We start from the raw sequence: 57,671 nt of genomic DNA, 5'->3' as shown, positions 1-57,671 counted from the left end.
TGCAAGCGTTCCCCTCTGCGGATCGGCGGCAACCGAGCCTATATAGTTTTTAAGCTTTGCCAGGGCTCCGGGCTCCGTCTCAAAGAGCCGGATGCTGCTACCAGGTTCGGCGTGACCGCACAGCGGCGGATGATCCTGCTGCGAGCCCTCATACTGGCAGGCGAAATAGACGCCGTTATGGCCAATTCGGGCAAGATGGCGGATCGAGAGCTGATGCAGTTGCTTGGGCAGGGACTGCCTTTCAAGCAGCGTTCCGTGAACGCAATCAACAAAACACAGGCACGGTTCCATCGTTGCAAGATTGAGTTTGGTGCGCCCGAAATCGGGATGGGTTTCGATGCCGCCATTGGCTATTGCGAGTGAGCGGCCATTTCCGAGCAGCACCATGTCATGCGGTCCGGTGCCGCCGGAGGTTAATTCTCCGATCCGTCTGTAGCCATCGCCGACGTCATAGATGCCGATCATGCCGGCAGCATTGTCAAAATCGTTTTCGCTGGCGTAGAGCAACCGTCCATCCGGCGAATAAACGCCGTGGCCGTAAAAATGGCGGCCCGGCGCCGCCATGATATTGCGCGGCGGTGCATTCCTGGCCGTATCAAAAGCGACGGCAACGGTTCCCGGTCTTCTCGCGAATGCCACTGCTCGGCCCGATTCGTGATGATGCGCGACATCATGACCGCGGACAGGCAGCGGGATCGATGCAATGACAGCGCCGTCTTCGGACAATAGGGCCGCACCGAAACCTCCTGCCTTGTCTGAATAGGCCGAGGCAAACACAGCATCCGCTCGTGACAGTTCTTCGGCCCCTGCGGGCGAAAGTGATGCGGCAAAGCCCAAGCCTGCGGCTTTCAGAAAATCGCGACGTGAAACCGGTTCGCCTGCCAAATCAGTCTCCGTCGAGGCTGGAGAAGTTGGCTGTAAGGTCGAGTGCTGCCGTCATATCGATCCCGAAGTTCTCGTTAAGACCGCGCACGACTGTCCGAACATAAGCGAGCTTTGCCCTTTGCTGCGGATTGGCCAACATGTCAGTTGCCGAGCCGTCAAGGGCGTCGAGGTTGGCAATGCCGTGGCGAAATCCGAATTCGATTGCCTCATTGATCCAGTCGGACCCTTCCGGCAGCAACGATGCGAGCTCAGATTGCCTGTAGAATTCCTGAATGTCGGAAAGGCTCGTTTGTAGGCTTTTCAGCGTATTTCCCGACCGCCTGAATAGCGCCCGGCGCGGTCTGTCCTTTTCCGGGGTTATCCCCAAAAAGGCACCCATTTCGACCGTGTCGTAGAATTCAAGGCCGTTGGAAAAAAGGCTCACAAGCGCGCTCAGTGATTCCTTTTCGTCCCGGTAAAGGGGATTGTTCGCCGCGGGATATTGCCACGAATGGGCAAAACCGTCCGGCGCCTGCCATTCTGTCAGCAACTGGCCTGAAATGGTGTCGACATTTGTGCTGATTGCCTTTGCAAAACGGCAGCGAAATCCGTCGGTCTTTTGCCCCAATGTCTCGGAACCCTTGCCGTAGAGCACATATTCCAGTGCCGCCAGTCCCTGGACCGCCACGCTCTTTTGCGAAAGACCGCCGGCGCTAATTGCAGTCTCATCCTGCTTTGCCAGTATGGCCTGGATCTGCCGCAACCCAATGCCTCTCCGATCGGGCCAAAAGAGCAGCTTTTCAAGTCTATTGTGCTGCAGGATCGGTCCGATGCGCACGATGCTGATTGAAGACCAGTTCGATACCAGCCTGTCGAAATCGGCCCGCACTTTCGCCAACTGTGCATTGGATGGGATTGCGCAAAGCTGTTCGATGTGTTGTCGAAGATCGCCAGCAGCCCCGTTGAACTGCTGAAATGCCGGAATGATGTATTTGTCGGTGGCGTTCTGGATGATCCTGACGGGCGTGCCTTCTTGCGACGCCTTTGACGCGGGCAGCGGCATCAGCAGTCCCGCTGTAATGATCGCGGCGGCAATGGCCCGTCCGCGGCGGTTTTTGAATGACAATTTCATCGTTGTCTTGTCTGCCGTGAAATTCTTGTTGCTTTTCAGGTCATGCGGTCCCAGTCGCCATGGCGCATGTGAAGGCTGTATTCCCGGCCATCCATGCCTTCTGGCGTCACCAGTTCGAAATGCGGCGAGCGGTCCATGAACTCGTGCATATGGATAATGATCTGCTCCGCATCGGCCAGAGCCACGCCATAGGTCGGCGGCTCAAAATTTCCCGGAACGCTGGTCTCCGGCGCTTCGAGATCGAGAGCGAGCTGGTGGTTGAGGCCACGAATGCAGGAAAATGCCATCCCGCGCCAATTGCCGCAAATAGGCCGGTGCACGTGGCCGAAGAAGATTTGCCGAATCCTCGAAATGTGTGGCTTCAGCACTGCGTAGAACGGCTCGGCGTCCAGAAGCGCGATTATGTCCATACCCTTCAACCCAAGTTTCATGGGAGGATGATGCATGAAGATAATGACCGGTGCATCCGTGCTTTCGAGTTGCTGTTTCAGCCAGGCAAGGCGTTTGGGACAATATTCGCCAGCATCGGTCTCGGCCTCGATCTTAGTGTCGAGAAAGAGGCAGCGCCCGGCTTCGGTGTCGAGGGCATACTGAATGAAGCCGTTCTCGTCCGTCTCGATGCTGGGAAGCGCCGTCAGCATGGCCTTGCGGTTGTCATGGTTTCCCATCATCGGCTTAACGGGGATATCGAGGCGGGCAATTGCGTCGGCAAGAACCCGGTAGTTGTCGTCATCGCCCCAATGGACCTGGTCGCCGGTAAGGACAACAAAATCCGCATCGCTGTGTTCCTGGTTGATGCTGTCGATTGCCGCGTGCAACCGGCGTTCAGGCGAAACGCCGTAAAGCCTTCGGCCGCCGCTGATAAGGTGTATGTCAGTCAGGTGGATGAATTTCAGCACGTTCGGTAACCTTTCCGGGCGGTACGATTTTGTTAACCACTATATTATCTTTACCCGGTTTTTCATGCGTTTTCGATGTCGGGTTCCGGCAATTAAACCTTTGTGCAATTGAGCTGCAAGTCTGCGGAAATAGCCTCTGTCTGACACAGCAGGAATGCGGTTCGGCAGGGGACAAATGATCATGAACCTTTTGTGGGCGCCCGGACAGAGCGGCGCCACCCGGGAAATACTTCAAAATCTGACGGAAAGGGAAAAGTTCCGGCTTTTCCTGCCTCCTTTGGCGATCGTCATTTCCTCTTTGGCAGTGCAGATCTTTCTGACTATTGCCTTGAACGTTGCCCCGCCACCGGCAATGGTCGTTGCCGCGCTGATGATATTGACGCTGTTTGCCGCGGTACGGAAATCCCAAAGGCGGATGATGCTAAGAACCCGGCATGCGAGACTGTGCGGCTTCACCAGTTCCGATGTTGCACCCATCGGTACCTGGTCCCGCGAGGACTGGATAACATTCATAAAATTGACCGCTGTTGCCCTGGCACTTGCCGCTGCCGGCATGTTCGCCGGAGCAGCGTTATACATCTGGTACTAGTGTCCTGAAACTGAAGTTCGTCACATTGCGCAGCGCGCGCTGTACGAACTTCAAATCCATCACACTAGACGGCAAGTCCCTTCGGAACGACTTCATAGCCGGGTTCTTCCGGCTCATCGTCAGTCATCTCGGCGGGAAAACCCGGTGCGGAAATGCTGCAACCGGTGGCCTCTTCCAGACGGCGAATGATATTGGGTGAATATTCGCGCGAGCCGAAGCGCTTTTCGCCGTCCTTGAAGATATCGATCATGATCGGGTTGATTTCCAGCGGAACGTTGAACCGGTCGGCGACCTGCTGGAACAGGCCGATGTCTTTGGATACAAGATCCATGGTGAAATTGATGTCGCGCGAGCCGTTGAGGATGACCTGGCTTTCGGTTTCATGGACGAATGAATTGCCCGAAGAAATCCTGATCGCCTCATAGGTAGTGTTAAGGTCCATGCCGGCGGCCTTCGAGGTCACCAGAGCCTCGCACAGCGTGATCAGGTTGGCGGTCGCAAGATAGTTTGTGACCACTTTCAGCACGGATGCCGACCCCAGCGGACCCGTGTGCAAAATGCGCCGGCCCATGGATTTGAGAACCGGCAACATACGCTCGAAGGTTTCGCGTTCGCAGCCCGCGAAGATGGCTATGTTTCCGGTCGCGGCGCGGTGACAGCCGCCAGAGACGGGACAGTCGACGGGTTCACAGCCTGCTTGCCTGACAAGAGCACCGAGCCGTGCGACCTCAGCCTCATCGGTGGTCGACATTTCAGCCCATATCTTGCCGGGCGACAAACCTGCCAATACACCGTCATCGGCTTCCATCACCGCGGCGGAAGCGGCCGGGCTCGGAAGGCAGGTAACGACGATATCGCAATTCTGCGCCATCTCCATCGGACTGTCCGCCCAATGGGCACCCCGGTCGAGAAAGGGCTGTGCGACCGATTTGTCGAGGTCGCGCACGGTCACATCGAACCCGTTGCGCAAAAGGCTGCCTGCCAGCTTGCCACCGACATTGCCTAATCCGATAAATCCGATTTTCATGCGTTTCTCCGTAAATGATCGTTTTGATTGTCGCCCTAGCGCAGGGGCTCGGTTTCCATGGTCAGATGCAGTTCGTCGCCGGTGTAGGGATGGGCACGTGCGACCGCCTCGTCGAGTTCGACACCGAGACCCGGTGCTTCCGGCGGGATCACGTAGCCGCTGTCCCATTCGATGGGGTTTTTCAAAAGTTCGGCGTGAAATCCGTCCCATTTCTGGATGCTTTCCAGGATCAGAAAATTGGGTATGCAGGCCGATAGCTGGATATTGGCCGCGCCGACGACCGGTCCGCAGTAAAGGTGAGGCGCGATCTGGGCATAGCGGGTTTCGGCCATTGCCGCGATTTTCTTGGCTTCCAGCAATCCGCCGACGCGTCCAAGATCCATCTGGAGTATCGACGCCGCGCCGATATCGAGCACACGGGCAAATTCATATTTTGTGCAGAGCCGCTCGCCGGTGGAAATCGGGATGGATGTGTAGCGCGCGACCTCGGCCATCTGTTCCGGCATTTCCGGCGGTACCGGCTCCTCGAACCACAATGGATCATACGGCTCCAGCCGCCGCGCCATGCGCTTGGCACCGGACACGGTAAACTGGCCATGGGTTCCGAACAGCAAGTCAGCGCGCGTGCCAACCGCCTCGCGGATGCGCCGGCAGAAGGTTTCCGAACGTTCAAGGTCCTCGAGGCTCGGCTGGTGGCCGTCATATACGGTGTAGGGACCGGCCGGATCGAACTTGACGGCGGTAAAGCCCTGATCGACCCAGTGGAGGGCGATTTCAGCCGCTATGTCCGGATCGTTGTAGACGTTGCGCGTCTCGGGATCTGGATAGACATTTTCGTCGCCCGGCGGATAGAGATAAGTGTAGCTGCGGAGTTTTTCATGCACCCGGCCTCCGAGCAGTTCGTAGACAGGCTTATCCGCGGCCTTGCCGATGATGTCCCAGCAGGCCATTTCCAAGGCGCTCAGCACACCCATGACGGTTACATCGGGGCGTAGCGTGTAGCCGGCCCCGTAGGTGTTTCTCCACAGCCGCTCTATGCGATGTGGATCCTCACCTTCGAATATGCGGGTAAAGACATCCTTGGCCATCTCGGCAACGAGATGCGGACTGAAAGTGGCATTGTAGATTTCGCCGACGCCGACGATGCCGCAGGCCGTCTTCAACTGTACGAAAATGAAATAGCGACCGCCGCGTGAGGGTGGCGGATTGCCGACGACGAAGGTTTCGATGGATTGAAGTTTCATGACATCATCCGATCTTTCAATGGTCCGCTAGTCGAGCGCGCTTATCTGGTGGTGCGCTCCATCGAGCCAATGCGGGTTGATTTCAACGCCCCAGCCGGGAGCGTCGGGAACAGTAACACCACCCTCGGCAATGGCGAACGGGTCGTTGACAAACAGATTCCGCTGCCAGGGGTAATAGTCTGAACCTTCAATGGAATACTCCAGATAAGGGCCGGCATTCGGGATGGCCTTCAGCAGGTGCATGGTGAAAACCGTGATCATGGAAAGATTCGCAGAATGCGGGGTGCAGACAAGACCCGCATCGGCTGCCATCTTTGCCACGCGCAGGGTGCGCGCCAGACCGCCCATGTAGCAGATGTCCGGCTGTGCCACGTTGACCGCCCGCATGGCGATCAGGCGCCGCCAGGTCGAAAGATCGCAGTCCTGTTCGCCGCCGGTGACATCGAGCGTAAGCGCGTCAGTGACCTGCTTCGTCTGGTCAAGATCCCAGTACGGACAGGGCTCTTCGAAATGACAGACGTTGTTGTCCTCGAGCAGGTGGCCGATTTCGATCGCCTTTGGCGCGCTGTAACCGCTGTTGGCGTCGACAAGGAGCGCAACATCCTCGCCGAGAGCCTTGCGGACTGTCGGCACAATCGCCTCGGTGCGGCCCGGCCACTCATCGACATCGTGTCCGCATTCGCTGGCAATACGGAACTTGAAAGCGTCGAATCCGAATTCGTCGTGCAGAGACAAAAACCGCTCCGCTTCTTCCTGCGGCTGGATGTCCCGGCGCATGCTTGATGCATAGGCGCGCCGCCAGCCCGGTTGACCGCCGATCAGGGCGCACACCGGCTTTTCTTCCAGCTTGCCCTTCAAATCCCATAGTGCGGTGTCCAGGCCGGCCAGTGCACGGCGCAGATAGGAACCGGGAAATTTGTGCTCCCTTTCGACAATCAGGTCGACAAGGCCGTCAATATCGTCCGCGTCCTTTCCAAGTGCCCAGGGCGCGATCTGCCGATGGAATATCTGTGCAGTGATATCTGCATTATAGGTGGACATCTGGCCCCACCCGGTTGAGCCGTCCTGTGCTGTCACGCGGACGAAACCGACAAATTCGTTGCTGAAGGTCTCAAGAGATTTGATTTTCATTCGGCCTTGCCCCCGGCAGCAATTGTGTCCTCGAGGATAAGGTCGGCGCCTCTTTGCGCCAGCATGATGGTCGGTGCATTGGTGTTGCCGGAGGTCACGTTCGGAAAAGCCGAAGCATCGACCACGCGCAGCCGGTCGACGCCGTGCACGCGAAGGCGTGCATCCAGCACCGAGTTGGCAGCGTCCGTTCCCATGCGGCAGGTGCAGGTCGGATGATAGACGGTGGAAGCCCGCTCCTTGAAATCCTGGAGCATGTCGTCGTCGCTCATCGAGGCCGGATCGGGTTGCCTGGCGGATTTTATGAGCGCGCTCATGGTCGGCGTTTTGATCAGTTCACCCAGGAGCCTCGCTCCCCTGATCACGGCGTCGCGGTCCTCGTTGGTTGTCAGTGAATTTGCCTTGATCTTCGGAGCATCGTGCGGGTCGTTGGAGGCGATATCGATGCGTCCGCGACTTGTTGGCCGGCAGGGCTGGTAGGAAAGAAGAAATCCCGGTTCCGGGTCGATTTGAGGCGCCGTTCCGGACCCGGTCGAATAGGTGGCGGGGTTGCAGTAGATCTGCATATCTGCGCGGGTGGCCTGCGGTGTGGAACGGATAAATCCGCCACACTGATTGATGCCGAGGCTCAGCATGCCGCGGCGCGTCAGGGCATATTGCAGGGCCGCCATAACCCGGCCACGCCAAGGCTGAAGCTTGTTGTTCAATGTCGGCACGGTGGATTGATAATAATAGTTGATCGCCAGATGATCCTGCAGGCCGCCGCCGACCTCCGGCAGATCCGCGTGCACTTTAATGCCGTTATCCTGAAGATGCCCTGCCGGACCAAGACCGGACAGCTGCAGCAGCTTCGGCGAATTGACTGCACCGGCGCTGACAATAACCTCACGCCGGGCATTTGCCTGATGCGATTGACCATCGCGCAAATATGTGAGGCCGATGACCTGCCTGCCGTCGAACAACAACCGCTCGACAACTGCATTCGAAATCACCTTCAGATTGCTGCGCCCGAGTGCGGGGCGCAGGAAGGCGTCGGAAGCCGAACAGCGCCAGCCCTTTCTGGTGGTGTTGTGGAAAATGCCGAGGCCTTCTTTTTGCCTGCCATTGAGATCGGCGGTTGTCGGCCAATGGGCCTCGCGGGCAGCGTCAAGGAACCGGGCTGTTACCGGATGGGCCTGGTCGACCTCATCGGTCACCCATAGCGGGCCTTTGCCCGTAGTCTCGATCCTGCCATTCCTGCGCCGCGCCTTTGTCTCGGTACGCTCGAATATCGGGCGGACCCGGTCCCAGTTCCAGCCCGCAGCGCCGCTGTCGGCCCAGTCGTCGAAATCGTGTGGCAGGCCACGGCAGTAGACCATTGCATTGATCGAGCTTGAACCGCCAATCACCTTGCCGCGGGGCCAATAGGCCGAGCGGCCGTTCAGTTCCGGATCGGGCTCTGTGTCATACTGCCAGTTCACGGACGGGTCCATGAATGTAAAACCGTAACCGATGGGTACGCGGATGCGCAGCTTGCGATCCGAGCCGCCAGCCTCTATCAGCAGCACCGAATGGCGACCACATTGCGTCAACCGATCGGCCAGGACACAGCCGGCCGACCCCGCACCCACCACTATGAAATCGAATTTTTCACCGGCCATGTCTGTTCCATCTTGTCTTGCGACAGTGTTGATGGTGATATGACCATAATCAAACGAAGCTTTATCGGTCAAAGACCTAATTTTATTTGTTGCTTGCGGAGCAGATTTCATGAGCTATCAACTCCCGCCTGTTGCGTGGTTAAGGGCGTTTGAAGCCGCTGCGCGGCATTCGAGTTTTGCCGCTGCAGCCGGAGAGCTCAACATGACATCCGCGGCGATCAGCCATCAGATAAGGTCCTTGGAAAAACGGCTCGGGTTTGGTCTGTTCGAACGCCTGCCGCGTGGTGTGCGTTTGACGGATATGGGTGCGGCCTATGTCCCGGCTGTGCGCAAGGCATTCGAGGACCTGTCCGTCGCAACCCTGGGGATATTCGGATCGATTGGCGACAGAACCCTGCGTATCAGGGTGCCGATCTCTTATGCATCGCTGGTGCTGGTGCCCAGACTACCGGAATTCCGTGATGCATATCCCGGAATTGAACTGCAGCTTTGCACCACCATTTGGGGCGACGGGCTGAATTCGGAATCGGTTGATGTTGACATTCGCTACGGCGACGGGAACTGGCCGGATCAGAACGGCAACGAAGGCGGCTGTGAAAAAATCAGCAGCGAAGCGTCGATTGTCGTTTGCAGCCCGGACCATGCGGAGGCGCTTGGTCCTGATGCCGGACTGACCGAACTTTGTCTGGGCAACATCATCGAGATCATGGGCTGCGAAGGCATGTGGGACGATCTGATGAAGCTCAACGGCCTGCATACAAGGCAGCATTCCGCCGGTATCAAGTCCGACACTTCGCTGATCGCACTTGAATATGCAGCAACCGGCAAGGGCTCTGTGCTGGTGCTGGACGCCTTTGCGCAACCTTATCTTAACAGCGGGCGTCTCGTTCAGCCGGTGGATGCGCGCCTGCCGAGTCGCCAGGCGCACTATGTGATGCGGCGCGCCGGTAGCCAGCACGCACCGGAAGTTCTGCTGTTTACCGAATGGCTGCTCGATAGCTTTCGGACTGCGCCTAGCTTTTGACGTCCACGTTCAGGCTGACCCTGTTTGATTCGTAGACCTTGCCGCCTGAATTGTATTTCACGTAAACGTCGATGTTGTATTTGCGCGGCTTGCGGGCAACGACGGACACCCTTATCTGCTTGTTTTTTTCAACCAAGATCACGGGAAAACAGTATGGCCCGGCGCCGGACCAGATAAAGCAGGCTTCCGTGATTTCGACCTCCGTTGTGGTCTTGACCGTGATATCGACCCAGTAGCGTTGTCCGACATGCATGACCGTATCGGTGTGCACCCGCTCAATGACGACTTCGCTGGCTGTGGCCGAAGCGGTAATGCCAAAAGCCAGGATGAAAGCCGCGATAATGGTCATGATTCTAACGCGCCAAAAAACCATCGGAATCCTCCACTGATTAACCCCTTGCGAACATGACACAAAAGGCAATTTCAAGAAATTCACGTTTGCGGCTATGCCACAGCGTGCTTCCGTGACTTTCGAACACTATTTCTTTGCGTGTCGCGCACGGTGCCGGTAAAACAGGTCAAGGATGAACAAATTTCGCGCATGGGGCTCACCCGTGCGCTGTCGGGTTTCCGTCAAACGGGAGGATGTTATGCCGAATATTCTGCGGCGCGACGATGTGGCGTTTCTGCTTTACGATTTTCTGGACCTGGAAGCGCTCAGCCGGTTGCCGCATTTTGCCGATGCGGACCGTTCCGTCTACGACGCGATTTTGGACAGCGTTGAAAAAATAGCGGAGGAACGGTTTCAGCCGCATGCGCAGAAACTAGATGCAAACGAGCCGGAATTCGACGGTGAAAGGGTTCACATCATTCCCGAGGTCAAGGAGGCGATCGATGCGTTTTGCGAAGCCGGACTGATGGGGGCGAGCTTTGATGCGGACGATGGTGGCCTGCAACTCCCCTATCTCTTGCAGACCGCGATTTCAGCCTGGTTTTCTGCCGCCAACTGGGGAACGAGCGGCTATGCCGGTTTGACTGTTGCTGCCGGGAATCTTCTGGCCGAGCACGCAAGCACAGGGCAGAAGGAACGTTATCTTAGGCCGATGGTGGAGGGGCGGTATTTTGGAACAATGGCGCTTTCCGAGCCGCATGCCGGATCGTCTGTGGGTGACATCCGGACCAGGGCCGAGCCGCAGGATGACGGCAGTTACCGCTTGTTCGGCAACAAGATGTGGATATCCGGCGCCGATCATGAGATGTCGGACAACATTATCAATCTGGTGTTGGCCAAAATTCCCGGCGGCCCTCCCGGTGTAAAGGGCATATCGCTCTTTATCGTTCCGCGATACCTCGTCAATGAGGACGGAACACGGGGCGCACGCAACGATGTGCGCCTTGCCGGTCTCAATCATAAGATGGGCTGTCGCGGTACGGTCAACTGCGTGCTGAATTTCGGTGACCGTGATGGGGCCGTAGGTTATCTGATCGGCGAGCCGAATGCCGGGTTGCAATACATGTTTTCAATGATGAACGAGATGCGCATCGGCGTCGGGTTGAGCGCAGCGGCTCTGGCGATGACAGGCTATCTTCATGCACTGGACTATGCGCGTGACCGCACACAGGGACGAAAGATTACCGATCGTGATCCCGCAACCCCGATGATCCCGATCATCGAGCATGCTGACGTCAAGCGCATGCTGCTGCAGCAGAAAGCCTATGCGGAAGGGGCGATGGCTCTGTGTTTTTACGCCGCGCGGCTGAGTGATGAAAAACGCGCGGGCGATGCAGCCCAGCAGGAGCGGGCGACACTGCTGCTCGATATCCTGACACCGATCGTCAAATCATGGCCGTCCGAATTCGGCCTTCGGGCCAATGAAACCGCAATCCAGGTTTTTGGCGGGGCGGGCTATACGCGCGACTATCCGGTCGAGCGTTTCTACCGGGATAACAGGCTCAACCATATCCACGAGGGAACGCGCGGCATCCAAGGGCTCGATCTTCTCGGCCGCAAGGTACCGATGCAGGGCGGAGCGCCGCTGAAAGCGCTGATCTCGGAAATGCAGGAAACGGTCAAGAAAGCAGCGGCGGTGCCAGAACTGGCGGAACTTGCAAGTCAGCTTGAAGGGGCGATTGCTCTGGCGGCAAGCACGACGATAACCATGGGCGGCAAGGCCGGTCAGCTTGGTCAGGAAACCTATCTTGCCAATGCCACTATTTATCTCGATATGCTCGGCCATGTCGTTGTCGCCTGGATTTGGTTGCGCCAGGCGCTGGCGGCGCTCGAACGGCAGGCACGGGCAGGGGAGGCGGCCGGTCCGCTGAGCACCGGCAAGGTAGTGGCATGCCGCTATTTCTTCCGCTACGAACTGCCGGACATCGAGACGCAATGCGCGCTGCTTTCACAAATGGACACGATCTGTCTGGACGCCAGCGCCGACGTCTTCTAGACGGGATCTTTCTGTAGGTTGATGCTCGGCCGGGTTGCGTTGTTGCTGTCTCTTTTCTAAAGCCTTGCTCTAGGCGCATTGTGGCGCGCAAGGAGAACCATCCAGTGGAACCGACCGGACCGCTCAGCAGATTTTTCTGGGTGCACTGGCACCGCAACGACGCCAGCGCCTCGTTGCGCTGGGTGTTGTCTGTGTTCTTGATGTTCGCTCTTTTCCCGGGCATTGGCAGTGGCGGCTCGGTGATGTTTATCGGCCTGTGGCTGTTTGCGGTTCTTTACTGGATCTTCGATCCGGCATGCCGCATTCTCAACACAACCGAACGTACTCTCGTCGCGGTTTGTGCTGCCTATTTCCTGATCACGGCCGGGTTTGCGATCGCACACGGGTTTGCCACCGATTGGCAGGCAAAGCTCGGCTCGGTCTATTCGAATGTGCCGTTTTTACTGTTTGCACCCGTGTTGCCGGTATTGCGGCGATGGGCGCGGCCGGATTGGTTCAGCTGGGTTTTTGCCGGGATAGCTGCAGGCGCGGTCTGTGCGGTACTGATCATGTTGATCGGCGGTCGGTATTCAATAGAAATTCAGCGCGCGGCCTTTAGCGGCAACCCGTTGATTCTAGCGCTTGGGGCGATGGTGTCAGGCCTGCTGTGTGTCCATGGGCTCCTCTTCTTCAAGGGGAAGATGCGTTGGCTTATGGCGGCCGGTGCACTCGCTTCGCTTTATGCGTTGCTGAATACAGGCTCCCGGGGGGCGCTGCTTTCCTATTGCCTGACGCTCGCGGCCTATGGGCTGATCATGGGATACCGGTACCTCGGTTTCGGCTACATGGCCAAGCGTGCTCTCATTTCCGCCGCACTTGTCGGGGTTGTCGGTTTTGCAGTCATTCAAAATGACAACTACCTGTCACAGAGGTTTGAACTTGCGATTCAGCGTTTTGAAAATCCGACCGGCGAACAAGTTGCGGAAGAAAGCATCTATATGCGGCTTGCACTCTACAAAGTTGCCATGAATGCAATTCTGGAACGGCCTCTATCCGGCTATGGACGTCAGAACGTCATGCGTGTGGCGTGGGCGGGGGATGCAAAGAATGCGCCGCGCTTTAGCTATACGCATCTGCACAATGGCTACCTCACCGATACAGTCGCTTCAGGAGTGTTGGGGCTATTTTCTTTGCTCGGTGTTCTGCTGGTGCCGCTGTTTGTCCTTCGCAACGCGCAACCCATCGTCTTTGGCGGCGTACTGTGCGTTTCCGTCTCATACGGGCTCTACGGCATGACGAACCTCTTATTTTATCACGATGTTTCGACGTTTCTGTTCCTCGGATTGATGTGCACTTTCAGCGCACTGGCAATGTTGCCGGAGCCCGATTCCGGCTGAGCGGGCCTACCGGCATCGTCCCAACATCGCAGTTGATTGGCCTCCGGACACAGCATGGGCACGAGGCCTTGTGCGCCCAGCTGCGTTTGAGCAGACAGACTCCACCGTCATTCCAGGCGTGGAACTACCGCCTTAAAACCCTGCCGACTGTTCGCAGACAGATCTGAAGATCGAGCATCAGCGATTGACGCTCCATATATTCCCCGTCGCTGACCGCCAGTTCAGCAGGGCGCGACATGTCGATGCCGTTGATCTGCGACAGGCCGGTAACACCGGGCCTGATGGCAAAAACGCCTTGCCTGCGCCTTTCCGCTATGACGGCGTCCTGGCTTGGCAGGCAGGGGCGGGGACCGACGAGGCTCATATCCCCGAGAAGGATGTTGAGCGCCTGAGGCAGTTCGTCGCACTTGGTGCGCCGCAGGAACGCGCCCATGCGCGTGCGCGCATCCGCACCGATTTCATGCGTGCCCCGGTGCGGGGTACCCGCATGCATCGTCCGCAGCTTCCAGATCGTGAACGGCCTTTCGTCCCGACCAAGCCGAACCTGGCCGAAAAAGGGATTACCAGGTGTCTCGAGGCGAATGAGCAGGGCGAGCAGCAGGATGGCAGGCCATAAAAATGCCAACACAGCAGCAGATGCGATGATGTCGATGAGCCTTTTCATAGGAGGTCTTTATACATCATTGACGAGGACCGTATCCCTTTGACACACTTGTTTGCCAATGGCCATTGAAGGAACCGGATTGGTGAGGCTTTTGAGGTTGGTTAGGCGAAGACAACCTATATTTTTTGGTGTAATTTTTCGTGGGTTTTGCGAAGGCCATTGCGGTGTATAACCAGTCACGCATTCCGTGTTGATTGAGGAGTTCGGTCGTCGTTGTTTGTTGCGGTCAAAGCCGTCAACCAAGCTACAACAGCCTAGATATGTGAGCAGCAGGTCCAGATAGTGCAGTCGCGAATTATCAAAAACCCAGCGAAAATCGCGGTATTGATGGCGGTATACAACGGCGAGCGCTTTTTACAACAACAAGTTGACTCTCTGAGTAGCCAAGGTGTTCCGAGCATTGATGTCTGGGTCAGTGATGACGGGTCGTCGGATGGTTCCCGGAAAATACTGAAATCCTGCAGCGATTCCTGGAGCAAGGGTACATTTCGCGTAGCGGACGGACCGCAAACAGGTTTTTCCGACAACTTTAGAAGCCTGATGAGCAACACTGAAATTCAGGCTGATTATTATGCCTTCTGCGATCAGGATGACCTATGGGATTCTGACAAGCTTCAGGTCGCGTTGAGCCAGCTCGCTTCACTCGGGCGGGATATGCCTGCGCTTTATTGCGGACGAACCAGGATCGTAGACGAATGTGGCCGCCATGTTGGCTATTCGCCCCTGTTTGACCGCCAGCCGAATTTTCGCAATGCCATCGTGCAAAGCATCGCCGGGGGGAACACCATGGTTGCCAATCGCGCGGCCTGGCAATTGCTTGCGGAGAGCGCACGTCGCACTGATTTCGTCAGCCACGACTGGTGGTGCTATATTCTTGTGGCGGGTGCAGGCGGCCGGGTTGTCTACGATCCGCAGGCACATATCAGCTACCGGCAGCACAGTGGCAATCTCGTCGGAGACAATATGAGCCTGCGATCGCGGATTGATCGTGTCAATCGCCTCTTCAAAGGACAATTTGTTTCATGGGGCGACAGGAATCTCTCCAGTCTGCAACAGTGCATCGATTTGCTGAGTGATGACGCAAAGGCAACAGTGGAGGAATTTCGCTCGTTCAGGGCCGAAAAATCGATCATACGACGATTGCGCGGACTGCTGAGTTCCGGCATATACCGACAGAGCCTTCAGGGTAATCTTGGGTTGTTTGCAGCGACGTTGTTTCAAAAGCTATAGTTGAATTTTTTGAGGATATTATGAAGGGCATCATTCTGGCGGGCGGCAGCGGAACGCGCCTTTATCCGCTTACACTTGCCGTTTCAAAGCAGGTGCTGCCGGTTTTCGACAAACCGATGATCTATTACCCGCTCAGTGTCCTCATGCTTTCCGGTATTCGCGAGATCCTGATCATATCCACACCGCGCGATCTGCCGATCTTCAGAGAATTGCTGGGTGACGGAAGCGACTATGGCGTTGCGTTCAGCTACGCCGAGCAGGCTCACCCCAACGGGCTCGCCGAAGCGTTTATCATCGGCCGCGAATTCGTCGGTTCTGACAGCGTGGCGATGATTCTCGGTGACAATATCTATTTCGGCAACGGGCTTTCGGGCGTATGCCAGCGGGCGGCTGCGCGCGACGAAGGCGCTTCGGTTTTCGCGTACCATGTCGAAGACCCGGAGCGATATGGCGTGGTTGAGTTCGATCCCTTGTCGAAACGAGCGCTCAGCATCGAGGAAAAGCCGTCGAACCCGAAGTCCAACTGGGCGGTGACCGGCCTTTATTACTACGACAACGATGTGCTCGACATTGCCAGGTCGATTGAACCTTCCGAGCGGGGCGAACTGGAAATTACGACGGTGAACAACGTGTATCTTGAGCGGGGCGACCTGCACGTCCAGCAGATGGGTAGGGGATATGCCTGGCTTGATACCGGAACGCATGACAGCCTGCACGAGGCATCGGCATTCGTGCGCACCATTGAGCACAGGCAAAGTATCAAGATTGCCTGTCCGGAGGAAATCGGACTGGAAATGGGGTGGCTTGACGCGGATGACGTCTTGAAGCGGGCGGGCTTGCTTGGCAAGACACCCTATGCCGATTATCTGAAGCGCCGGGCGCTGGAGCTGGCGTGATGGAAATCAGAGAACTCGGTCTTGATGGCGTGCTGGAGATCAAACCGCAACAATTTGGCGACGAGCGTGGATTTTTCTCCGAGACCTACAACAGGGCGCGTCTCGCGGAATCCGGCATCAATCTGGAATTCGTTCAGGACAATTTTTCCTATTCTGCCCAGAAGGGTGTTTTGCGGGGACTGCACTATCAACTTCCGCCGGCGGCGCAAGACAAGCTCGTGCGTGTCTCGCGCGGCTCGATCCTGGATGTTGCGGTCGATATCCGGAAGGATTCAGCAACCTTCGGCCAGTGGGTATCGCTCATCATTTCCGCGGAAGCCTGGAATCAGATATTGGTACCCAAGGGCTTTGCCCACGGATTTCTGACGCTGGAAGATCATACCGAGGTTGTCTACAAGGTTACAGAATACTATTCACCACAGCATGACAGGTGCATTCGTTTCGATGACAGCCAGATCGGCATCGACTGGCCAGTGGACACTGCCGATGTGATTTTGTCGGACAAGGACCGGATTGCGCCGGGTCTTAGCAATGCGGACATATTTGAGAAAAGTTGTGGAGCGGGGAAATGAGAATTCTTGTGACGGGCGGCGCGGGGTTCATCGGATCGGCAGTGTGCCGGCACCTGGTCGATGACCAGGCCAATATGATCGTCAATCTCGACAAGCTGACCTATGCGGGCAATCTCGATTCCCTGAGAGCGATCGAAAACCGGCAAAACTACAAATATTTGAAGATCGACATCTGCGACGAGCCCCGCGTGTTGCAGGTTCTGCGGGAAGAGCGGATCGAAGCGATCATGCATCTGGCGGCCGAGAGCCATGTCGATCGCTCGATTGACGGACCCGCGGATTTTATCCAGACCAATGTGGTCGGCACCTATCACCTTCTGGCCGCGGCACTCACTTACTGGCGCGGACTGTCCGACACGGAACAGGCGAAATTCCGCTTTCATCACGTTTCCACAGACGAGGTTTTTGGAGACCTGCCGTTCGAGAGCGGCATCTTCACCGAGGAAACGCCTTACGCGCCGTCGTCTCCCTATTCGGCCTCAAAGGCGGCTTCCGATCATCTTGTGCGTGCCTGGGGTGAGACCTATGGGCTTCCAGTCGTGCTTTCCAACTGCTCGAACAATTACGGTCCGTTTCATTTTCCTGAAAAGCTCATTCCGCTTGTTATCCTCAATGCACTCGACGAGTTGCCACTGCCGATTTACGGCAAGGGCGAGAATGTGCGGGACTGGCTGCATGTCGAGGACCATGCGAGGGCCTTGGTAACAGTTGTGATGCGCGGGGAGCAGGGTGAAAGCTACAATATCGGCGGCAATGCGGAGCGGACCAATCTGCAGGTTGTCGAGACCATTTGCGATCTTCTTGACCGGATGCGGCCCCGTAGCGGCGGTAATAGCTACCGCGACCTGATTACATTCGTTACAGATCGGCCCGGCCATGACCGGCGTTATGCGATCGACGCTTCCAAGATCAAGCGCGACCTTGGCTGGACACCGCGGGAGAGCTTCGAGAGCGGGCTGGAGCAAACGGTCGACTGGTATTTGAAGAACGACTGGTGGTGGCGGCCGATCCGCGAAGGCAAGTATTCCGGCAACCGGCTGGGCGAACTTAACAAAGGCGCGGCATGAAAATTCTTGTCACCGGCACAAAAGGTCAGGTGTCGCGCTGCCTGCAGGACCGGGCGCGGGACCGCGACGACGTGGACCTCGTTGCCGTCGGCCGGCCGGAACTCGATCTTCTAAAGCCGGACGCGATTGGCGATGTCGTTGCGGCACATTCACCGGATATCGTTGTCTCAGCGGCTGCCTATACGGCAGTCGACCAAGCAGAGGACGAACCCGAAATCGCCCTTGCGACAAACGAGGTTGGAGCCGGCGCAGTCGCTGCCGCTGCCAAGGCAGTCGGCGCACCGGTGATTCACCTTTCAACGGACTATGTCTTTTCCGGCGACCTCGACCGACCCTACACGGAAGAGGACAAGCCGGATCCACAAAGTGTCTATGGTGCGAGCAAGCTCGCCGGAGAACGGGCAGTCGCAGCAGCCAATGATCGGCACATCATTCTGCGCACGGCCTGGGTCTATAGCCCTTACGGCAAGAATTTCTTTACTACCATGCTCAGGTTAGCCGAGGCGTGTGACGACATAACCGTTGTCGACGATCAGATTGGAAATCCAACCTCGGCGTATGATATCGCGGACGGGATCTTGCATATCGCTCAAAAGGTGCTTGCGCAGGAGAGCGCCTGCCACTACGGGATATTCCATCTCGCTGGTGAGGGTGCGACCAGCTGGGCCAGCTTTGCCGAAAAGATCATGGAACTGAGCAAAGTGCGCGGCGGGCCGAGTGCAGTGGTTAAGCGTATTTCATCGTCTGAATACCCAGCCAAAGCCAGCAAGCCGGGAAATTCCCGTTTGTCAACGAATAAACTCAGATACCAGCATAGTTGGCGCACCCCGAATTGGAGGCAGGCAAGTGGTGTAGTGCTATATAAGTTTATGAATCCTACAGAATAATACCTGTAATCAGAATTTATATACAAGTCATATACCAGTTTCGTCAGAATATGAAATTTATATTATAAAAGAAATTTAATGAAAAAAGTAAAGAGAGTACTGATAATTATACCTGGATTTATTCCGAGTACAATAATATCTATACTTTACCCACTGTCTGATCTTAGGCGTAAAGGCGAGATATCTACTAGATTCCGCTTGAACAAATTTACACTTAAATCTGACTTAGAGTGGTGTGACGTAGCCGTATTTTGCCGAAATTGTGAGACCACAGATCTTCGGATTTTGTATCGCTTGAAGCGGCTAGGAAAAAAGATTGTCTACGAAATAGATGACAATTTTGAGGAAATATCGCTTCATACAAGTATTGGAATTTATCATCGCACTTTTTTTAGATTGCATATTTTGAAACGTTTTTTTGAACTCAGTGACATTACACGAATTTACTCAAAACGCATGCATGAACGTGCACTTGCACACGGTGCAAAACCGAAGCTGATAAACAGCTATTTTGACACGTCTCTTATCAAAGGATTGGAGCGACGCGCAGCAAGCGGCATCATCAAGATAGCCTATCCCACAACTCGGTTAGATGAGCCGGAGATGGAGGCTCTCCTTTTTTCTTCGTTGAAGACAATTCTTGAAAGATATCCGGGTAGAGTCGAGCTTTATCTTTGGAACAAAAAAATACCTAAACAGCTTATTGGTGTCCAAGGGGTAGTTCTAAACAAGAGGCAGTCCAATTATCGAAATTTCATTAGATCATTCTACAGTGCGGGTTTTGATATAGGGCTTGCTCCTGGCATTGATACTCCTTTTTTCCATTCCAAAACGAACAATAAATACAGGGAGTTCGGCGGCTGCAAGGTTGCTGGTGTGTATGCCAACTTTCCACCCTATTCAGATTCAGTGGAGCATGAGCATAGCGGTATATTGGTTGATAGCACGGCGAAGGACTGGGTGGATGCCATCGAGCGACTCATCCTTGACGCTGAATTACGCGAACACATTGTCTCCAATGCTGCAAGCGACATATCCTGCAACTATAATTTCGAGGGTGCGGTTGACGTGTGGCGTACATGTCTCAGCGAGCTTGAAAGCGATCGTTACGGCGCTTCACATTGGCTTCCGCCACTAAAAAGACATGTGCAATCCTTCGGCGTTATTTTGACACAAAAGACGTTAGAAGAACAAAATAGAGATAAACGCTGTAATTGGATCAAGCTGTCAGCAACCAATATTCAAAACTTTAAAGTAGTTGAAAAGAAAGATTACTTACAATTAGATTCCTCAAGCGAATACAATAACCTTATTTCGATATTCTTGGTGGATGACAAGCAAGATTTAAGTATCCTTTTAACGGTATTGCCTCGTTGGAAAAACGCAATCATTGATTTCTCAAAATTCGCGGGAGAAATTGACGAGGCCATTCATCGGCTTCAAAAGGTTGCAAATGATGTCGACGTGAGTTTTGTGTTCAGTGTAAATCAGGCCAAAAATTCCGACACAATTCAGTCGCTCGCAGAACGGTATCTTATTACCGAGCCATCTAATTCGCCCATCATCAATGAATATTCACTTGATGGATATCCAGCAATTTATCTTGATCTACTTGAGAAAGTTGCTTTCAAACCCCCTGAAAAAACGCTGTATTGGGTTCATAAAGTAGCTGCAATTAGGGCTTTTATGTCAATCTGTTTTAGAATAAAAAGATATTTTGAAGTTATATTTCAGTATATATATTGGTTTTTTCGATTCTCCAGGTGGTAAATTTCGAATATTCATTAATATATATTATTATTATAAATAATACTTAATATCATTCGCCTATATATCGGCGCAATGTTTGGATCATGTAGTCCAACTCAAGTGCAAGTTGATTTACAGGAGAAAGCAAACCTCTCCTGTTGTACAAGCCACTCTTTTCGAACGATCCGGCCAAGTACTCCCGGGCTCGTGATGTCATTTTATGCGATTCTTTACCTTCTAAAAAATCAACTTGTCTACGCAAATAATGCAATTGATCCTCGGCAAGTTCGCGGGGATCATCACTATTAGCCACGGGAGCGGTTTCCGGTCGTATGGGGCATGGCTTAACTGCCTCCAGCACGTATGAAATTTGATCGACGACATTCAACTTACTCGATCGGGCAATCCGTTTTTCTTTCTCACTCAGGTCCTGATATTCAGGGAAATAGTAGTAGAAAATATCAAGGGTTCGAAATTCAATGCCGAGCTCGGCGTTTGCTGAATACCGCAGACCCCATTGAGGGCAACTTGGGGTGGCATAATCATCTTTGTCTGTAGCATTACAAATTGTTTCTGATGAAAAAAATCGAAATGTGTGCTCGTTGAAACAGATATTATTGTTGTGAAATGGGTTGGCAAAATTTGCCGTTGTCATGAAATAAGGAACGACAATATTAGACTGACCGCCGGGCTTGAGCACCCTGTAGGCTTCCTTCATTACGTGAAAAAAACCATCGATGCTGAGGTGCTCCAGTGTATGCGAGGAATAGATGAGATCAACACTGCTATCTTCGTAAGGGAGATATTCCTCATTTAGATTGAGTATCAAATCTGCATCGCTCATCGATGAAAAATCGATACCAACTGCTCCTTCTATCTTCTTTTGCCCGCAGCCTAAGTCAAGTATCAACATGCCTTATTTCCAATCTACTTTATCATTTTTGGCGCTCTATTCTCGTATTCATTAATTACTACTTCGGTCGGGCCATCAGAAATTATTTTCCCGTGGTGGAGCCATATTACCCTGTTGCAAAATTTGCGAATAATACCCATTGAATGGGAGCTTATTATTGTTATTTTCCCTTCGGAAAGGAGCTTTGCAATTCGTGCTTCTGCTTTATCTGAGAATTGAGCATCACCGGTGCCGATTATCTCGTCAGCGATGAGAATATCTGGCCTTATTGCAGTTGATGTCGCAAATGCCAGACGCATAAACATACCGGTTGAATAGGTTCTGGCGGTTTGGTGCAGAAAATCGCCAAGTTCTGAGAATTTGGCGATTTCGTCAATTTTGCCTTCAATTGACTTCTGTGATTCACCAAGGAACATAAGCCTGGTGCGAATATTTTCGACTCCGGTGTGATGAAGCTCGAAACCTGTCGCCATGTCCAAAAGTGGAGACACACGACCATCTATGCGTGCAAATCCGCTTGTTGGTTGGAAAATTCTAGACATCACCCTCAATAAGGTGCTTTTTCCGGCTCCATTTAGTCCAATTAGGCCTACTCTTTCTCCGCCCTGGATTTTTAGGGAAATGTTATCCAGTGCTCTGAAGTAATTTTTTCTCCGGCCCTTGTTTCGGTCGAGCGCGTTAAGCAGTGATTGTTTTAAACTCGCACCATCTACTGGGTCCAACGGATAATCTATATATATGTTTTGTAGATCGATCATGACAAAAACGGGATGTAACGCTCAAAGCGAAATTTGAGAATTGCGCGCAGCATTAGAAGAACAAAAACGAACGCAAAAGACACCAAATAGTGATTGAAATGCGCAAACTCTCCCTGCAATATTGGATACCGTACGATCTCAATTAAAGACGCAAACGGATTCACGTAGACCGCCATTCCCAGACCTCTTTGTATAAGAACTTCAGCAGGATAAATAACCGGCGTAACCACAAATAGCAGGCTGAACAGGCTGGCTAGTCCGTGTTGTAAATCTCGGTATCGCAGACCAAGATACGCAAAAGATCCAATGGCACCGTATGAGTACAAAATCAAAAGCAGCAGACCTGGCAGAGTGAGCAAAGCACCCAGCAATGTCAATTTTTGAAAATATGCGAGAACAGCCAGTGCAGTTGCCAATCCAATAGCCAGATAGATCAACTGTGTAAAGAGGGTTCGAAACACAAATATAGATGGAGAAAGTGGTAGTTGCTTCAAATATCCGTGCGCGTTGACAAATGCACTGCATCCCTCAACGGGCGAAGCAGAAATAAATCCCCAAACGGCAAAACCCATTGTCAGGAATGGGATGAATTCGGCCGGGTCAAGATTGAATACTGCTGACCATATCAAGCCGGCACCTACAGAGAATGCAAGTTGATTGACAACCTGCCATACCACTCCAAGCTTCGATCGTCTAAATCTGCTTTTGATATCCGAATATGATAGATAGCTCCAGATCGGATAATTATCTATCAGAAGCCTGATTTCATTAATCATATTTGGACCGTGAAAGAATTTCTATCACTGAGTGATCGATACTTGCACGCCTTAGAAGGTTTTGATAAGCGGAGACGTCATAGCTGGCACGATAAAAGCAAATAGCTTTGGAAGCAGGATTGATGGAAGCATAGCTGGGTTCAGGAATCCAATCACGCGGTTGTCCGACTGATCCTGGATTAATAACTGTGAGTTCCCCAGCTTTTTGCTTCATTGGGTGATGAGTGTGGCCTAGCACTAAATAATCTTGCCGTAGCTTGCTCAAGAAATCGATTGGCGTATCAGGATATATATATTCCTCCACATTCGACGGGCTGCCATGGGCTATCAGGATATTGGTCTCTGCGGTCTTTTCCCCTCCGTGCGAACTTGGTATATTGATAGATAGCTTGTCCGGCAATGACGCAAGCCACTTATAATTGCGCGCGCTGAGTAGCCGACGTGTAGCTTCAATTCGATATGCAAGTTCCCTTGTTGCTGGATATTCAAGTTCACCTAGGATGTATTTATCGTGATTTCCTTTAATACACTGAACTTTGCGCTCTCTTAGCAATTGGCATACTTCGTTTGGTTCAGTGTAGTAACCTAATATGTCTCCGGCACAAAGGATTGTTGTATAAAGCGGAATTTTATCCAAAACGGTCTTCAGCGCTGCCAAGTTAGCGTGGATATCTGAGATGAGATAAACTGGCTTGCCTCTCGCATCCAGTTGCTGTTCTTGCGTTCTCATTCGTCGAAGTAGGTCTCTTCATAATATCGCAGAAATTTTCCAGATTGAGCTATTTGCCACTTCGAGTAAGGCTTCTGCATTACTATATTAGTGACGAAGGCGGCACAGGAATTGAATCCGTAGTAAGCTTTAGATGCTTCTGTCGAACTTAGTCTGCCGTTAATCTCAAACAGAACCGGGCCTTTGTCGGTCAATATGAGCTGGATGTTTACGTGTCCGAAATCCAAACCCTCTTTAACAAGCGCGTCCCCGATATTTACGATATATCTGCTGATATCGGGGTCGTTGACAATCTCCCCGTATAGCGAGGCGCCATCAGGTGATAACAACCGCTTAAAAACTATGTGGGTGTATCGCTTCGTGAATCGGTCAATATATAGGCCGCAGGTATATTCTTCACCCAATAAATGCTCTTGTACCAGGAAGGCGTGAGGGTTTATATCAAGTTTTGAAGCTTGTTGCTTGTCGTTCAATCGAAATATGTTGCGCGACGATGAGCTGTGGTTTGGCTTCACCACTATTGGCCCTTCTAAGTCGGCGGATTGAAGGAACTCGCTGAATGTGCAGGTTTTAGGAACTCGAATGTCGTGTTTGGATAATACGGCTGAGGTGCGTACTTTATCCATACAAATCTCGACGATTGATGAGGGGATTGAGGCGACTTTCATCGTCTTATCTCGGAACTTAGCTAATTTTGTTAGCTCATGCTGTGTCCCGGGGAAAACGATGTCAATCTGATGCTCATCTACATATTTCTCAAGAAAATACTTATAATTCGGCTCGCTCGCGAGCGGAAAGATCGGGGCTTTGACAATTGGTGCGGTGCGTCCAGAAAAATAGCGTCCCGCTGCTAATGTGTTACTATTAGCAAAGTGTATTCGTACTTCGTCCTGTTTGTCACATTTGGATAATGCTTTGTAGATGCTTTGACCCATCACAGAGCCTGCGCCCGTAATTAGAATGTTCATCAATTATTTGCCTAATTATCTGTCTGAAACGATCTGTTCGACATATGCTTTCAGAGCATCACGAAAGCTCGCCCAGCGCAGCGTGTACCCGGACACCTCGGTTGCCTGCATCGTGCGAACGTCAAACGCTGACGCATCTGCTTCAAGTTGAGTGACGCGGATAGGTAGGTCGGTGAGCTCCGATACAAGGCTGAGTATTTCTGAAACGCCAGCGGAGTCCCTGTATCCTAAATTGATTTTAGCGTGGGCTTGACTATCCATAAAACCGTCCTGTGCAGCAAACATCAGGAAGGCACACAACTCTTGAATGTGTATGTAGCTTCGCCGTTTTAATCCCTTGCCATATTGACGAAGAGGTGTGTGTGTGCGAATTGACTTTTCAATTGCATTAAAAAATTTGCCATGCTTTTGCCCAATGCCGAATACATCTGCGATTCGGACAGCAGTGACAGGTATCTTTGAGAGGTTAGAATAGAGAGTTTCGCCAAAGATTTTAGAAGCAGCATAGTAGTCACTGCAGTCAGGTAGTTCGTTAAGCCGGCACCCAATTGCACATGGGTAAATGTTGTTGCTAGATGCGTAAATAATCCTCCGGTGTCGATCATTTGCTATTTCAAGCAATAGGGTGTCTGCCGCCAGATTTGCTAGCAGGGCATCGCGCGTATCGGAAACGGCAGCTGCAAGATGTATGATTACCGAACCTGCTGGGACATGCTCAATGGGAACGTCCCTAAAGTCACCAGAACCGAAAGCCTCGATAAGATGCAGCCCAACGTAGCCGCTGGCACCAGTGATGGTGATACCAAGTTCTTTTGAATGTTTGCATCGTAAGTTCGGTATCATATTTCTTTTCTTACAATCTCAGAGAGCTTTTCGGTTATGTAGTCAACGTCACGTTCAGTAACGCCCATATGCATTGGCAACGACAATATTTCCAAACTCGCTTGCCTTGCGTTCGGGCATGTATTGGCGTTCTGTACAAAGGGGGCATATTCAGTGTTATCACGATAGTGCACGCCAGGATAAATCTCATACTCGTTCAAAGCCATTAGAACCTGGTCGCGTTTGTCTAAGCGTACCTGGAATAAATGGCGCGAGGACTCACATCCACTGAATGTCGGAACGATTTGGATTTTATCCTCCTTTAGTAAGCGTTCCTCGTACCATTTGGCAAGCTGCCGGCGGTAAGCATTGTCTCGATCTAGATGACGTAACGAAACCAACGCAATCGCTGCCATGATCGAATTTCCATGATATTTGAACCCTAACTCCTCAACGTCATACATCCACTTGTACGCGCCCCCGCCCAGAGTTCGTGAATATGTATCTCTGTTGATACCGAGCCAGGTCAGCTTCCGTGCGCGCTCATCGCGCGTCTTGTCACTGAAACAAATCATGCCGGAATCCGCCGTAGCCATGTTCTTCACAGCTTGAAAGCTAAAGATCGTGCAGTCTGCATCAAATCCAACATGCCTACCATTTAGCCGAGTCCCGGCCATATGGGCAGCATCCAATATTAATATGATACCGCGCTCCCTGCATATCTCCGCTACGCGTAGGTAATTTCCTGTATTCCCGCCGATGCCTACAAAAAATACAGCGCGAGTACGCGGAGTTAATTTTTGTTCAAGATCATCCGGGTCTATGCATAGATAATCATCAATATCAGCAAAGACTGGCGTCATGTTACATTGAATAATGGCATGATTGGTAGATACGAATGTCATTGGGGTAGAGATGACTTCATCACCATCCTCCCAATCGAATTCTGTTTTGAACATATGCAGAGCCAGGTGGAGACCTGCAGTGTTTGAGTTTAGAAAGTGAGCATTGGGAAGTCGCGTATAATCCAGCCAAGCGTCTTCGATCTCATTAGTTTTGTAACCGAGGCCCGTCCAACCTTTTTCCAGGCATTCCCGAATACCATCCAAGCATTCCTCAACACGAAAATTGGGCGTAAAAAGCTGAATCGGCTGCCTCATATTCCATTCCACCCATTTAAATACAGCTGCTTTCCCAATTGATGCACTGCCCCTATCCTTTACAATTTCTCAAGGCAAAACTTGCCATAACTTAGCTCTTCGTAATCTGTATTTGAGATCTTGCACTACTATCGCCAGACGGTATTGGCGACATGGTCGTTCTCAAAGATGCCTGATTGCCCAACAACATCAATGGAAAAATCCGTTGTTCAGTCTGCGGGCTATGTTGAAGATAATACGAAAGTCTGGGGTCGGGCGGTTCGTCCTGCTTAGTCTTCTCAATCTTGAATGTGCCGATTCTAGTACCGATTGTATTGAATTTATGTGTTGAAAACTGCCTACATCATATGCGTGAATCAAAATCAAGGTTTCGTCGAGTCCATTGAAGTTGTTTGCAACTGCACTATCCTACAACCCGCAAGCCCAATGCGCTTCTAGCCTGATTGGCGCGGAATTGCAAAGGTTCAGTCATCGATTGTGAAGTTCAAATTTTGTAACAAATCCTCTGTTAGTAGCTTGGAGGAAGCAGTGTCCGTCTCCAGCCGGAATTCTGGGTCCTTTGGCACCTCATACGGACTATCGATCCCGGTGAAATTCGGCAACTCGCCGCGTCTTGCCTTGCGGTAGAGGCCTTTGGGGTCGCGCTCTTCGGCGACCTCGAGCGGCGTGTCGACAAAGATTTCGACGAATTCGCCCTCTTCGAACATTTCGCGGGCCATCTGCCGTTCGGCCCGGAAGGGTGAGATGAAGGCGGTCATGACGATGAGGCCGGCGTCGACCATGAGTTTGGCGACTTCGGCGATGCGGCGGATGTTTTCGACCCGGTCGGCATCGGTGAAGCCGAGGTCGCGGTTAAGGCCGAGTCGCACATTGTCGCCGTCGAGGATATAGGTGCGGAAGCCGCGATTGTGCAGCTTGATTTCAAGCGCATTGGCGATGGTCGATTTGCCGGAGCCGCTGAGGCCGGTGAACCACAGCACCCGGCCGGCGTGGCCGTTTTGTTCAGCGCGGGCCTTCTTGTCGACGGTGACTGCCTGCCGGTGGACATTGTCGGCGCGGCGAAGGGCAAAATCGATCGTGCCGGCTGCAACCGTTTGGTGCGTCTGCCGGTCGATCAGCACAAACGAGCCCATGGGCGGACAATCCGCGAAAGTTTCAAATGCAACAGGCCGGTCGATGGCAAGCTTGACGACGGAAATGTCGTTGAGCTCGAGCGAGCGGCCCATGGCCTCCTCAAACGTATTGATGTTGTAGGTGTGGCGGATTTCCGAGATGGTCGCGTTGACGGTTGCTGCGCCCATTTTCAGCCAGTAGGTGCGCCCGTGATAGCCGCTGTCCTTTGCCATCCAGACAAGCTTCGCTTCGAACTGGTCCGAGGTCTCGCAAGGATCCTTGGCCGCGACGAGAACATCGCCCCGTGAAATATCCACTTCACGGTCGAGGGTCAGGGTCACGGCCTGGTCGGCTTCGGCGTATTGCAGCTCGGATGTTCCAAGGATGATCTTGTCGACTGCGGCGGTTTCGCCCGACGGCAGAATGCGCACCTCGTCGCCGGTTTTGACAGTGCCTGCCACGATCGAGCCGGCATAGCCGCGGAAATCGAGATTTGGCCGGTTGACCCATTGCACCGGCATGCGAAATCCGTGGTTGACCAGCGCCTTTCTGGTGTCGACAGCGCCGAGAAAGCCGAGAAGGGTAGGGCCTTGATACCAGCCTGTGTTGGCGGAGCGGCTGACAACATTGTCGCCGCCGAGCGCCGAGACCGGAATGGGCGTGACGGATTCAAAAGAGAATCTCCCCGATAATTCCTGATATTCGGCCACGATTGCGTCGTATGTCGCCTGGTCGAAATCAACAAGATCCATCTTGTTGACGGCCAGCACCACATGACGAATGCCGAGCAGCGAGGCAATAAAGGAGTGGCGCCGGGTCTGTTCGAGAATTCCCTTGCGCGCATCTACGAGGATTACCGCAACATCGGCGGTCGAGGCGCCGGTCACCATGTTGCGGGTATATTGTTCGTGGCCGGGCGTGTCGGCGACGATGAACTTGCGTTGATCGGTGGCAAAATAGCGATAGGCGACATCGATGGTGATGCCCTGTTCGCGCTCCGCGCTCAAGCCGTCGACCAGCAGCGCGAAGTCGATCTTTTCACCCTGCGTGCCTATTTTTGATGAAGTCTGCTCCAGCTCGGAGAGCTGGTCGTCCAGGATCATCTGTGATTCGTAAAGCATGCGCCCGATCAGGGTGGACTTACCGTCATCAACGCTGCCGCAGGTGATGAAACGGAGTGTTTCAAGGCCGGCCTGCTCGTCAAGATAGGTATCGATCTGCTGCTGGACCGTCATCAGAAATACCCTTCCTGCTTCTTTTGTTCCATCGATGCTGCTGCGTCAGAGTCGATTGCGCGCGCCTGCCGTTCGCTGCTACGCACCTTCAGCAACTCCAGGATGACCGAATCAAGATTATCGGCATCGGATTCGAAGCCGCCGGTCAGCGGATAGCAGCCAAGTGTCCGGAAACGTATCTTTTTGAACTGGATTTCTTCGCCTTCCATCGGTTCCAGGCGGTCGTCGTCAAGCATGATGAGCATTCCGTCGCGCTCAATGAATGGGCGAACCGCGGCAAAATAGAGTGGAACTATTGGGATCTGCTCGCGGTGGATATATTGCCATACGTCGAGTTCGGTCCAATTGGAAATCGGGAAGACGCGGATGCTTTCGCCCTTCCTGATCGCTGTGTTGTAAAGGTTCCACAGTTCCGGGCGCTGGTTCTTGGGGTCCCAGCGGTGGCTGGCGGTGCGGAACGAAAAGATACGCTCCTTTGCGCGGCTTTTTTCTTCGTCGCGCCGTGCTCCGCCAAATGCGACGTCGAATTTTCCTTCATTTAGAGCCTGTTTCAGCCCCTGCGTCTTCATGATGTCGGTATGCACCGAACTGCCGTGGTCGATCGGATTAATGTTTTTTGCGACGCCTTCCGGATTGATGTGCACGATCAGCTTCATGCCGGCATCATCCGCCATGCGATCGCGGAACTGATACATCTCCTGGAACTTCCACCCGGTATCAACGTGCATCAGGGGAAATGGTGGGGGGGAAGGATGGAAGGCCTTCCTGGCAAGGTGCAGCATGACCGAGCTGTCCTTGCCGATCGAATAGAGCATAACCGGATTGTCAGCGGTAGCTGCCACTTCGCGCATGATGTGAATGGCTTCGGCTTCAAGCCGGTCAAGATGAGACAGGTTCTTTGCGGGTTCACGGTGTAATCCGTTCGCGCGATAACCGACCGGTTCCGTGTAAGCGGGATTGTAGGCCGCAAGGGCTGTTATCAGGTCCGAAGAAATTTTCTGATCGGAATTCACCAGCCTGCGAACCCGGCCGCACAGATAGGCATGCGGCCACAAAAGTGTCTTGTCGCCGGTTTCGCCGCATAATGTGTGCAGCGCTGCGATTAGGCTTTTATCGTCTGGCTGTTCGGACTCCAGGAACACCCAGCGTCGGGCGCCGCGTCCGTCATTGGCAGCAAGCAGAGCCTTTCCCGATGGTGTCGTGTGCCGTTGAACAAAAAGCGAGACGGTTCTTTCCCTGCGCGCAATTTGGGCAAGTTGCTCGGCCACCCGTTGCTTGACCGGCCGTCCGCGCTCGTCTGTCACATCGTCCAGCGTAAGTGCTGCAGGCAAGAGGCCCTGAGACAGGACCTGACGTTCTATCGTTCTCTTTGCCGCTGCCGGGCCTTCCTCTTCGAGCAATGCGTGCAACAGTTCAATGGTCCAGGATTGGCAATTGCCGTTTGTGTCCAACCGGTTATTCAGTGCATTGTCGGGAAATGTTTCCATGGTAGAAATTGTCGCAAAATGATAATTTATAAAAATGGATGCCCATTTTCATTAAATCTCTAGAAAAATGCAAATTAAAAATTATTAATCTGATTTTTGCGACACTTGGGTGTTGATTAGGAGAACGAAGTTTGGAGCCATTGTCCATAGTGGGGATTTGACTTTCAATTGTCGGCACAGATTGCTAGGTACAGCGGGCCATTGCAGGGGCTGGATATCAGAAAACAGGAAGGGATTGAGTGAGTAAAGTCGCATTAATCACCGGAATAACAGGACAGGACGGTGCTTATCTGGCCGAGTTCCTGTTGGGTAAAGGCTACACGGTCCACGGCATCAAGCGCCGCGCTTCACTGTTTAATACGGACCGCATCGATCATCTCTACGAGGATCCGCATGTCGAGAATCCCCGGCTCATTTTGCATTATGGCGACCTGACCGATTCGTCCAGCCTGACGCGGACGATCCAGCAGGTGCAGCCGGATGAAATCTATAACCTGGCGGCGCAGTCGCACGTGGCGGTCTCGTTCGAGGAGCCGGAGTATACGGCGAATTCCGACGCCCTTGGAGCGCTGCGCATTCTGGAAGCGGTTCGGATCCTTGGGCTTGAGAGCAAAACCCGATTTTATCAGGCGTCGACCTCGGAGCTTTACGGTCTCGTGCAGGAGACGCCGCAATCAGAAACCACGCCGTTTTATCCGCGCTCGCCTTACGCGGTCGCGAAGCTCTACGCATACTGGATCACCATCAATTATCGCGAAGCCTACGGCATGTATGCCTGTAACGGCATCCTGTTCAATCATGAAAGTCCGCTGCGCGGTGAAACCTTCGTCACCCGTAAAATCACCAGGGCATTGGCGCGCATCAAACTTGGGCTTCAGGACTGCCTTCACCTCGGTAACCTTGATGCAAAACGCGACTGGGGGCACGCCAGGGATTATGTTGAAATGATGTGGCTGATGCTTCAGCAGGAGGCGCCAGAGGACTTCGTCATAGCCACAGGCGAACAATACAGCGTGCGCGATTTTGTTGACGCAGCAGCCGGCGAAGTTGGAATTCAGATCCGATGGGAGGGCAAGGGCGTTGACGAAAAGGGATACAATGCCGAAGGACAGTGCATTGTCGCTGTCGATCCCCGCTATTTCCGCCCGGCCGAGGTTGAGACCCTTCTAGGGGATGCTACAAAAGCAAAAGAAAAACTCGGCTGGACACCCGGTACAGGATTTGCGCAGCTGGTTGCCGAGATGATGCGCGACGACCTGAAATCGGCGCAACGTGACGATCTCGTTAAAAGCCACGGATATTCTGCTTACGACTACCACGAGTAAATTTCATGGAAAACGGTGCGAAGATCTTTGTTGCCGGCCACAAAGGTATGGTTGGGTCGGCCATCGTAAGAAGGCTGCAATCGGTTGGATACTCAAACCTGTTGCTGCGTTCGCGTTCCGAGCTTGATCTTGCCAATCAGGCAGACGTCTTCGAATTTCTACGCGTTGAAAAACCAGATTACATCTTTCTGGCTGCGGCCAAGGTCGGCGGTATCCACGCCAATAATACCGCGCGCGGCGAGTTCATTTATCAGAACCTCGCGATGGAGACCAACATCATTCACGGTGCGTATTTGGCCGGTACCAGCCGGCTGTTGTTTCTCGGTTCGAGCTGTATCTATCCGCGCGATTGCCCGCAGCCGATCAAGGAAGACTATCTGCTGACCGGTCCGCTTGAAATCACCAACGAGCCCTATGCGATAGCCAAGATTGCCGGCATAAAAATGTGCGAAAGCTACAATGCTCAGTTCGGCACGAAATATGTCAGCGCAATGCCGACAAATCTTTACGGCCTAAACGACAACTATGATCTGAACAACAGCCATGTGCTGCCCGCCTTGATCCGGAAGGCGCATGAAGCCAAGGAGCGCGGCGACAAGGAACTCGTTGTGTGGGGATCAGGCAATCCGATGCGCGAGTTTCTGTATGTCGACGATGTGGCTGATGCCTGTGTCTTCCTGATGGAATCCGGAGTTGAGACCGGTCTCTTCAATGTCGGAACAGGCATCGACATTACCATCCGTGAGCTTGCGGAAACGGTCATGAAGGTCGTTGGCTTTAAGGGCGAAATCGCGTTCGATGCCTCCAAACCCGACGGAACGCCGCGCAAACTTATGGATGTCGGTCGTATGCGGGACCTTGGATGGGTTGCGCAAACCGGTCTTGAGGACGGGATTGCGAGATCCTACAGAGATTTTCTTCAAAATGTCGCAGCCTGATCACCGTTTGCTATTTGCCAGGTGATCCGCCACTTAAGTAGACGCGACACGGCCGCCGGTCAGGAACGCCCGTAAATATCTTCGTAGCGGACAATGTCGTCTTCACCGAGATAGGATCCGGTCTGGACCTCAATCAGGGTCATCGGTTCCGAACCGCGGTTTTCCATGCGATGAACATTGCCACATTCAATATAAGTGGATTCGTTGGATTTGAGGACGATCTCATCATCGCCATTGACGACATGTGCGACACCCTGCACCACGGTCCAGTGCTCTGAACGGTGTTTGTGTGACTGCAGGCTCAGGCAGCCGCCCGGTTTGACCTCGATGCGCTTGACCTTGTAGCCGGCACCTTCATCCAGGATCGTGTAGGAGCCCCATGGCCGATGTCCCGTGGGAAAGCTGGCGTGTGCCTCGTGGCCATCGCCGCTGAGTTTTTCAAACAGCTTTTTGACGTCTTGCGATTTATTTTTGCTGACGACCAGCGTCGCATCACGGGTATCAACCACCGCCAGGTCCTCAACGCCCACAAGACTCACCAGCCGGCCCTCTGAGCTGACAAAGCAGTTTTTGGTATCGACCAGCGCCGTGTCGCCTATTGCGGTATTGCCTTCACTGTCCGCGGCGTAGCTCTCCGAGAGTGAAGACCAGGTGCCAACGTCGCTCCAACCGATGTCGGCACGGACGACTGACAGGTTTGAGACCTTTTCCATCACGGCATAGTCGATTGAAATCTTTGGAGCTCTCAAAAAGGCTTCTTCGTCAAGTTCGGTTTCCAGGTGGCGGGAATCGAGTGTTTGCTGCTTTCCCTTTTTAATCGCCTCTTCACTTGCCTGCAGAATTTCCGGGCAGTGGATATTCATCGCATCCAGCATCACGCCCGCCTTGAAGCAGAACATTCCCGAATTCCAAAGAAAGTTTCCGGATTCGACGTAGTGACGTGCCGTATCCAGATCAGGCTTTTCCACAAAACGTACAGCCTGATCGCCATCAACTTCGATATAGCCATATCCCGTTTCCGGACGGTCCGGTTCGATGCCGAATGTAACGATCTGTCCGTTTTCGGCCCTGCTGGCCGCATTGGTTACCGCATCTTGAAATGCAGAGATGTCCCGAATCAAATGATCGGCGGCCAGGAACAGGACGACGGCGTCCGGACCAAATTGCCTGGCGACAAAGTTTGTCGCAGCGGCTGTCGCCGCAGCGGTATCACGGGCAACGGGCTCCAAAAGCAGGTGATTGGTAATGCCGGAATCTTTGCTGTTGGCATATTCCGCGACAGTCTTGAATGACGACTCGCGCGCGGTGATTGTTACGATATCGGAAATTCCGTCGAGCGAGGCTGCCCTGTTGTACGTGTTAAGCAGCAGGCTTTTGCCATTTTCGACCGGAAGAAACGGTTTTGGGTGCGTTTGACGCGAAGCCGGCCAGAGGCGGGAACCGACGCCGCCGCTAACTATAACAGGAACAATCATGGCTACCCCCGCATGGTGCCGAAAGGAACTCTACCAGGGCAAAATGGCAATCCAGGTCTATTTGCCGAAGCGTTTATTCAAGATCCCTTTTGCCGCAAAGCTCTTTCTTCTTCAAGGCTCAAAACCTGTGCGGATTGAAGGTCCCCAATTGAACCTTGAACATCAGGATCGGGCCGGTAGCCCTCAACGGCGGCCTGCAGGGTCAGGCGAAGCCGGTCTGAATCCTCATTGTCGATATCATTTTGAAGCCGTGGCAACAAATCATCGACCGGCGAGGCAAGCGCTCCGTTTTTTTCTTCAGCGCGGAGGATTTTCGGATGCTCGGTTCCAACAACGCTATCTGTTATCAGCAGTTCCTCATACAGCTTTTCTGCCGGACGCAATCCGATAATTTCCAGTTCTATGTCGCCATCGGGGTATTCCTCGCTGCGGACGGTTTTTCCGCTCAACTGGATCATCAGCATTGCCAGGTCCTTGATCCTGACCGGGTCACCCATGTCCAACACAAAGACCTCACCCCCCTTGGCCATCGACCCGGCCTGAACCACCAGTTGAGCTGCCTCCTGAATGGTCATGAAATAGCGGGTTACTTCTTCGTGGGTGACAGTAACCGGACCGCCTGCGGCTATCTGTTCGGTGAAGAGATTGATGACGGAGCCTGAGGAGCCGAGTACATTTCCAAAGCGCACAATTGCAAAAACGGTTTTGTCAGCAGTTTGTTGAATGTCCTGTACGACCCGTTCAGCCAGACGCTTGGATGCCCCCATAATATTGGACGGGCGCACTGCCTTGTCTGTCGATATCAAGATGAACCGTTCGACGCCGCATGCAACGGCTTCCTGCGCAACTGAGCATGTCCCAAAGATGTTGTTTACGACCCCCTGGGACGGATTTGCCTCAACGATCGGTACATGTTTGTAGGCGGCGGCATGGTAAACAATGTCCACATCATGGCGTGTCAGCAAGGTGTGTACACGCTTGCGGTCTCGCACATCACCGAGCGTATAGATGATCTCAATGGGTGAGGCTTGAACCAACTGTTTTTGCAGGCTCTTTTCAATATTGTAGAGTGCAAGTTCACTGATTTCCAAAAGCACAAGCTTCTTCGGTCTGGCTTTCAGAATTTGCCGGCACAGCTCGGAACCGATTGAACCACCGGCCCCAGTAACCAAAATGGTTTTTCCGTCTATTGCCTCATCAAACAGTTTCGCAATCGGACTAACGGTGTTGCGGCCAAGCAAATCCTCAATGCGAATTTCTTTCAGTTGCTGAACATGGGCCTTGCCGCGAAGAATTTCACTCAGTGGCGGAATTGTCTGCAGGTCAAGTTTGTATGGTGCAAGCCGGGCAACGATACTGCGCCTTTGAGTTGGCGTAGCGTTGGCCATGGCAAACAGAACGCGGGAAATGGCGAATTTTTGTTGGAGTTTGCTGATTTTGTCGGGGCCGTAGACGCGGCAACCGCGGATCATACTTCCTTTCAGCCGGGGATCATCATCCAGAAAACCGACGACGCGCTGGTGATTGCCACTTTGAATTGCCGCTGCAAGCTGCGTTCCAGCAGAACCGGCTCCATAGATCAGCACATTTTCACGAAAACTGAGTCCGGCCTCTATGTGGTGATAGTAGGCTCGGGCAAGGACCCGTGACAGACCGATCGATATGAAGACGAGCAATCCATAAATTGGCGGCACCGACCTGGGAATATTGAACCCGCTATCCATATGAGAGGCAGCAGCGACAAACATCATCATGATCGCAGCGCCGCTGGCGATTATACCGATCATCCTGCTTTCCATTGCCCTGATGAGGACGTTATAGAGGCCCAGAAACCAGTAGGAGGTGACGCCGACAATCGGCAAAACCAAGAGCAGCCAGGTCAGATTGTTGCGGTCGGGGAAATCCATGCTGCCGAAGCGCAAGGCCAGGGCAACAAGAAGGCACCCGACGAGGCATGCGCCATCGGAGAGCATGAAGATTGCTCTTTTTTGATGACGTCCCATTTCCAGCATTGTCTGATGGATCGATCGCGCCAGTCTTTTGAGTCCAAGCGGATCAGCGGATTGCTGATCGGAATTAAGCATTTTGTACCTTTGCCGCCGCCCTGCGTCAGTATAAAATTAAGTGTCCGGTCACTGAAGCGAAATTCAACTCCGAAAAATGTATTAAGATATGAATTCGCCCTGCAACCATAAGAAGTTGTACGGGAGCAATGTCAACTCTTAATCTCTCAGAGGATTCAACAAATATTTTTAGGGGAGCCAAGGCAATCTTTGGGAGAGTTGTGGTGTGTGAATTGACTGGGTTTGACCAAAGCCGCTGTTGAGGTGGTATCATGTTGAAGTGACACCATATTTCAAATTTGCCTGTAATTAGCCGGTGGAGACCGCTGAAGACAACGCGACCCCTCATGCCTGTTTTCCGGCTGAAAATTTATTTCAAGTGTGTTGCAAATTGATCATCATTTCGATTGCGCCTGCGAGGTTCGAAGCATCAGCATCCCACCCAGCCAGCTTCCCATGAAGCCGAACACCAGCCATCCCCAGCCGTGCAGGCTGCCTGAAATGACGCCCCCGAGATAGGCGCCGATATTGCAACCGTAAGCCAGCCTTGCCCCATAGCCCATCAGCAGCCCACCGCATATCGCAATCAGCAAATCCCTGACGGGGAGCCGGAAAGTCGGCGCAAACCGACCGGCGACCGAGGCGGCTGCAAAGGCACCTATTATGATGCCGAAATTCATCAGGGATGTGCTGTCGGAGAATATGGATTGATTAAGCCAGGCAAGACGATTCTGCCAATAGGGCCAGGTCTCAAAGGACACGCCACCCGCTTGGGCTATTTTTGCTCCCCAAAGCATGAAAGCAGATGTGATTCCCCACGGTCTTGATAGAACCAGCAGCGTAGCGATGCTCACAATTGCCAGCGCAACGCACCCCCAGGATTTCGGCCAGGGGCCGCGAATCAAATTGACGCGGTCAGGTCTATCTTCAAGTTCACCGTGGTGTCTGAGTTCTCTTTGCCGGCTGAACAGATAAAGCCCGCCCAGCACCAGTGCCGTAATCGCATAGGCCGGTGCGGCTCCGTAGGCGTCAACCAAAGAAAATGACGGCAGCGCGGGCAAGGACCACCAATAGGGCAGGTGCGCGGTTGCGATGACGGAACCGGCGATGAAACCCCCAAGCGTCGCCAACATGCGGGTGTTGCCGCCGCCTGCGGTAAACAGCGTTCCGGACGCGCAACTGCCGCCAAGCTGCATACCGATGCCGAACATAAAGGCGCCAAGCGCGGCAGCGTATCCGAATGGTGCGACCGAACCATTGACTGGCCTGCCGAAGACGCCTCCTGCCGCTATCAGCGGAAAGGTCACGGCGCACGTAATGAGGATCAGCATGATCTGGGCGCGCAGGCCGGACCCGCGCTGCTCAAAGACAAACCGGCGCCAGGCGGAAGTGAAGCCAAATGATGCATGGTAGAGCGCAACACCGGCAAACACGCCGATGGCGGCGGCCAACAACAGCTTTGTTGAGCCGGCCCCAAATGCCATAAAGAGCAGGATGAAGCCGGCTGTCGTCGCGATCAGCAGCCCGCCGCGTTGCGCGGGTCTTGGTGGTTCAGGCGCGCGGTTGTCCATCGTCCGGTTTCGGTTGGTCTTGGCGGTCACTATGCCTCTCCAGTGTGCATTAACATTGGCGAGCCAATTGTCTCAAATCACGCGAATACACTTTTATGACACCGGTGGCACATGACCAGTGCGTTCTGAATGGCTTCAAATGCTGTATCAGCGTTTTCACAGTCCTTTCATTTGACTTTCGAAATTGTTCATATTATTTCGGATTTAGGGAGAAATTTTATAGGGGAGGAATGACGTCTTACGGCCGTTTGGGGCATCCATGAGCGATAACGAACTTTATGATCTATTTGTCATTGGTGGCGGCATCAATGGCTGCGGAATTGCCCGCGATGCGGCAGGCAGGGGATTTTCAGTCTGTCTGGCCGAAATGAATGATCTTGCCAGCGGCACATCGTCAAATTCGACAAAGCTGATCCATGGCGGACTGCGCTATCTGGAGCATTACGAGTTCAGGCTGGTGCGTGAAGCGCTCATGGAACGTGAGGTTCTGTGGAAAATTGCCCCGCACATCATATGGCCAATGCGATTTGTACTGCCGCACCACAAGGGCCTGCGTCCGGCCTGGCTGTTGAGACTTGGTCTGTTTCTCTATGACCACCTCGGTGGGCGCAAGCTGCTGCCCACCACAAAAGTCCTGAATATGAAATCCGACCCGGCCGGCGAGCCGCTAAAACCGGTTTTTGACAGTGCATTCGAATACTCTGATTGTTGGGTCAATGATGCACGGCTTGTCGCTCTGAATGCGCAGGATGCTGCTGAGCGTGGTGCAGAAATCAAAACGCGCGCCAAAGTCACGCGGGTGCTCAGAGCCGACGGCATCTGGCATATAGAACTGGAAGACTTGGGGAGCGGCAATACCAGCACGGTCAAGGCACGTGTGTTAATTAACGCGGCCGGGCCCTGGGTCGATGAGGTTTTAAGATCTGCAACGGGCAGGGCAGAGATCCGGAATGTCAGGCTGGTTCAGGGCAGCCACATCGTCATTCGCAAGAAATTTCCCGATCCAAGGGCCTTTATTTTTCAGAACCAGGATGAGCGCATCATATTTGCCATCCCCTATGAGCGTGACTTTACTCTGATAGGAACGACGGATCATGACTATCGGGGGGATCCTGGAAACGCGGATATCACCGAAGATGAAATCGGCTATCTTTGCGACGCGGCGTCGGAATATTTTGCGGAACCGGTCGCCAGAGATGATGTTGTGTGGACCTATAGCGGCGTGCGACCGCTCTATGACGACGGAGCATCGGCGGCTCAGGAAGCTACACGCGACTATGTTCTGGTGGGCGAGGGAACTGAAAAAGAAGGTCTGCTGATCAATATCTTTGGCGGCAAGATAACGACCTATAGGAGACTTTCCGAGGCGGTGGTGGAAAAAGTCGAAGACCGGCTGGGAAAAAGGGGCGCCGCATGGACCGCGAATTCGCCACTACCTGGCGGTGATTTTGCCGCAACGGAATTTGATGAGCTGTTGGTGCGGTTGAAAGACCGGTATCCGTTTCTTGCCGGGGAGCACGCTTACCGGCTTTTGCGTCTCTACGGTACCAATGCCGATAAAATACTCCGATCGGCACGCGAAAACAGCGAACTGGGCAAGTGTTTTGGCAGCGATCTCTACGCCGCGGAAGTCGATTATCTGGTGGAGAACGAGTGGGCTGTCACAGCTGACGATATTCTGTGGCGGCGTACCAAGCGCGGTTTGCATTTGTCCAAATCCCAGGCTGCGGATCTTGCGGCCTATCTTGATACTTCCAAAACGAGCAGATTAAAGGCAGGCTGACCGCGGCCGGCAAGCCTGTCGGCACGGAGGCCGTATGCCCGACGGGTATTGCAAAGCCCGGCGAAGCGGAGAACTGGTGAGGAGAATACAAATGGGCAAGTATGTTCTGGCTATCGACCAGGGAACCACCTCCAGCCGGGCAATCATATTCGGCGAAGACCAATCCGTCGTCGGTGTCGGCCAGAAAGAGTTCACCCAGCACTTTCCGCAATCCGGATGGGTAGAGCATGATCCTGAGGAAATCTGGGAGACCGTGGAGTGGTCCATCGGTCAGGCGCTTGAAAAGGCAGGACTGACTGCGGCCGATATAGCCTCGATCGGAATCACCAACCAGCGCGAAACGGTGGTTGTCTGGGACCGGCAAAGCGGCAAGGCAATATTCAATGCGATCGTGTGGCAGGACAGGCGGACTGCTGACCTGTGCACCCATCTGAAGGCCGATGGGCTCGAGCCGGTATTTACACAAAAAACAGGTTTGCTTCTTGATCCCTATTTTTCCGGCACAAAACTCAAATGGCTGCTCGACAATGTCGACGGTGCGCGCCAGAAGGCCGAGCGTGGTGAGCTGTGCTTCGGGACGATCGACAGCTTCCTTATCTGGCGGCTGACGGAAGGCGCACGTCATGTTACCGACGCAACGAACGCGTCGCGAACCCTCATGTACAACATTGCGGAAAACTGCTGGGATGAGGATCTTCTCACTCTTTTGCAGATCCCGGTATCGATGCTTCCGCAAGTGTGCGATAGCGCCGATGATTTTGGCGTGGTTTCGAAAGGCCACACGCTTACCGGATTGCCCATATTGGGGGTCGCCGGCGACCAGCAGGCGGCAACCATCGGCAATGCCTGTTTCGAGGCCGGGATGATGAAAGTCACCTACGGCACCGGCTGTTTTTCGCTGCTTAATACGGGCAATGAACTGGTTCATTCGAAAAACCGCCTGCTTTCCACAATTGCCTACAGGCTCAATGGTGTAACAACCTATGCCTTGGAGGGTTCGATCTTCGTGGCCGGCGCCGGTGTGCAGTGGCTGCGCGACGGGCTTGGGATTATTGATTCAGCTGAACAGAGCGGTGAATTGGCGGCATCCGCTGATCCCGGGCAACGGGTGTATCTCGTACCGGCGTTTGTCGGGTTGGGCGCGCCTTACTGGGATACTGATGCGCGCGGTGCGATCTTTGGGCTCAGCCGGAGCTCCGGACCGGCGGAATTTGCCAAAGCCACTCTCGACGCTGTCTGCTACCAGACACATGACCTGTTGATAGCCAAACGCGGGGACTGGCAGGGAAGCAAGGCCGAGACCGTGTTGCGTGTCGATGGCGGCATGGTTGCCTCTGACTGGACCATGCAACGCCTTGCAGATATTTTGGGCGCACCGGTCGACAGGCCGAAGATACTCGAGACAACGGCTCTCGGCGCTGCATGGCTTGCCGGTCATCACGCCGGCGTCTGGCCCGATCTCGAAACCTTTGCCGGCAATTGGGCGCGCGATCGCCGGTTTGAGCCGAATATCGACGTGGCAACACGCAGTGCTGATCTCGCGGGCTGGAAAGACGCGGTTCGCAGGACATTGACCCAGCCTGGCTGACACTTTCCCGCACGCTGAGTCCTGTTAGCGAACGGGCGGCTTTCGCATTTGAATTCGATTTTACGATTGAAATTTTGCGAACGACAACATCGTTTCGGCAGCTGGATATACGAATTCCATCTGCTGCATTAAAATATTAAAGTGCCTTTTCGCGCTTGGCGCCCGTCAATAATAATTCAATACGGACAAATGTTTGCATGCTGACATTAAACAGGCATGTGAATATCTTAAAGCGCCTCAATTTTAGTCTTACTAAAAAAGCCTTGACTCCCATACCGTTGCGAGTCATCGTTTTAGTAATACTAAAAGTGGGAGGCTGGATTGAGCCGGCAGGAGACAGCGAAATCCAAGGACACAGAGGATCACGGGCAACTGGCTACCCGCTTGCGGGAACGCCGCCGGGAGCTCGGACTGACCCTGAAAGCGGTCGCGGATGCAGCCGGGCTTTCCGTTGGATTCATTTCCCAGATCGAGCGTGGCATCACCGTTCCATCGCTGTCGTCACTCGTCTCGGTCTCGCGCGTTCTGGACGTCAATGTCGGAGACTTCCTGACGCGGCAACCGCAACCTGACGAGGACGAGATTCAGACCCGGCAGTCGGAACGTCCGGTATTTGCCGTTAGCGAAAGCTCACTCACCTATGAGCGGGTCTCATCGTCCTTTCCCGGACATATATTGCGCAGTGTGATCATTCACGAGCCGCCCGGGTACCGCAGCGAACCGATCGCGCATGAGGGCGAAGAAATGATGTTCGTGCTTGAAGGCACAATCACCGTCGAAATCGATGGAGAGCGAACGATTCTGGAGACGGGCGACTCCGTTCATTTCCCGTCGACCCGTGTGCACTCGGGCTGGAACCACACTGACAAGCCGGCCACCATCCTGTGGACCGGCACTATGGACGTCTTTTGTGAAGAACCTTCAACGCCATTCCACAAGGGCAAAAAACAGAAGGCGGATTGACCGTCCGAAACAACATTCGAAATCAGACTTTGCAGGGAGGAACCAAAATGAATGTCATCACAAAAACAGCAGCAGCTGCGCTTCTCAGCGTCAGCACGCTTGCGCTCATGCCCGCGGGCCCGGCGCATGCCGAAACTGTGCTGCGGCTGGATGAAGTCGCCGTCGGCGAACTCGATCCGGCCAAGGCTTCGGACTATGCGGACTCGATCCTGATGTTCAACGTCTACGACACGCTGGTCATGCCGGCGCAGGGGGCGCCGGGTCTCGTTCCGCATCTTGCCGAAAGCTGGTCGGCAGACGGCAACAATCACACCTTCAAATTGCGCAAGGACGTCAAGTTCCAGAGCGGCAATCCGCTGACGGCGGAAGACGTCGTATTCTCGCTGGACCGGATGAAGGCGCTCGGTGCGGGCCTCTCATATCTCTTTGCCAATGTGGAAAAGGCTGAGGCTGTTGACGAAAACACCGTCACGTTTGTTCTGAAAGAACCTTATGCACCGTTCGTTGCTTCCATGCTGCGTCTTCCGATCGTCGACAAAAAACTCGTCATGGAAAATCTCGGCGATGGCGACGGCGAGATGAAAGACTGGGGACAGGCGTTCCTGTCTGCCAACGGTGCCGGTTCAGGCGCCTACAAGGTAACGGCACACAATCCGCAACAGGAAACGGTCATGGCAAAGAGCGCCGACTATTTCCTCGGTGTTCCGGATGCCGCACCCGATACGGTGCGTCTGCGCTATGGTCTCGAGCCGGCAACGGTCCGCACCCTGATTGCGCAGGGCGAGCATGATATTTCTTCGCAGTGGCTGCCGCCGGAAGTTCTGAAGGCGCTTGCCCAGGACGGTGCCCAGTTGCTGACGGAGTCCGGCACGGGTGGCTTCTACGTCAAAATGAACACCACCAAGCCGCCGCTGGACGATCCGGAATGCCGTCTGGCGCTTGCCAAGGCGTTCGATTACTCAGCCGCTATCAAGATGATTGCCGTGACTGATGAAGTGTCGCAAGGAAGCCCGGCGACCGGGGCGATTCCGGTTGGTATGCTTGGCGCGAACCCGCCCTCGGATGAGCTTTCCCGCAATCTGGATGCGGCAAAGCAACACCTGAATGCCTGCCGCTACAATCCCGGCGACCAGAATATCGAGATCTCGTGGATTGCCGAAGTGCCACTGGAAGAGCGGTTTGCTCTTTTGATGCAGGCCAATTTCGCCGAACTTGGCATCAAGTCCGAAATAAAGAAGTTGCCCTGGGCGCTGTTTGCGGAACAGGTCTCGAAGGCCGAGAACACGCCGCACATCTCGCAGCTCTTTGTCAATGCGGTGACGGGCGATCCCGACACGCTGCTTTACGGCATGTATGATTCAAAGGCGGCCGGCACCTGGCAGTCGCCCGAACATCTCAATGATGCCGATGTCGACAAGCTCCTTGAAGAAGGGCGGGTCAACACGGACGAAGCAGCCCGGGCAAAAGCCTATCATGAGCTCAACAACCGGCTGATGGCGATTGCTCCTTCCATCTATGGCTACGACCGCCAGTCGGTCTTTGCCGCCAGCAACCGGGTCAAGGTTCCGGCGCTTTCCGATCCGTCGAAAGCCTTCGGCCTGGACGGAATGGGCTTCACCTTCCGCCTGATGGAAATGCAGGACAGCAACTAGCCCTGCGTATCGGGCCGGTTGCTGCGGCGCCGGCCCGCTTTTTATAAAACCCGAGCGACCAGGGCCATTGTTGCCCTGAGCTCCAAAAGAACTGCTGAATTGCCATGTCACCCGTCGTCCGCCTTCTTGTGAAGCGGCTGTCGATTTCGATCATCGTTTTGATCGGTGTCTCGATGCTGATATTCACCATCGCCCGCGTCATACCGGGTGATCCGGCGCGCATCGCCCTTGGTCCGAACGCGACCACGCAGCAGGTCGAACAACTGCGCGAAAAGCTGCATCTCGATGAACCGATCTATGTCCAGTACGGCTATTTCGTGCGGGACTTTGCCCGGGGCGATCTTGGCGTTTCTCTTTATACCAACCGGCCGGTGACGACGGATATTGCACAGTTCCTGCCGGCGACGCTGGAACTTGTGATTGTTGCCGGCATTTTCATGATCGGTCTCGGCATTCCGCTCGGCATCATGTCGGCGCGCCATCGCGGCAAGGCTGCCGACAACATCATACGGGTGATATCGCTGCTCGGCGTTTCCGCGCCCAGTTTCGTCTGGGCTGTCATTCTCATGCTGCTCTTCGCATTCTTCCTGCCGCTGTTTCCCATCGCCGGGCAGATATCCGACACGCTTGCCACGCCGCCCCGGATTACCGGGTTTCTGCTGGCTGACTCGCTGATCGATGGTGATTTCAGGGCTTTCTTCAGCGCACTGCATCACATCATTTTGCCGGCGTTCGCCCTGGCGCTGTCCGGCATCGGCCAGGCGGCAAGGCTGACGCGCTCGAATATGGTCGAGACCTATGACAAGCCGTATATCGAAATGGCGCAGTCTTTCGGCTTCCCGGCGCGTCGCATTGCCAACCGGTACGCGTTCCGTCCGTCGCTGATCCCGTCGCTGACGATCATCGGGCTCGATTTTGCCGCGATGCTTGGCAATGCGTTCCTGGTCGAAGCGGTATATGCCTGGCCGGGCCTGTCGCGCTACGGTGTGCAGGTGATCCTGCGCAAGGACCTTAACGCCATTGTCGGCACGGTTCTCGTGATCTCGGCTACGTTCCTCATCGTCAATATCATTGTCGATCTGCTGATTGCCTATATCAATCCGCGCATCCGGCTTGCGGAGGGAGGCAAGTCATGAAGCGCACGTTCTACATCCTGCTTTCCAATCCGCTTTCAGTAATTGGTCTTGTGCTTGTCGGAACCGTTGTCTTTTCAGCCGTTTTCGCCGATTTCATTGCGCCGTTTCCCTCACATCGCGGTGCAGTGGTCGATTTCACCAACTTCAACCAGGCGCCGCACTGGCCAAATATCTTCGGTACCGATCTTGTCGGCCGGGACGTGTTCTCTCGCATCCTTTATGCCTACCGGATTTCGCTGCTGCTCGGTGTCGTGGTGCTGGCGATCGCCGTGCCGATCGGCGTGACCGTCGGCCTTGCCGCCGGCTATCTCGGCGGTTGGGCCGAATTCGTGCTGATGCGGCTGACCGACGTGTTTTTGTCCATTCCGCCGCTGGTCCTGGCCATGGCTATCATGGGCCTCCTGGAGCCGACGCTCACCAACGGCATGCTGGCGGTGACGACCATGTGGTGGCCCTGGTATGCGCGGCTTGTCTATAATGTGACACGGTCGGAAGCGCAGGAAGGCTATGTGCTTGCCGCCGAGATCATCGGTGCATCGCGCATCCATGTCATGTTCCGCGAGATCCTGCCCAATTGTGTGCCGTCCATCGTCACCAAGATGACGCTGGATCTCGGCTTCGTCATCCTGATTGCCTCCTCACTGTCGTTCCTCGGCCTTGGCGTGCAGGCGCCGACCCCCGATCTTGGTTCGATGGTTGCGGAAGGGGGTAATTACCTGCCGGATTCCTGGTGGCTGACCGTGTTCCCATCGCTTGCCATCCTGATCGCGGTGTTCGGTTTCAACCTTCTCGGAGATGCACTCCGCCAGATCCTGGGGAGCGACCAATGAACGATCATCTGCTCGATATCCGCGATCTCAAACTGGCGTTCAAGAGCTACACCGGCTTGATCGAGGTGCTGCATGGCATTTCGCTGAATATCCGCCGCGGCGAAAAGGTTGCGCTGGTCGGTGAATCCGGTTCGGGAAAATCAGTAACGGCGCGCATTATCCTCGGCCTTCTGCAGGAATTCAGCACGGCCCGCATTTCGGGCTCGGTCAGCTTCGAAGGCGAGGATCTGGAGATGCAGCCCCTGAGCGTGCGCCAGGCGTTGCGCGGAACGAAGATTTCGATGATCTTTCAGGACCCGACATCGTCGCTCAACCCGGTCTATACGATCGGTGTCCAGTTCCAGGAAGTCCTGCGGCGCGGCAATACGCAAATCTCGGCCACTGATGCCGAGGCGCGCGCCATCGCACTCCTGCAGGATGTTTCCATACCGGAGCCGGAGCGTGTGCTTGCATCCTATCCGTTCCAATTGTCCGGCGGCATGAACCAGCGCGTGATGATCGCCATGGCGCTTGCCAACGAACCGTCGCTGCTGATTGCCGATGAGCCGGGCACCGCGCTTGATGTCACCGTGCAGGCGCAGACGCTGCATCTCATGCGCGATCTTGTCGAGCGCCGGGGAACGTCCGTGCTCTTCATTTCGCACAATCTCGGCGTTGTGCGCGAATTCGCCGACCGGGTCTATGTCATCTACAAGGGCCGGCTGGTCGAGCATGGACAGACGAGCGAGCTCTTCCACAGCCCGCGTCACCCATACACCAAGGCGCTGATGGCGGCGGTTCCGCGCATCACCGGCGGCGGCATTCCTGATATTGCCGAGGCGACCGACGCCTATCTCGATCCGTTGATCGATCACGAAGCGGAGGCGGCGTCATGAACGACAGCGCAACAGAGTTCCGCCCCGTCCTAGAAGCGCGCAGCGTTTCCAAGGTGTTCATGACCGCGACCCATGAGGTCAAGGCACTCAATTCCGTGTCACTGAACGTATCGCGCGGTGAGTGCCTGGCAATTGTTGGCGAAAGCGGATCGGGCAAGACGACATTCGCCAACATGCTGCTGGGTATCTATCCGCCGACAACGGGCGAATTCTTCCTTGACGGCGATCTGCTTCCGAACAGGCGGACTTTGCCGTTGAGGCGATCCATCCAGCTTGTTCAGCAGAACCCGCTGTCCTCGCTCAATCCGCGCCGCACCATTGGCGCTTCGCTGCGGCTGGCGCTTGATGTCCACGACATCGGTGACCGTCAGGGACGAAAGGCAAGGATAGGTGCGTTACTTGAGGAGGTCGGCCTGCCGGCGGATTTCGCCGCCCGGTATCCGGCGGCGCTCTCGGGCGGCCAGCGTCAACGCGTCGCGATTGCCCGGGCGCTTGCCTGCGAGCCGGAAATTCTCGTTCTGGACGAACCGACCTCGGCGCTTGATGTGCTTGTGCAGGCGCGTGTGCTGCAGTTGCTCGATGAGCTGCGCCACCGGCGCAACCTGACCTATGTCTTCATCACCCACGATCTTGGTGTGGTGCGTAATATTGCCGACCGCGTTGCCGTTTTCGAGCGTGGCAACCTTGTTGAGCAAGCAGGCACGGAGGAGATCTTCGAACGGCCCGCCAATGCCTATACGCGCAGCCTGATCGGGGCCATTCCGATCATCACGGATGATGAAGAAGCCCTGCGTAAAAAAGTAATGGAGAAGAACAGTGCCGGCTGAAATATCTATGCACCGGTTCGGTGAAGCCGTTTCCAAAGCTGCCGACGCGGCAACGGTCTACGGCGCTCTCGAAGAACTGTCGATGGCCCATGTCGGAGCGAAACTCTTCACTCTGATGACATTTGATCGCGCATCGGGATTGGCGAGCCGCTGCTACAGCAACATGCCTGAAGCCTATCCTGCGTCCGGAACCAAGACGGTCGATAGCGACCGGTGGTCCGATCATGTTCTGGACGGGCAGCAGAACTTCGTCGCCAACGACATAGAAAGCATCGCCGAGGTCTTTGACGACCACGAACTGATCAGGTCGCTCGGCTGCGAGTCCGTCCTCAATCTGCCCGTTGTTGTTGGTGGCGAGGTTCTCGGAACCATCAACCTGCTGCACGAAAAAGGGTTTTACACGCCGGACAAAGTCGCTGCAGCGGAGATTCTGAAACTGCCTGGAAGCGTTTGTTTCCTCATGGAAAAACTGAGCAAGGGAGGCCAGTGATGGCGAGCTCTACTATACGTGTTGCAACGGATGTCGGCGGAACCTTCACCGACCTGGTGTGTTTCGAAACTGACGAAAACGGTGCTTCGACCATTCGCACTGCCAAGTCCGACACGACGCCGCCCGATTTCGAACGGGGCGTCCTCAATGTGCTTGAAAAAGGCAATGTCGATCCGGGTGCCGTCGATTTCCTTGCCCACGGCACGACCGTCGTCATCAATGCGCTGACGGAACGCAAGGGCGTCAAGGTCGGATTGATCACCACGGAAGGCTTCCGCGATATCCTCGAGATCGCGCGGGGCAACCGCCCGGACTTTTTCAACCTGCACTACAAGAAGCCGGAACCCTTCGTTCCGCGCTATCTGAGGAAGGAACTGCCGGGCCGGATGACCTACCGGGGCGAGGAGATGAAGCCGCTCGATCTGGCTGGCCTTCCCGCAATCCTGGATGGCTTCAAGGCCGAAGGCGTGGAGGCAATTGCGGTCTGTTTCATTCACTCCTATGCCAATCCGGCGCATGAACAGGCGGTGCTTGCCGAGATTGAATCCCTGTGGCCCGGCGTATCCGCGGTGTCATCTCACCAGATTACCCGTGAATGGCGTGAATATGAGCGCACCAATACGGCGGTGCTATCGGCCTATGTGCAGCCGATTGCCGAGCGCTATCTGTCACGCCTGAAAGACGGGCTGGCGAGCCGCAATTTTAAGGGCAGCCCCTATATCATGCAATCCAATTGCGGTGTGGATTCGCTGGAATCGGTTTCGCGCATTCCCATCACCATGGTGGAATCGGGGCCGGCCTCCGGTTTCTGGGGTGCTGCCGAACTCGGTAAGCTGATCGACGAGCCAAATATCCTTGCGCTCGACATCGGCGGAACGACGGCCAAGTGCTCACTGATCGAGAACGGTCAGATCAAGATCATGACCGACTACTGGATCGAGAAGGACCGCACATCTGCGGGCTATCCGATCATGGTGCCGGTCGTAGACCTCGTCGAGATCGGCAATGGCGGCGGCTCCATCGCCTGGGTCGACGATTTCGGCAAGCTGCATGTCGGTCCGCAATCGGCTGGCGCGCTGCCGGGACCTGCCGCCTATGGCAAGGGCGGGACGGAAGCAACGACGACCGACGCCAATCTTCATCTCGGACGCATCAACAAGGACTATTTCTGCGGCGGCGAGATCGACGCGGACATGGATGCGGCAAATGCCGCCATCGGTTCGGTTGCCGAAAAGCTGGGTGTGTCTTCTCAGGAAGCGGCGCGCGGCATTGTGCGCATTGCCAACAACAACATGGTCAATGCGCTGAAACTCGTGTCGCTCAATCGCGGCTTCGATCCGCGCGACTTTACCCTTGTCGCCTTTGGCGGCGGCGGTGCGATGCACGCCGTGGCGCTGGCGTCGGAACTCGGTGTCAAGAAGGTCGTTGTGCCCGCCGGTGCATCGGTCTTCTCGGCCTGGGGCATGATGATGTCGGATCTCAGGCGCGACTATTTCGTTACCCGGCTCGTTGATCTTGCAGAAGGCGCGGGGGCAAACATCGAGGCATTGTTTGCCGAGACCGAAGCGCAGGCGCGGGCGCAGTTCGAGGAGGAGGGGATTGATCCTTCGCGCGTGTCGTTCCTGCGCTTCGGCAAGTTCCGCTACCAGAACCAGGAGCACACGACAGAAGTGCTGCTGCCCGAAGGGGAAGTGAGCGACGCAAAACTGGCCGAGATCGAGGCGCTGTTCCACGAAACCTATGAGCGTGAATACACCTACCGGCTGGATGCGCCGGTCGAGATGGTCGGCATTCACCTGGTCGCTTCTGCCGAGGTCGGCAAATTGACCATGGCGGAGCAGCCACTGGGCGATGCAGATGCAAGTCCAGCGGAAAAAGGTAGGCGTGTTGTCGATTTTGCGCTCGAAGGCGAGCACGAAAGCGTCATTTTCGATGGTCCGTCCCTGAAACCCGGCATGGAATTTGCCGGCCCTGCGATTGTCGAGGATCCCGGCACCACCATCGTCATCAATCCGCGCAGCAGCGCCCGCGTTGATGCCTATGGCAACGTTCACATTGAACTGGGCGAGTGAGGAGGAGCACCATGAGCAACGATCCGATTACACTCGAAATCATCCAGAATTCGCTGCAGGCGACGGCCGACGAGATGTTCGCGGCGATGCGCAAGACGGCGATGAGTTCGATCATCTACGAGGTCCTCGACATGGGCACCGGCATCATGGACGCCAATGGGCAGTTGGCATCGTCCGGCGCGGGCATTCCGGCCTTTATCGGTGTGCTGGACAAGGCGGTGCAGGTCATTATCGACAAATATGACAAGCCCGGCGATATCGAGCCCGGCGATGTCTTTGCCACCAATGATCCCTATCACGGCGGCGTCACTCACCTTAACGACATCGTGGTGGCGATGCCGGTCTTTGCCGACGGGCACATCATTGCCTGGACCGCCAATATCGCCCACAATTCTGATGTCGGCGGCATGGCGCCCGGATCGCTCTCGGGCGAAGCGACGGAAATCTTCCAAGAAGGCATGCGCCTGCCGGCGGTAAAGATCATCTCCAAAGGAGAACCGATCCGCCCGGTCATGGAGATCATCAAGGTCAATTCCCGCATGCCGGACGTCCTTGAAGGCGATGTCTGGGCCGCCATTGCGTCGGTGCGGGTCGGTGACAAGCGCTTGCGGGAAATTGCCGCAAAATACAGCGCCGCCACCTTTGAGACCGCAATGTCCTCCTTCATGGATTTCGGTGAAGAGGTTTCGCTTTCGTCCCTGGCGGAGCTGCCCAAGGGCACGTTTGAACTGTCGGAAGAACAGGATGACGGGCGTATCTTCAATGTGAAGATCACCATCGGTGACAACGAATTCACCGTCGACCTGCGTGACAATCCCGACCAGTCCGACAATCCGGTCAACACAAGCCGCGACGGCGTGATGGTCTGCGCGCAGATGATCTTCAAATCGCTGACCGATCCCTATTCACCGGCCAATGGCGGCTCGTTCCGCCCGATCAACCTGCTGACGCGTGAAGGATCGGTCTTCCATGCCAAGGAACCGGCCCCGATCGGCTTTTATTACGAGATTGAGCTGAGAGTGTACGACCTTATGTGGCGCTGCCTTGCGCCGCATATGCCGGACCGGCTGGCGGCGGGGCATTTCGCGTCGGTCTGCGGCACCTTCATCGGTGGCATCCATCCCGATACAGGCCGGCAATACACAATCATTGAACCGCAGCTTGGCGGCTGGGGCGCCAGCCGTGAGAGCGACGGAAACAGCGCCGTCTTTTGCGGTTTCCACGGCGAGACCTACAATTGCCCGGCGGAAATCAACGAGGCCAGAAATGGGCTCTATGTCGACCAGCTTGCACTCAACATGGAGCCGGGCGGCGAGGGCCAGTTCACAGGCGGGCGCGGCATTGTCATGGACTATCGCGTGCGCGCCGACAACGGTTTCCTGACCGCCGGCTATACCAGGTCGAAATTCCCGGCCTGGTCTATCGATGGCGGCAATGAAGGCTCACCCAATTATGTCGAGTTTCGGCCGAAGGAGGGCGAACCGCAGCGTTACGCGTTCGTTTCCGGCCTCACGACGCAAAGGGATGACGTGATCCGCGTCGTGACCGGCAATGGCGCCGGGCTCGGCGATCCGAAGAAACGCGATCCCGATGCCGTGCGCAAAGACGTGAAAAACGAGCTCATTTCCAAGGAACGCGCCGAGGAAATCTACGGCGTAAAAGTCTGACGACAGGGAACAGGAGGAGTTCCAAATGCATAACGATAAACCGCTGAAAGTCATGTATCTGAGCCCGACGGGCGTAAGTGACTATGATCAGGTATTCGCCGACATGACGGCGGAGCACAAGCTGCCGAATACGGAAGTGCACGTCACCTCTCTGCCGGCCTCGGACGGTGCCTTTTCACACATCGAATTCCGTTCCTATGAAGCGATGGTCACGCCGGGGATTATCCGGGCGTCACGCGCCGCTGCGCGAGAGGGTTTCGATGCGCTGGCGATCGGTTGCTTCTATGATACGGCGCTGCACGATGCGCGGGAAATATCCGGGGAGATGATCGTGACCGCACCGTGCGCGGCATCCGTTGAAATCGCCACGAGCCTTGCGAACCGTTTCGGCGTCATTGTCGGCCGGCGCAAATGGGTCGACCAGATGGAAGCCACCGTGCGCAATAACGGGCAGGGCGAGAGGCTTTCCGGTTTTTATCATGTCGAACTCGGGGTCAATGATTTCCAGACGGATCATGACCGTACCAACAATCTTCTGCTGGAAGCAGGGCGCAAGGCCGTTGAGCAGGACTATGCGGAAGCGCTGATTCTCGGCTGCACCCTGGAAATCGGATTTTACAAGCAACTCGAGAAGGAACTTGGTGTTCCGGTGATTGATCCGTCCATTGCCGCGTTCAAACGCGCCGAATATGCGGCGCTTCTCAAACGGCAGTGCGGGTGGGTACCGAGCCGCAAATGGTCCTGCGAAGCGCCGCCGGAAGAGGAAATCGCCCGGTTCGGTGGCTTCGACGAAGGTGAGTTCTTCGGCAGCCGGATTGTCGTTCCGGCCGAGACAATTACAGCGAGTGCCGCCTGAATCGGCCGTAAACGAAACAAACAAAAGAGGGATATGATGGGCAACCCGGTCACCGAACGATTGCAAGCGCTGCGCGCTAAAATGGCGCAACAGGAGGTCGATCTGATCGCGATCGGGCCGGGCGCGAATATGACCTGGCTGGTCGGCTTCTACCCTCATCCCGACGAGCGGCCGAGCATGTTGTTCGTCGGCCCGGAACGTGAAGCCTTCCTGATGCCGGCCCTTAATGCCGAGGGATCGAGACAGCATACCGACATAGTCTTCCACACCTGGGATGATGCCGACGGACCTGACGCGGCGCTGGCAGCCGCCCTGGAAGATGTCGGGGCCCGGGGTGCCAGGAGCGTCGTTGTAGACGAGGCGATGCGCGCAGATTTTGCACTTCTGGTTCTCGACGCCTTGCCCGGCTGCAAACACAGCTTCACCGAAGCGACGCTTGGGGCGCTGCGCATGCGCAAGGGTGACGAGGAGTATCGCGAACTGAAGATGAATGCCGCTCTCGCCGATGAAGCGATGCAGGCGGCATTTACAGCGGTTCGGCCCGGCATGAGTGAAATCGAACTGGCGGACATCATTTCGGAGCGTTTCGAGACAAATGGCGCGCGGCCGCTTTTCCGCATTGTCGGGGCAGGGGGCAACGGAGCATTTCCCCACCATCAGACCGGCGATACCGTGATCAGGCAGGGTGACGCGATAGTCGTCGACATAGGCGCAAGGAAAGGCACGTTCTCATCAGATATCACAAGGATGATTGTGGTCGGCGAACCGCCGGAAGGCTATGACGAGGTACACGCCATTGTCGAGGCCGCGGTTCAAGCGGCCATGAAAGCGGCCCGGCCCGGTGTCCGCGCCAGCGAGGTGGACGCCGCCGCGCGCAATGTCATAACCGAGGCCGGCTATGGCGAATATTTTGTCCACCGGACCGGCCACGGCATGGGCGTGGAGGGGCATGAACCGCCCTACATAACATCGACTTCCGACGTGGTGCTTGATACCGGCATGGTGTTTTCCATAGAGCCCGGCATCTATCTGCCGGGCCGGTTTGGTATCCGGCTCGAAGACATTGTGATATTGCGTGAGAACGGTCCGGAAATCCTGTCGGGCCTGCCGCGCACGGCTCATTACGTGCAGGTTTGAGCTATGAACAGTGCAGTCGATACTGATCCGTTCACCGCATCCGTCATACAGGCAAGTTTGGTTGCCGCTGCCGATGAGATGTTTGCCGTTCTTCGCAAGACGGCGATGAGCCCGATCATCTACGAGGTGCTGGACGTCGGTACAGGAATCACCGATGCGGATGGCAATCTGGTGAGCTCGGGCGCAGGCATCCCGACCTTTGTGGGTGTGCTCGACAAGGCGGTAAAGCGCATTCTCGATCTTCACGGGCAGGAGACTATCCGGCCCGGCGATATGTTTATCACCAACGATCCCTATTATGGCGGCGTCACCCATCTCAATGATGTGGTGATCGCGCTCCCGGTCTTTGTCGATGGCGCATTGCTTGCCTGGACCGCGTCCATAGCGCACTGGAACGATGTCGGTGGCCGGGTTGCCGGCTCCATGTCGACCGAGGCGACGGAGATCTTTCAGGAGGGGCTGCGGCTGCCTGCCGTCAGGCTTTTTGAAAACGGCGAAGCCATCCGGCCGGTTTTTGAGATCATCTCCGCCAATTCACGCCTGCCGGAATTTGCCAATGGTGATCTGTGGGCCCAGGTTGCCGCCAGCCGCATTGCGGAAAAGCGCATAGCGCATCTCGTGCATGCCCATGGGGCCCAAGCCTTCCGGTCGGCCCTTGAAGCATTGTTTGACGAGGGTGAAAGGCGCGGGCTGGCCGGATTGCGCAGCCTGCCGGAAGGCACCTATTCGATCGAGGAAGAGCAGGATGACGGGGCGCTCTGGCGGGCCTCCATCACCATATCGAAGGATCGTTTCACAGTGGATTTGCGCGGCAATCCGAAAGTCCGCGACGAGCCCTACAACACCAGCCGTGACGGCGCCGTGATCTCGGCGCAGATGATCTTCAAAGCGTTGACGGACCCGACATTGTTTGCCAATGCGGGATCGTTCAAGGCGCTTGAGGTGCTTACCGAGCCTGGCACGGTCTTTCATGCCACCGGCACCGCACCGCATGGCTATTATTTCGAAACCCGCATTCGCCTCTACGACATGCTCTGGCAGTGCCTTGCATGCGCCATGCCTGACCGTTTGCCCGCAGGAAGTTTTGCTTCGATCTGCGGAACGGTTCTTGCCGGCACGCATCCCGATACGGGGCGGCGCTACACCATGGTCGAACCGCAAATGGGCGGATGGGGTGCTACGGCCGAACGGGACGGGCTCGACGCCATGTACTCGTGCAGCCACGGCGAGACCTACAATTGCCCGGTGGAGATCGCCGAAGCCCGCTATGGCCTGGAGGTCGGTTTTAAAACGTTGCGTGAAAGCGATGAAGGGCAGGGCCGGTTCAGCGGCGGCAAGGGTCTTTCCGTATGCTACCAAATGCGCGGCGATGCGTTGCTTTCGGCCGGCTATAGCCGCAACCGCATCCCGGTGTGGGGGCTCGAAGGCGGTGAGAACGGCGGCACCAACGGCTTTGCTCTTGTGCATGCCAACGGCGCCCGCGAAGAACGCGCATTTGCCAGTGGCGTTGCACTGAAGGCCGGCGATAAAATTCTCATTAACACCGCAAACGGAGGCGGCTGGGGCAAATCGTGAGCAATGCCTGCCTTGAAGTTTTTGCTGTTGTTCTCATTTTTCAAATCATGCTCTATAAAACGTGCAACCCGATTTCGAACGGCAGGGATTGAAGAATGGAAATCCGCAAGATCAATGATGAGTATTCCGTCGCAGGTCAGATAACCGTCGAGGATCTCGACGCGATCGCCGCGATGGGATTCAAATCGATCGTCTGCCACCGCCCGGATGCGGAAGTGGACGATCAGCCGACATTCACCGAAATCGAAGCCGCGGCAAAGGCCAGGGGCCTCGAAATGCGCCATATTCCGGTCGGCCGCGAAGGCGTGGGCTTCGAACAGGTCCAGGAATTCGTCGATGCTCTCGATGAAATGGATCGACCGATGCTGGGCTACTGCCGTTCGGGCGCACGCTCGACAGCTATTTATCAGCAGACCCTGCACATTCGCGCATAGTGCTGTTTGCTCAGGATTTTTCCAGCTGTTCCAGCTCCGCTCTGACCTCGTCATTGTGTTCTCCGAGGCGTGGTGAGGTCCGTTCATAACGCAGCGGCGTTTCAGACATTCGCATGGGTGAGGCAACACCCGGGATCTTGGTGCCGTGGCCGTCGTCGAGTTCAAGTTTCAGGCCGCGGGCCTTGATCTGCGGGTCGTCGAACATTTCGCCAATGGAATTGATCGGACCCACCGGAACGGCCTTGGCTTCGCACAGGCTCAGCAATTCGTCGCGCTCGAATAGCTCCGTCTTTTCGCAGATTCGCGTGTGCAGTTCCTCGCGGTTTGCGACGCGCGCCTTGTTGGTCGAAAATTTCGCGTCCTCTGCCATCTCCTCCAAGCCGAGGACCTTGCAGGCCCTTGCGAATTGTCCGTCATTGCCAACGGCCAGAATAAGGTGACCGTCGAGTGTCGGAACGACTTCATAGGGCGAAATGTTGGGGTGGATATTGCCGAGGCGCTGGGGGCTGATGCCGGTGGCCAGATAGTTCATGTTCTGGTTAGCAAGGACCGCGGCCTGTGTGTCCAGCAGCGACATGTCGATATGCTGGCCCTTTCCGGTTTTCATCACATTGATCAGCGCTGCCTGGATGGCCGCAACGGCGTAAATGCCGGTAAAGAGATCGGCAATGGCCGTTCCGGCCTTCATCGGCGACCCTTCCTTCTCTCCGGTGATCGACATGAAGCCGGACATGCCCTGAATGATGAAATCGTATCCCGCGTTGCCGGCATAGGGGCCGGTGTGTCCGAAGCCGGTGATTGAGCAGTAGACGAGTTTGGGATTGATATTCCTGAGCGCGGCATAGTCGAGGCCGTATTTCTTAAGGCCATCCGTTTTGAAATTTTCGATCAGAACGTCGGAACGGGCAGCAAGTTTGCGGACGAACTCCAGATCGTCTTTGTCGCGCAGATCAGCTGTGACTGAGCGTTTTCCCCGGTTTGTGCCGTGGAAATAGGCCGCACCCAGGTTTTCACCGTCTTCTGTCGCCAAGAAGGGCGGCCCCCACTGACGGGTATCGTCGCCGCCATCGGGGTTTTCGACCTTGATGACGTCGGCTCCAAGGTCAGCGAGCATCTGTCCGGCCCAGGGGCCGGCCAGAACGCGGGCTAGTTCCAGTACGCGGAACCCCTTTAGCGGTGCGTCAGCCATGATAGCTCTCCGCTTTCTGTTGTTTTGCCGCTGCGGCCTCAGCGAGAATCCGCTTCTGATAACGCCCCTGGACAACTTCGACCGCCACCAGAGTGATCAGGACAAAGTAGAATGTGGATTTGGCCATTGGCTCGATCGGATGACCGAAGAATGACAGATGGCCGATATGGCCGCCATCCGACATCAGCATGACACCGACCAGCAATAGCACGAACAGGCCGAGGACTTCGTACATGCGGTTTTTCTGAAGGAAAGTGGCAACCGTGTCAGCCATGGCGACCATGAGGACGCCGGATGCAACGATTGCCCCCGTCATGACGATAAAATGGTCCGTCAGGGCAACGGCTGAAAGGACGGTGTCAAAGGAAAAGATTAAATTCATGACGACGATCCAGAATAAGGCTGCGCGCACGGTGCGACGCGGTCCGCCTTCGGCCTCGTGCTCGAGATCCTCCACGCCGATCATGTGGTAGATTTCCTTGACGGCCGTATAGATCAGGAAAACACCGCCTGCCAGAACGATCAAGGCATGACCGCTGACGGCACCCGATATCCAGGGATGATCGAGCTCAAAGAGCGGCGCCTGAAGGGTGGCGATCAATTGCAGGATGACAAACAGCAGAACGATGCGAAGCACGATTGCCAGAATGATGCCCCAGCGGCGCACCCATGCCTGACGGGCCGGGTCGACCTGCTTGGCTTCGATTGAGATATAGAGAAGATTGTCAAATCCAAGCACCGTTTCCAGTGCCGTCAGCACCAGAAATGTTGTCAGATTGTCGATCGTAAAGAGATTGGCGAGCATAGGCTGCCCCCGTATTGCCGAGCTGCGTTGGGTTTGTGGTAGCAAAACGACACCGCGCGCGCCAAGTGCTAAAGTTCGCGTAG

At 55.0% G+C, this 57,671-nt stretch carries 49 protein-coding genes and 2 pseudogenes (1 of these 51 cut by a window edge); 28 read left to right on the top strand and 23 right to left on the bottom strand.

Features of this window, described 5'->3' with window-relative positions:
* The 3 genes in view from ABVT35_RS17045 to ABVT35_RS17035 are tightly spaced (at most 35 nt apart) and all read right to left on the bottom strand, a layout consistent with a single transcriptional unit that may run on beyond the window.
* A protein-coding gene (locus tag ABVT35_RS17045) for a DUF1513 domain-containing protein (protein ID WP_368467816.1) crosses the window boundary here: on the bottom strand, positions 1-885 show its 5' portion. The gene continues 216 nt to the left of window position 1, outside the view; the window shows 885 of its 1,101 coding nt (coding positions 1-885); it begins with the start codon at positions 883-885; the stop codon falls past the left edge of the window.
* Position 886: 1 nt separating this feature from the next.
* The gene (locus ABVT35_RS17040) at positions 887-1,996 is read right to left on the bottom strand and encodes an imelysin family protein (RefSeq protein WP_368467814.1); all 1,110 of its coding nucleotides are present in this window, start codon (positions 1,994-1,996) and stop codon (positions 887-889) included.
* Positions 1,997-2,031: 35 nt separating this feature from the next.
* Positions 2,032-2,895 carry a phosphodiesterase gene (locus tag ABVT35_RS17035; RefSeq protein ID WP_368467812.1) on the bottom strand — a complete coding sequence of 288 codons (864 nt, stop codon included), beginning with the start codon at positions 2,893-2,895 and terminating at the stop codon, positions 2,032-2,034.
* Positions 2,896-3,076: 181 nt separating this feature from the next.
* Between ABVT35_RS17035 and ABVT35_RS17030 the strand changes: the two genes are divergently transcribed.
* On the top strand, positions 3,077-3,484 hold the full coding sequence (locus ABVT35_RS17030; protein WP_368467811.1) for a hypothetical protein: 408 nt from the start codon (positions 3,077-3,079) through the stop codon (positions 3,482-3,484).
* Positions 3,485-3,548: 64 nt separating this feature from the next.
* On the opposite strand, the pseudogene ABVT35_RS17025 reads toward ABVT35_RS17030, so the two are convergent.
* The 4 genes and pseudogenes from ABVT35_RS17025 to ABVT35_RS17010 all read right to left on the bottom strand — a co-directional run.
* A pseudogene (locus tag ABVT35_RS17025) lies at positions 3,549-4,535 on the bottom strand (NAD(P)-dependent oxidoreductase); the annotation flags it as partial.
* A gap of 11 nt (positions 4,536-4,546) precedes the next feature.
* Positions 4,547-5,755, bottom strand: a complete 1,209-nt coding sequence (locus ABVT35_RS17020) for a mandelate racemase/muconate lactonizing enzyme family protein (RefSeq protein WP_368467810.1) — start codon at positions 5,753-5,755, stop codon at positions 4,547-4,549.
* Between the two features lie 27 nt (positions 5,756-5,782).
* Positions 5,783-6,886 (bottom strand): mandelate racemase/muconate lactonizing enzyme family protein, encoded by a 1,104-nt coding sequence (locus ABVT35_RS17015; protein ID WP_368467808.1) that lies wholly within the window; start codon positions 6,884-6,886, stop codon positions 5,783-5,785.
* Complete coding sequence (locus ABVT35_RS17010; RefSeq protein ID WP_368467806.1) at positions 6,883-8,523, bottom strand: GMC family oxidoreductase; 1,641 nt, start codon at positions 8,521-8,523, stop codon at positions 6,883-6,885. The genes ABVT35_RS17015 and ABVT35_RS17010 overlap by 4 nt, the downstream gene beginning before the upstream one ends.
* Positions 8,524-8,632: 109 nt before the next feature.
* Here ABVT35_RS17010 and ABVT35_RS17005 point away from each other — a divergent pair, with 109 nt between their 5' ends.
* A complete protein-coding gene (locus ABVT35_RS17005; RefSeq protein WP_368467805.1) occupies positions 8,633-9,547 on the top strand; it encodes a LysR substrate-binding domain-containing protein in 915 nt (304 codons plus the stop codon).
* Here ABVT35_RS17005 and ABVT35_RS17000 read toward each other — a convergent pair.
* Positions 9,537-9,896: a hypothetical protein gene (locus ABVT35_RS17000; RefSeq protein ID WP_368467803.1), complete on the bottom strand. Its 360-nt coding sequence runs from the start codon at positions 9,894-9,896 to the stop codon at positions 9,537-9,539. The genes ABVT35_RS17005 and ABVT35_RS17000 overlap by 11 nt on opposite strands.
* Before the next feature lie 241 nt (positions 9,897-10,137).
* Here ABVT35_RS17000 and ABVT35_RS16995 point away from each other — a divergent pair, with 241 nt between their 5' ends.
* Positions 10,138-11,934, top strand: coding sequence for an acyl-CoA dehydrogenase (locus tag ABVT35_RS16995; RefSeq protein WP_368467801.1), 1,797 nt, complete (start codon positions 10,138-10,140; stop codon positions 11,932-11,934).
* Positions 11,935-12,038: 104 nt separating this feature from the next.
* Positions 12,039-13,310: an O-antigen ligase family protein gene (locus tag ABVT35_RS16990; RefSeq protein WP_368467799.1), complete on the top strand. Its 1,272-nt coding sequence runs from the start codon at positions 12,039-12,041 to the stop codon at positions 13,308-13,310.
* 124 nt (positions 13,311-13,434) lie between these two features.
* Here the strand turns inward: ABVT35_RS16990 and ABVT35_RS16985 are convergent, their stop codons facing one another.
* The gene (locus ABVT35_RS16985) at positions 13,435-13,974 is read right to left on the bottom strand and encodes a sugar transferase (RefSeq protein ID WP_368467798.1); all 540 of its coding nucleotides are present in this window, start codon (positions 13,972-13,974) and stop codon (positions 13,435-13,437) included.
* 282 nt (positions 13,975-14,256) lie between these two features.
* Here ABVT35_RS16985 and ABVT35_RS16980 point away from each other — a divergent pair, with 282 nt between their 5' ends.
* The 6 genes from ABVT35_RS16980 to ABVT35_RS16955 all read left to right on the top strand — a co-directional run bounded on the left by ABVT35_RS16980 (position 14,257) and on the right by ABVT35_RS16955 (position 20,396).
* Positions 14,257-15,204 (top strand): glycosyltransferase family 2 protein, encoded by a 948-nt coding sequence (locus ABVT35_RS16980; protein WP_368467796.1) that lies wholly within the window; start codon positions 14,257-14,259, stop codon positions 15,202-15,204.
* A gap of 20 nt (positions 15,205-15,224) precedes the next feature.
* Entirely contained in the window at positions 15,225-16,100 is an 876-nt protein-coding gene (gene rfbA / locus ABVT35_RS16975) for a glucose-1-phosphate thymidylyltransferase RfbA (RefSeq protein ID WP_368467794.1), read from the top strand.
* Entirely contained in the window at positions 16,100-16,672 is a 573-nt protein-coding gene (gene rfbC, locus ABVT35_RS16970; RefSeq protein WP_368467792.1) for a dTDP-4-dehydrorhamnose 3,5-epimerase, read from the top strand. Before rfbA ends, rfbC begins: the two co-directional genes overlap by 1 nt.
* The gene (gene rfbB, locus ABVT35_RS16965; RefSeq protein ID WP_368467791.1) at positions 16,669-17,739 is read left to right on the top strand and encodes a dTDP-glucose 4,6-dehydratase; all 1,071 of its coding nucleotides are present in this window, start codon (positions 16,669-16,671) and stop codon (positions 17,737-17,739) included. The genes rfbC and rfbB overlap by 4 nt, the downstream gene beginning before the upstream one ends.
* Positions 17,736-18,626, top strand: a complete 891-nt coding sequence (gene rfbD, locus ABVT35_RS16960) for a dTDP-4-dehydrorhamnose reductase (RefSeq protein ID WP_368467790.1) — start codon at positions 17,736-17,738, stop codon at positions 18,624-18,626. Before rfbB ends, rfbD begins: the two co-directional genes overlap by 4 nt.
* 294 nt (positions 18,627-18,920) lie before the next feature.
* A complete protein-coding gene (locus tag ABVT35_RS16955; protein ID WP_368467789.1) occupies positions 18,921-20,396 on the top strand; it encodes a glycosyltransferase in 1,476 nt (491 codons plus the stop codon).
* Positions 20,397-20,445: 49 nt separating this feature from the next.
* Here the strand turns inward: ABVT35_RS16955 and ABVT35_RS16950 are convergent, their stop codons facing one another.
* The 9 genes from ABVT35_RS16950 to cysD all read right to left on the bottom strand — a co-directional run bounded on the left by ABVT35_RS16950 (position 20,446) and on the right by cysD (position 29,830).
* Positions 20,446-21,288, bottom strand: coding sequence for a methyltransferase domain-containing protein (locus ABVT35_RS16950; protein WP_368467788.1), 843 nt, complete (start codon positions 21,286-21,288; stop codon positions 20,446-20,448).
* Between the two features lie 14 nt (positions 21,289-21,302).
* Positions 21,303-22,046 (bottom strand): ABC transporter ATP-binding protein, encoded by a 744-nt coding sequence (locus ABVT35_RS16945; RefSeq protein WP_368467787.1) that lies wholly within the window; start codon positions 22,044-22,046, stop codon positions 21,303-21,305.
* Positions 22,043-22,822, bottom strand: a complete 780-nt coding sequence (locus tag ABVT35_RS16940) for an ABC transporter permease (RefSeq protein ID WP_368467785.1) — start codon at positions 22,820-22,822, stop codon at positions 22,043-22,045. Before ABVT35_RS16940 ends, ABVT35_RS16945 begins: the two co-directional genes overlap by 4 nt.
* Positions 22,815-23,552 (bottom strand): metallophosphoesterase, encoded by a 738-nt coding sequence (locus tag ABVT35_RS16935; protein WP_368467783.1) that lies wholly within the window; start codon positions 23,550-23,552, stop codon positions 22,815-22,817. Before ABVT35_RS16935 ends, ABVT35_RS16940 begins: the two co-directional genes overlap by 8 nt.
* Positions 23,549-24,520: an ATP-grasp domain-containing protein gene (locus ABVT35_RS16930; protein WP_368467781.1), complete on the bottom strand. Its 972-nt coding sequence runs from the start codon at positions 24,518-24,520 to the stop codon at positions 23,549-23,551. Before ABVT35_RS16930 ends, ABVT35_RS16935 begins: the two co-directional genes overlap by 4 nt.
* Positions 24,521-24,535: 15 nt before the next feature.
* On the bottom strand, positions 24,536-25,363 hold the full coding sequence (locus tag ABVT35_RS16925) for an NAD-dependent epimerase/dehydratase family protein (protein ID WP_368467780.1): 828 nt from the start codon (positions 25,361-25,363) through the stop codon (positions 24,536-24,538).
* Positions 25,360-26,502, bottom strand: a complete 1,143-nt coding sequence (locus ABVT35_RS16920; protein ID WP_368467778.1) for a DegT/DnrJ/EryC1/StrS family aminotransferase — start codon at positions 26,500-26,502, stop codon at positions 25,360-25,362. Before ABVT35_RS16920 ends, ABVT35_RS16925 begins: the two co-directional genes overlap by 4 nt.
* 464 nt (positions 26,503-26,966) lie before the next feature.
* Positions 26,967-28,850 (bottom strand): sulfate adenylyltransferase subunit CysN, encoded by a 1,884-nt coding sequence (gene cysN / locus ABVT35_RS16915; protein ID WP_368467776.1) that lies wholly within the window; start codon positions 28,848-28,850, stop codon positions 26,967-26,969.
* Positions 28,850-29,830 (bottom strand): sulfate adenylyltransferase subunit CysD, encoded by a 981-nt coding sequence (cysD, locus tag ABVT35_RS16910; protein ID WP_368467914.1) that lies wholly within the window; start codon positions 29,828-29,830, stop codon positions 28,850-28,852. Before cysD ends, cysN begins: the two co-directional genes overlap by 1 nt.
* A 746-nt stretch (positions 29,831-30,576) precedes the next feature.
* On the opposite strand from cysD, the gene gmd reads away from it, so the two are divergent.
* Together gmd and ABVT35_RS16900 are read left to right on the top strand one after the other, a co-directional pair.
* Positions 30,577-31,662: a GDP-mannose 4,6-dehydratase gene (gene gmd / locus ABVT35_RS16905; protein ID WP_368467774.1), complete on the top strand. Its 1,086-nt coding sequence runs from the start codon at positions 30,577-30,579 to the stop codon at positions 31,660-31,662.
* Positions 31,663-31,667: 5 nt separating this feature from the next.
* The gene (locus ABVT35_RS16900) at positions 31,668-32,600 is read left to right on the top strand and encodes a GDP-L-fucose synthase family protein (protein ID WP_368467772.1); all 933 of its coding nucleotides are present in this window, start codon (positions 31,668-31,670) and stop codon (positions 32,598-32,600) included.
* Positions 32,601-32,659: 59 nt separating this feature from the next.
* Here the strand turns inward: ABVT35_RS16900 and ABVT35_RS16895 are convergent, their stop codons facing one another.
* The 3 genes from ABVT35_RS16895 to ABVT35_RS16885 all read right to left on the bottom strand — a co-directional run bounded on the left by ABVT35_RS16895 (position 32,660) and on the right by ABVT35_RS16885 (position 37,739).
* The gene (locus ABVT35_RS16895; RefSeq protein ID WP_368467770.1) at positions 32,660-34,075 is read right to left on the bottom strand and encodes a mannose-1-phosphate guanylyltransferase/mannose-6-phosphate isomerase; all 1,416 of its coding nucleotides are present in this window, start codon (positions 34,073-34,075) and stop codon (positions 32,660-32,662) included.
* Positions 34,076-34,152: 77 nt separating this feature from the next.
* Positions 34,153-36,159, bottom strand: coding sequence for a polysaccharide biosynthesis protein (locus tag ABVT35_RS16890; RefSeq protein ID WP_368467768.1), 2,007 nt, complete (start codon positions 36,157-36,159; stop codon positions 34,153-34,155).
* A gap of 377 nt (positions 36,160-36,536) precedes the next feature.
* Complete coding sequence (locus ABVT35_RS16885; RefSeq protein ID WP_368467767.1) at positions 36,537-37,739, bottom strand: YeeE/YedE family protein; 1,203 nt, start codon at positions 37,737-37,739, stop codon at positions 36,537-36,539.
* A gap of 229 nt (positions 37,740-37,968) precedes the next feature.
* Here ABVT35_RS16885 and glpD point away from each other — a divergent pair, with 229 nt between their 5' ends.
* The 16 genes and pseudogenes from glpD (at position 37,969) to ABVT35_RS16805 (ending at position 55,594) form a co-directional block, all read left to right on the top strand.
* Entirely contained in the window at positions 37,969-39,492 is a 1,524-nt protein-coding gene (gene glpD, locus ABVT35_RS16880; protein WP_368467766.1) for a glycerol-3-phosphate dehydrogenase, read from the top strand.
* A 91-nt stretch (positions 39,493-39,583) separates the two neighbouring features.
* Positions 39,584-41,080, top strand: coding sequence for a glycerol kinase GlpK (gene glpK / locus ABVT35_RS16875; RefSeq protein ID WP_368467765.1), 1,497 nt, complete (start codon positions 39,584-39,586; stop codon positions 41,078-41,080).
* Positions 41,081-41,401: 321 nt separating this feature from the next.
* The gene (locus ABVT35_RS16870; protein ID WP_368467764.1) at positions 41,402-42,043 is read left to right on the top strand and encodes a helix-turn-helix domain-containing protein; all 642 of its coding nucleotides are present in this window, start codon (positions 41,402-41,404) and stop codon (positions 42,041-42,043) included.
* A gap of 47 nt (positions 42,044-42,090) precedes the next feature.
* Positions 42,091-43,695, top strand: coding sequence for an ABC transporter substrate-binding protein (locus tag ABVT35_RS16865; RefSeq protein WP_368467762.1), 1,605 nt, complete (start codon positions 42,091-42,093; stop codon positions 43,693-43,695).
* 104 nt (positions 43,696-43,799) lie between these two features.
* Positions 43,800-44,831, top strand: a complete 1,032-nt coding sequence (locus ABVT35_RS16860) for an ABC transporter permease (protein WP_368467760.1) — start codon at positions 43,800-43,802, stop codon at positions 44,829-44,831.
* A complete protein-coding gene (locus tag ABVT35_RS16855; RefSeq protein WP_368467759.1) occupies positions 44,828-45,661 on the top strand; it encodes an ABC transporter permease in 834 nt (277 codons plus the stop codon). The genes ABVT35_RS16860 and ABVT35_RS16855 overlap by 4 nt, the downstream gene beginning before the upstream one ends.
* Entirely contained in the window at positions 45,658-46,536 is an 879-nt protein-coding gene (locus ABVT35_RS16850) for an ABC transporter ATP-binding protein (RefSeq protein ID WP_368467757.1), read from the top strand. Before ABVT35_RS16855 ends, ABVT35_RS16850 begins: the two co-directional genes overlap by 4 nt.
* On the top strand, positions 46,533-47,363 hold the full coding sequence (locus ABVT35_RS16845; protein WP_368467756.1) for an ABC transporter ATP-binding protein: 831 nt from the start codon (positions 46,533-46,535) through the stop codon (positions 47,361-47,363). Before ABVT35_RS16850 ends, ABVT35_RS16845 begins: the two co-directional genes overlap by 4 nt.
* Positions 47,353-47,853, top strand: coding sequence for a GAF domain-containing protein (locus tag ABVT35_RS16840; protein WP_368467755.1), 501 nt, complete (start codon positions 47,353-47,355; stop codon positions 47,851-47,853). Before ABVT35_RS16845 ends, ABVT35_RS16840 begins: the two co-directional genes overlap by 11 nt.
* A gap of 29 nt (positions 47,854-47,882) precedes the next feature.
* A pseudogene (locus ABVT35_RS16835) lies at positions 47,883-49,331 on the top strand (hydantoinase/oxoprolinase family protein); the annotation flags it as partial.
* Positions 49,317-49,925, top strand: coding sequence for a hypothetical protein (locus ABVT35_RS16830; RefSeq protein ID WP_368467913.1), 609 nt, complete (start codon positions 49,317-49,319; stop codon positions 49,923-49,925). The pseudogene ABVT35_RS16835 and the gene ABVT35_RS16830, both read left to right, overlap by 15 nt.
* Before the next feature lie 11 nt (positions 49,926-49,936).
* On the top strand, positions 49,937-51,592 hold the full coding sequence (locus ABVT35_RS16825; RefSeq protein ID WP_368467754.1) for a hydantoinase B/oxoprolinase family protein: 1,656 nt from the start codon (positions 49,937-49,939) through the stop codon (positions 51,590-51,592).
* A 25-nt stretch (positions 51,593-51,617) separates the two neighbouring features.
* Positions 51,618-52,448 (top strand): aspartate/glutamate racemase family protein, encoded by an 831-nt coding sequence (locus ABVT35_RS16820; RefSeq protein WP_368467753.1) that lies wholly within the window; start codon positions 51,618-51,620, stop codon positions 52,446-52,448.
* 33 nt (positions 52,449-52,481) lie between these two features.
* Positions 52,482-53,585, top strand: coding sequence for a M24 family metallopeptidase (locus tag ABVT35_RS16815; protein WP_368467752.1), 1,104 nt, complete (start codon positions 52,482-52,484; stop codon positions 53,583-53,585).
* 3 nt (positions 53,586-53,588) lie between these two features.
* Positions 53,589-55,160, top strand: a complete 1,572-nt coding sequence (locus ABVT35_RS16810) for a hydantoinase B/oxoprolinase family protein (RefSeq protein ID WP_368467751.1) — start codon at positions 53,589-53,591, stop codon at positions 55,158-55,160.
* A 95-nt stretch (positions 55,161-55,255) separates the two neighbouring features.
* Positions 55,256-55,594, top strand: a complete 339-nt coding sequence (locus ABVT35_RS16805; RefSeq protein WP_368467750.1) for a TIGR01244 family sulfur transferase — start codon at positions 55,256-55,258, stop codon at positions 55,592-55,594.
* A 10-nt stretch (positions 55,595-55,604) separates the two neighbouring features.
* Here the strand turns inward: ABVT35_RS16805 and ABVT35_RS16800 are convergent, their stop codons facing one another.
* On the bottom strand, positions 55,605-56,783 hold the full coding sequence (locus tag ABVT35_RS16800; protein WP_368467748.1) for a CaiB/BaiF CoA transferase family protein: 1,179 nt from the start codon (positions 56,781-56,783) through the stop codon (positions 55,605-55,607).
* On the bottom strand, positions 56,776-57,588 hold the full coding sequence (locus tag ABVT35_RS16795; RefSeq protein ID WP_368467746.1) for a TerC family protein: 813 nt from the start codon (positions 57,586-57,588) through the stop codon (positions 56,776-56,778). The genes ABVT35_RS16800 and ABVT35_RS16795 overlap by 8 nt, the downstream gene beginning before the upstream one ends.
* Positions 57,589-57,671: the final 83 nt, after the last annotated feature.

It is taken from the genome of Hoeflea sp. TYP-13, assembly GCF_040932035.1.
Lineage (GTDB): Bacteria > Pseudomonadota > Alphaproteobacteria > Rhizobiales > Rhizobiaceae > Hoeflea_A.
Note: the sequence above shows the minus strand (reverse complement) of the source record. Positions and strands in the feature narration are given on the sequence as shown.

What these genes read in the sequence shown, in the direction of transcription:
- ABVT35_RS17040 (WP_368467814.1), bottom strand. Translation starts at nt 1,996, where the DNA reads ATGAAATTGTCATTCAAAAACCGCCGCGGACGGGCCATTGCCGCCGCG.
- ABVT35_RS17030 (WP_368467811.1), top strand. Translation starts at nt 3,077, where the DNA reads ATGAACCTTTTGTGGGCGCCCGGACAGAGCGGCGCCACCCGGGAAATA.
- ABVT35_RS17020 (WP_368467810.1), bottom strand. Translation starts at nt 5,755, where the DNA reads ATGAAACTTCAATCCATCGAAACCTTCGTCGTCGGCAATCCGCCACCC.
- ABVT35_RS17015 (WP_368467808.1), bottom strand. Translation starts at nt 6,886, where the DNA reads ATGAAAATCAAATCTCTTGAGACCTTCAGCAACGAATTTGTCGGTTTC.
- ABVT35_RS17010 (WP_368467806.1), bottom strand. Translation starts at nt 8,523, where the DNA reads ATGGCCGGTGAAAAATTCGATTTCATAGTGGTGGGTGCGGGGTCGGCC.
- ABVT35_RS17005 (WP_368467805.1), top strand. Translation starts at nt 8,633, where the DNA reads ATGAGCTATCAACTCCCGCCTGTTGCGTGGTTAAGGGCGTTTGAAGCC.
- ABVT35_RS17000 (WP_368467803.1), bottom strand. Translation starts at nt 9,896, where the DNA reads ATGACCATTATCGCGGCTTTCATCCTGGCTTTTGGCATTACCGCTTCG.
- ABVT35_RS16995 (WP_368467801.1), top strand. Translation starts at nt 10,138, where the DNA reads ATGCCGAATATTCTGCGGCGCGACGATGTGGCGTTTCTGCTTTACGAT.
- ABVT35_RS16985 (WP_368467798.1), bottom strand. Translation starts at nt 13,974, where the DNA reads ATGAAAAGGCTCATCGACATCATCGCATCTGCTGCTGTGTTGGCATTT.
- rfbA (WP_368467794.1), top strand. Translation starts at nt 15,225, where the DNA reads ATGAAGGGCATCATTCTGGCGGGCGGCAGCGGAACGCGCCTTTATCCG.
- rfbC (WP_368467792.1), top strand. Translation starts at nt 16,100, where the DNA reads ATGGAAATCAGAGAACTCGGTCTTGATGGCGTGCTGGAGATCAAACCG.
- rfbB (WP_368467791.1), top strand. Translation starts at nt 16,669, where the DNA reads ATGAGAATTCTTGTGACGGGCGGCGCGGGGTTCATCGGATCGGCAGTG.
- rfbD (WP_368467790.1), top strand. Translation starts at nt 17,736, where the DNA reads ATGAAAATTCTTGTCACCGGCACAAAAGGTCAGGTGTCGCGCTGCCTG.
- ABVT35_RS16950 (WP_368467788.1), bottom strand. Translation starts at nt 21,288, where the DNA reads ATGTTGATACTTGACTTAGGCTGCGGGCAAAAGAAGATAGAAGGAGCA.
- ABVT35_RS16945 (WP_368467787.1), bottom strand. Translation starts at nt 22,046, where the DNA reads ATGATCGATCTACAAAACATATATATAGATTATCCGTTGGACCCAGTA.
- ABVT35_RS16940 (WP_368467785.1), bottom strand. Translation starts at nt 22,822, where the DNA reads ATGATTAATGAAATCAGGCTTCTGATAGATAATTATCCGATCTGGAGC.
- ABVT35_RS16935 (WP_368467783.1), bottom strand. Translation starts at nt 23,552, where the DNA reads ATGAGAACGCAAGAACAGCAACTGGATGCGAGAGGCAAGCCAGTTTAT.
- ABVT35_RS16930 (WP_368467781.1), bottom strand. Translation starts at nt 24,520, where the DNA reads ATGAACATTCTAATTACGGGCGCAGGCTCTGTGATGGGTCAAAGCATC.
- ABVT35_RS16925 (WP_368467780.1), bottom strand. Translation starts at nt 25,363, where the DNA reads ATGATACCGAACTTACGATGCAAACATTCAAAAGAACTTGGTATCACC.
- ABVT35_RS16920 (WP_368467778.1), bottom strand. Translation starts at nt 26,502, where the DNA reads ATGAGGCAGCCGATTCAGCTTTTTACGCCCAATTTTCGTGTTGAGGAA.
- cysN (WP_368467776.1), bottom strand. Translation starts at nt 28,850, where the DNA reads ATGACGGTCCAGCAGCAGATCGATACCTATCTTGACGAGCAGGCCGGC.
- ABVT35_RS16900 (WP_368467772.1), top strand. Translation starts at nt 31,668, where the DNA reads ATGGAAAACGGTGCGAAGATCTTTGTTGCCGGCCACAAAGGTATGGTT.
- ABVT35_RS16895 (WP_368467770.1), bottom strand. Translation starts at nt 34,075, where the DNA reads ATGATTGTTCCTGTTATAGTTAGCGGCGGCGTCGGTTCCCGCCTCTGG.
- ABVT35_RS16890 (WP_368467768.1), bottom strand. Translation starts at nt 36,159, where the DNA reads ATGCTTAATTCCGATCAGCAATCCGCTGATCCGCTTGGACTCAAAAGA.
- glpD (WP_368467766.1), top strand. Translation starts at nt 37,969, where the DNA reads ATGAGCGATAACGAACTTTATGATCTATTTGTCATTGGTGGCGGCATC.
- glpK (WP_368467765.1), top strand. Translation starts at nt 39,584, where the DNA reads ATGGGCAAGTATGTTCTGGCTATCGACCAGGGAACCACCTCCAGCCGG.
- ABVT35_RS16865 (WP_368467762.1), top strand. Translation starts at nt 42,091, where the DNA reads ATGAATGTCATCACAAAAACAGCAGCAGCTGCGCTTCTCAGCGTCAGC.
- ABVT35_RS16860 (WP_368467760.1), top strand. Translation starts at nt 43,800, where the DNA reads ATGTCACCCGTCGTCCGCCTTCTTGTGAAGCGGCTGTCGATTTCGATC.
- ABVT35_RS16855 (WP_368467759.1), top strand. Translation starts at nt 44,828, where the DNA reads ATGAAGCGCACGTTCTACATCCTGCTTTCCAATCCGCTTTCAGTAATT.
- ABVT35_RS16850 (WP_368467757.1), top strand. Translation starts at nt 45,658, where the DNA reads ATGAACGATCATCTGCTCGATATCCGCGATCTCAAACTGGCGTTCAAG.
- ABVT35_RS16845 (WP_368467756.1), top strand. Translation starts at nt 46,533, where the DNA reads ATGAACGACAGCGCAACAGAGTTCCGCCCCGTCCTAGAAGCGCGCAGC.
- ABVT35_RS16830 (WP_368467913.1), top strand. Translation starts at nt 49,317, where the DNA reads ATGATGATGTCGGATCTCAGGCGCGACTATTTCGTTACCCGGCTCGTT.
- ABVT35_RS16825 (WP_368467754.1), top strand. Translation starts at nt 49,937, where the DNA reads ATGAGCAACGATCCGATTACACTCGAAATCATCCAGAATTCGCTGCAG.
- ABVT35_RS16820 (WP_368467753.1), top strand. Translation starts at nt 51,618, where the DNA reads ATGCATAACGATAAACCGCTGAAAGTCATGTATCTGAGCCCGACGGGC.
- ABVT35_RS16815 (WP_368467752.1), top strand. Translation starts at nt 52,482, where the DNA reads ATGATGGGCAACCCGGTCACCGAACGATTGCAAGCGCTGCGCGCTAAA.
- ABVT35_RS16810 (WP_368467751.1), top strand. Translation starts at nt 53,589, where the DNA reads ATGAACAGTGCAGTCGATACTGATCCGTTCACCGCATCCGTCATACAG.
- ABVT35_RS16805 (WP_368467750.1), top strand. Translation starts at nt 55,256, where the DNA reads ATGGAAATCCGCAAGATCAATGATGAGTATTCCGTCGCAGGTCAGATA.
- ABVT35_RS16800 (WP_368467748.1), bottom strand. Translation starts at nt 56,783, where the DNA reads ATGGCTGACGCACCGCTAAAGGGGTTCCGCGTACTGGAACTAGCCCGC.
- ABVT35_RS16795 (WP_368467746.1), bottom strand. Translation starts at nt 57,588, where the DNA reads ATGCTCGCCAATCTCTTTACGATCGACAATCTGACAACATTTCTGGTG.